Raw genomic sequence first — 55,670 nt, forward strand, 5'->3', positions numbered from 1 at the left:
AACGCCTCGATCGTCACGCTCACGACCGTTTTGACGTTGAGCTCAGAAGCGATCAACGCGACATACGGGCGCAGCGATTCCGGCTGCGGCACCGCCACCTCAAGCGCGCCGAGCGGCTGACGCACGCGGATCTGCTCGCGCTTGCGCAAGGCGTGCGCCACCGAGACGACCTCGCGCACCTGATCCATGGCTCCACCAAGGGTGGCGTCAGACCACGCCGCCGGCGCGACGGGGTAGTCGGTCAGGTGCACGGAGCGCCCGCCGGTGAGCCCGCGCCACACTTCCTCTGTGGTGAGCGGCAACAGCGGTGCCGCAAGACGAGTGATGGTCTCGAGCACCGTATAGAGGGTGTCGAAAGCGTCGGCGTCTTCGTCCCAGAAGCGGTCCCTCTGAGTACGGACGTACCAATTGGTGAGCAGGTCCATGTATTGGGCGAGCGCGTCGGAGGCCCCTGGAACGTCGAAGGCATCCATCTGCGCCGTCACCGTCTCCACGAGCTCCGCCGTCTTGGCCAGCACGTAGCGATCCATGACAGGCAAGGAGGCGACCCGGGCGTCGTCAATGGCCTTGCCCAGCACGCCAGCGCCGCCATTCGCCGCGCCCGCGTAGAGCGTGAAGAAGTAGTACGTCGACCACAGGGGCAGCATCACTTGGCGGACGCCTTCGCGGATTCCCTCCTCGGTCACCACCAAGTTGCCGCCGCGCAAAATGGGCGAGCTCATCAGGAACCACCGCATGGCGTCGGATCCGTCGCGGTGGAACACCTCGTTGACGTCCGGGTAGTTGCGCAGCGACTTGGACATCTTGCGGCCGTCGCTTCCCAGCACGATGCCGTGGCTCACGCATGTCGAGAAACTTGGCCGGTCGAAGATCGCGGTAGCGAGCACGTGCAAGGTGTAGAACCACCCGCGGGTCTGGCCGATGTACTCGACGATGAAGTCGCCTGGGTAGTGCGAATCGAACCAGTCGGCGTTCTCGAAGGGGTAGTGCACCTGAGCGAAGGGCATGGAGCCGGAATCGAACCACACGTCGAGCACGTCGGTGATGCGCCGCATGGTGGACGCCCCGGACGGGTCGTCGGGATTTGGCCTCGTGAGTTCGTCGATGTACGGCCGGTGCAGGTCCGGCTCGCCGTCCTCGTTGAGCGGCAGGCGCCCGAAGTCGCGCTGCAGCTCCTCGAGCGAGCCGTAGACGTCCATCCGCGGGTACTCGGGGTTGTCGCTCACCCACACGGGGATGGGGGTGCCGAAGTAACGGTTGCGGCTGATCGACCAGTCGCGCGCGCCCTCGAGCCACTTGCCGAACTGGCCGTCCTTGATGTGTTCGGGCACCCAGGTGATCTGTTGGTTCAGCTCGACCATGCGGTCGCGGAACTCGGTGACGCGCACGAACCAGGAACCGATGGCGCGATAGATGAGGGGATTGCGGCAGCGCCAGCAGTGCGGGTAGCTGTGGTTGTACGTCTCGTGGCGCAAGACCAGGCCTGCGGCCTTGAGGTCCTTGATGATGGCGGCGTTGGCGTCGAACACCTGCTGACCTTCATAGTCAGGCACCTCGCTGGTAAAGCGTCCCTTGGAATCAATCGGGATGACGGGCTCGATACCAGCTGCGGCACACACCGCCATGTCGTCCTCACCAAACGCGGGCGCGAGGTGCACGATCCCGGTGCCGTCTTCTGTGGTGACAAACTCGCCGCCAAGGACTCGGTGCCCGTTCTCATGACCCGCGAAGTAGGCAAACGGCGGACGGTAGCCGAGCCCGATGAGGTCGTCGCCAGTCAGTCGGGTCACCATCTCTGGCTCGCCAAGTTCGCGCGCATAGGCAGTGAGCCTGTTCTCGGCCAGCACCACGTTGCGTCCTGCGAACTCGCCCTCGGTGGGGCGCACTGCTACGTAGTCGATGTCGGGCCCCACGGCCACGCCAAGGTTGGAGGGCAGCGTCCACGGCGTCGTCGTCCAGATGAGCAAGGAGGCGTCGGCGAGGGTGCCGGAAGCGTCGACCAACGGCAACAACACCGTCAGCGCCGGGTCCTGGCGGTCGGCGTAGACGTCGTCGTCCATGCGCAACTCGTGGTTGGACAGGGGGGTCTCGTCGCGCCAGCAATACGGCAGTACGCGGTGGCCCTCGTAGGCGAGCCCCTTGTCATAGAGTTGCTTGAAGCCCCAGATCACCGACTCCATGAACGTCACGTCGAGCGTCTTGTAGTCGTTCTCAAAGTCCACCCAGCGGGCCTGGCGCGTGACGTAGGCCTCCCATTCGTCGGTGTACTTGAGCACCGAGTCGCGGCACGCCTTGTTGAACGCGGCGATGCCCATCTCGTCGATCTGGGCCTTGTCGGTGATCCCGAGGATGCGCTCGGCCTCGAGCTCCGCTGGCAGGCCGTGGGTGTCCCAGCCAAAGCGGCGTTCGACCTTCTTGCCGCGCATGGTCTCGAAGCGGGGAACCACATCCTTGGCGTAACCCGTCAGCAAGTGGCCGTAGTGCGGCAGACCATTCGCGAAAGGGGGTCCGTCGTAGAAGACAAACTCCTCGGCGTCGTCGCGGTTGTCGATCGACGCCTGGAAAGTGTCGTCTGCCTTCCAATACGCCAGCACGTCCTCCTCAAGGGAGGGAAAGCTGGGCGAGGAAGAGACCTCTCCTGCCGGACGATGCAGCGGGTAGCGGGCGTCGCTCACGGGAAATCCTTTGGTCAAGCGGGCAAGGGCGGTACTGGCATCAGGTCAACTCATGCGAGGACGCACCGCCTCAAGGAACTGAGTCCCTCGAGAGACGTTGCGCGGTACCACCTCGCTTGCCCGCCGGCCCCGTGAGGGACCACCGTGCCTCTCATGCCCCCTCTTCCAAGGAGGCGCCGCTATGACGGGCTGCCCGTGCGGTTCTACTCCCCCACGACGAGTCGTGTGGTTTCTTCCGCAAGCTCACCGGTGATTGCCGGGTCAGTGCTCTTGGAATCCAGTCTATCGGGCGCGATAGCCGTGTGCGAGCGACACTAGTGGGGAGAGGAGACCACCATGCTCGGATCCAGCGAGGCAATCGGCACCTTCTCGACGGACTCCGTCGAGCGCGCCGTCCCCTTCTATCGCGACGTCCTCGGCATCGATGCGTCGGTCGTCGACGCGGGCGCGCCCATCCTGAACCTGCGCTTCAAGAACGGCGCCACCTTCATGATCTACGAGAAGGAGGACCACGTTCCTGCCTCGCACACCGTGATGATGTTTCCTGTCGCGGACGTGGGCGAGACTGCGCGGCGACTCGCGGAGGCTGGGGTCTCGTTGGAAGCAACGTCGTTCACTGACGACGACGGGGTGGCGAGGGACCCTTCCGGTCAGATGCCGCAAGTGGCCTGGTTCAAAGACCCTGCTGGCAACTGGCTCAGCATCCTCGAGGCGGGGGCCTGAGCCCCTGTCCGTGCGCGTGAAGCGCGAGGTCCAATGAGGCAGATTCTCGAAAGGAGTGCGCGTGGGCGTGGCGCCTGACAAGCTCGAGATTCTTGACGTGCTGTGGGCCGTCGACGGCGATGGCGACCGGGTACCGGTACTCAAGGCCGACGCCGTCGGCCGTTTGCGTGCGTCCGACCAACCGCGCGCGGCGCGCCTCGTGGAGGCACTCCCCGACTCGGGCGGAGTTCTGGACGCAGCGGCGATTGACTCGGTCTTCTTGGCGGTGCACCTCGAGTTGGCAAGGCTCAGCGAGTTTGTGCATGTCCCCCACGTGATGGCCCACGCCCTCCGTCCGATCATCACGACGCTCCGCGAGTCCGCTCTAGGACCCATCCACGTCGTTGATCTCGGTTGCGGCATCGGCTACGCCACGCGCGTGCTCGCCGCCACTGGCGCCCTTGGCGACGACGTCACGTACATGGGCCTCGACTTCAACCATCTGTTGATCGACGCTGCTCAACGCCTCGCCGCCGCCGAGGAGATACCTGTCACGTTTCGCGTCGGCGACGCCCTGGACCCCTCACTGTGGATGGCCGATCCTGACCGCACCATCGTGGTGTCGTCGGCGGTGCTTCACCACCTTGGGCGCGCAAATCTCACACCCTTCTTCGCCCAGACCGCCCGCTCCCAGGTGTCGGCCTTCGCGCACTTTGACGTCGATCCCGGGCTGTGGGCCATGGTGGGCGGCTGGGTACTTCACCGCACCAGGATGACCGAGCCCATCTCTCGCCACGATGGCGGGATGTCGATGCGCCGCGCGCTGCCAGCGCTCGTGCTCCTCGAGCACGCCGCAGCTGGCACTGCCGCCGCGTACCACTTGCGCTGCGATTCCGTCACCAACCTGTACCCCAGGCCCGAGCACATCGTGCGACCCATCATGGGTCTGAGAACCGACCTGGGGGCGCTGTCGTGACGGACGTTCTTCAGTCGCTCGGTTGGCGGGACCTGGGCGTCGTGGTGCTCATCGGCATCGTCGTGCTCCAGCACGCGGGCACCGCTGGAATCCATGCGGCGATGGGCAGAGATGGTCGCGTCTACCACCGCGGCATCGAGGCGAAGGGAGCTCTGCGAGGGATAGTTGCCCTGGTCGCACTCGTCGCTCCCGTCGCGCTGGTGGCGGCCCTCGACGCGCTGTCGTCGCCCGCGCGCTTCGACCACTACGTGCGCGCGGGCGAGGCGATGCTGTGGTGGTGGTTTCCCATCACCATCCTCGCGTTCGTCAGTTTCTCGATCGCCAGGTTGTCACCATGGCAGGTGCGATCTAGCGTGAATTCCATGGTGTTTAGTTCGCTTGAGCTGTTCCGACCGGCCGTCGCGGCCGCCGGTGTAGCGGTGGCCATGTTCACTGTCGCCGACGCGAGGGTCACCTTCGCCGTGGCGCTTGCCGTGATCGCTTCGCTCCAGGTCGAGCGAGTGACGCGACGCTGGTGGTACTCGCGACCCATCACACTCGACGACTTGGGTGCGCCTGTCGCCCGGACGATGGAGGCGCCGTGAGGTCGGGAACCGAGAGCCGACTCAAGGGTCTAGCGAGGGGCCTCGCGTGCGCGTCCGCGGTCCTCGTGGCAGCGTCGTGCGATTCCACGCCAGGCACGGATCAAGACCCGCTGGGGGTCTCTGACCAGCCACCGATCACGGGGGACGGCGGTACTCGGTCGACCGCGGACGGACCACAGGTGATAGGAGGTGTGACGCAGATCAGTGTCACGGGCGAGCGGGAGATTGCGACAGGGCTCAACATCCCCTGGTCGCTCGCTTTCACTCCTGACGGCGACGTACTCGTGACCGAGCGCGACGCCGGCCGCATCCTGCGCATTGCACCTGACGGGACCGCCACGCCGCTGTCGGGGCCCGGCGCCCAGAACCTCGCGTCGGCGAATGACTCCCAAGGCGAGGCGGGCCTCTTGGGTCTTGCCCTTCACCCTGACGACCCCTCGCTGTTGTACGTCTACCAAACGAGGGCCAGCGGCAATTCCGTCCTACGAATGACGCTGAACGGCTCCTCACTGAGCGAGCCGACCGCCATCCTCGAGGGAATCCCTAAGGCGCGCAACCACGACGGCGGCAGGCTGGCGTTTGGTCCGGATGGCTATCTCTATGTGTCGACAGGGGACGCTGGCAACCCCGACCTCGCTCAAGACAAGGACTCGCTCGCGGGAAAGATCCTGCGCCTGATCGCCGACGGTACGGACGCCGACGGCGGGGCCGCACCTGGCAATCCCTTCGATTCGAGAGTGTGGACGTACGGGCATCGCAACGTTCAAGGGATGGCATGGGTGGCCGACGGACGCATGTACGCCTCGGAATTCGGTCAAAGTTCCCTCGATGAGGTCAACCTCATCCAGGCGGGCCACAACTACGGGTGGCCTATGGTCGAGGCCACCGAAGGCGCACCAGAGGGTACGCAGCTAGGACAGACGGTCGACGGCCTGACCTACCCCGTGGTCGAGTGGCCGACCCACGAGGCTTCGCCATCCGGAATGGCTGCGACGAACGAAGGCCTCTATGTGAGCGCGCTGCGCGGCGAGCGACTGTGGCGCATCCCGCTCACCGGGGAAGGCGTCGCGAGCCCCCACGTGCTCATCGATGGCTACGGTCGCATTCGCAACGTGGCAGCCGGCCCCGATGGAGGGCTCTACCTGCTCACGGGCAACACCGATGGGCGTGGGGACCTGCGCGAAGGAGACGACCGACTCGTGCTCCTGACGCTTGACTAGGGGCGTTTCGCCCTAGTCGGCCAGTTTGAGATCGAGCCTCACCTCGTGACGGGAAGCCCGGCGCTCCACCGCCGGATCCGTCAGATAGGTTTCAGTGCGCGCGACAAAGGTATTGCCCGTCTCATCGCGCAGACGGTCGATCTCATGCCCCTGTTCCACGCACCACGTCGTCAGCAGGCGGTTCGCCCTGATGCCGTGATTGATATAGGTCAGCGTCGCAAAACGCCCTGGCGGGACCGCGTCGGCGACGATGCGCTTCTCCTCAGCCTCGAGTGCCGCGGCCACGGCGGCCTCGGCTTCCTCACGGTTGGCCACCGGTACAGCAACGGAGACCGTCGCCCTGTCCGACAGATCGACGACGTGCAGCCGCAAGAACGGGGGCCCTGCGACCTCAACCGGGTGGGCCTGAAGCCATCTGGCCAGTTCGGTGCGCATGGCGGCAGTGTGGACGGCTAGCCCCCTGAACGGGATGCGATCCCTGAAAGCGAGGTAGGGCAGTTCCTCCCGCTCGACAACATCGGGTCCTGACACGATCTTCATAAGGCGAGTCAACCATCTGTCGGCGAGTTTCACGTCACGCCTCTTGGTGGGCGTGGGCCTCTTGGCACTCGCCCCGTCAGCCCCGAAACCCTAGGCTCTCGGCATGCCGATTGTCATGCCGAGTCTCACGGGGCCGGACATCGTCACGGCGTCGCGGATTCCCCTCGCATTCGCGCTCGCCGCAGTAGCGCCTGCGCGAGGCGCAACACTGTGGATCTTCGCGATTGGCTGCGCAACGGACGTCATCGACGGTTGGTGGGCGCGGCGTGCCGGTATTGAGAGCGCGAGGGGCGCACGGCTGGACTCCGTAGCGGATGCCGTTTTCTTTGTGGCCGCAACATACGCCGTCATCGTGACAGTGGAGCTCACGATCGTGCCCGCTGCAGCTGCCGCCATCGCGTTCGTCGCACTCACTCGCATCGCGAACATGGCCATCACAAAACGTCGCTTCGGCCGCTTCAACGTCATGCACACCGACCTGAACAGGGCGACGGGGGCTGCGCTCGCGCTGGCAGCGGGGGTGGGCCTCGCGACGGGCGCCTTGTCGACCCCAGCCGTGCTCGCGGTGACGGCGTTCGCCGGGTTGGCGTCCGTGGAAGAACTCGTGCTCGTGAGCCGGGCGGGCACGTATGATCCTGACCACAGAGGCGTGGTGAGGGAAACGTTGGCTCGCGTCGTTCGTTGAGGCACATGGGACCGTAGGATCGTCGTAGCGCGATGCCAGGTGCCACGAGGCGTCGCGCCGCGCAAGCGGAAGGCACCGCCACCCCACACCGTCACGCCACACCGTCACGCCATGCTTGGAAGTACGCGCTTGTCCACCACCTCAGGGTCGATCGCCTACGACGATCCCGATCCCACTCGAGAACTCCCTCACGTCCCCGAAGCGCTCGTCCTGGAAACGACCCCTATCGAGGATGTCGAACCGCTCGAGGACGTCACCACCGCGTCAATGCCGATTGTCGCGAGCGCCAGCGCGGTGGTGGTCGACGAGGCCGACGCCGGGACCAGATCCGTTGAGGCCCTCGCGCTGTCGCCGCTGCGAGCCAAACTGGCTCTCGCCACGCTCTCGGCCTCGGCCTTCGCGATGGGCGCCAACGAAGTATCGGTCGTCGCACTGAGCCAAACGATCGCGACGGGACTCGGCGTTCCTCTCGCGTCTATTGGGCTGGTGGCGACTGCGTTCGCGCTGACGGTCGTCGTCGCAGCTACTCCCCTGACGTTGATCACAGCGCGCGTCAGCAGGCGCCTCACGCTGTCGATCACGCTCGGCGTGTGGACCGCGGGAGTCGTGATTGCCGCATCGTCGCAGAGCATCGTGCAACTCGCAGGCGGCCGCATCGTGACCGCGGCGGCCCATGCTCTGTTCTGGGCGGTGGTCGCGCCGACGGCTACGAGTCTCTTCGCCCCTCACTTACGCGCACGCACCATTACGAGGGTCATGGTCGGTTCTGCTGCCGCGGGAGTGGTGGGCACACCGCTTGTCACCTTGACCGGCACCACGTTCAGTTGGCAGGCGCCGTACTGGGGGTTGGCCGTGATCGGCGCGATGCTGACGGCCTCCGTGATTCTTTCCCTGCCTGGCGGCGTTCGCCGGCACGAGGGTCACACTCCGCACACTCGAGGAGACCTGCCTTCGCGGCGCATGTTCGCGAGGGTGCTTGCGGTCGCCTTTACCGCCACCGTCGGCATGAGCGTGAGTTGGACGTACATCGTTCCCTTCTTCACGCGCCAGGTGGGTCTCAGCGTCGGCAGCATCCCGGCATTGTTTGCGCTCGGCGGGATCGTCGCGGTAGCGACGACGCTGTCCATCACGCCCCTTCTTGCGCGAAACGTCGTCCACGCTGTCAGATTTGGTCTCGCTCTCCTGGCGATGGCGTGGGGTCTACTCTCCCTCGCGACGACGTGGTCAGCCCTGGCAGCCCAGGTCCTCCAGGCCGCCGGCTGGGCAGCCCTCGTCGCAGCCCTGCTCAACTGGGCGATGCGCCACACGCCGTGGCGTACCGACGTCGGCGCGAGCATGTACACCGTCGCCGTGAACTTCGGCGCAGCTGCCGGTCCCGTCATGGGAGCGGCGATCGTGGCCGAGTGGGGCACGGGTGCGCTACCGCTTGCATCGTTCGTGTTGACGATGGCGGCCGGAGCGATCACGACCACGATCGATTCCGACACATTGCGACGCTTGCGCGTCCCCCGCCGTCTGCGGGTTGCCGTCCAGGCGCGTTTCGACTTGAGACAACGGCGCGCGGCGTGGGCCGCTCGCACGCGACCCACGGCGCTCAGACCACGCGGACGCGCGGTGGCGTTCACCGGCGGTGCTGAGAAGGCGCGCACGGCGCTTCGCAACCGCAAGCGACGCGTACGCCGCTGACGCTGCCGGTGCCGCCGGAATCAGCACCTCATCCCGGCGGTGCCGAGGGGTTCATGGGCCTCTCAGCGATGAGGGTTCGGCGCAGCCGCTTGCCCTGGTGACGCGGATTCGGCCGACGCCGGAATCGCTGCACACGTGACAATCCAGGCGGGTGCGTGACGCGTTTTCTGGAGGGCAGCCAGTTCGTCGAATGTGCGCGTCACGCAGCTGTTGAATTCCGCAAGTTGCTCGGCGTTCAGATGCAATACCTCGCGACGCAAGTGAGCCTGGCCGGGGCGCCACGAGGGGCTCGCGGCCCATTGGGCCGCATCAACTGACAGAGCGCGCGCGACAGTGTCTGCGGCGGCGGCGAAACCCTGTGCCGTACTCACGGCGGGCTCGGTCTGGGGCGCCTTGACCACGCGATAGACGCGTTCCATCGCCCCGCCTCGCTGACGACGCTCGACCACTGCGATGATTCCCGCGTCCACGAGCCTGGTGATCGCGCGATACAAAGACGCTTGCGCCACGTCTGGCACGCGCTTGCGAAGCTGCTTGGTGGTGAGGTCGTCGGACCCCAAGGCAAGGACTACTCGCATCCTTACCGGATGCAATAGCACTTGAGCTTGGTGATCCCCCACAATTCGTAGTGTAGAGATGTCACAGGTTCTTCAGGTGCCAATTGTGGATACCCATTCATATTCATCATTGATAATGAGTAATTGCCGCAACTCGCTCATGTGGCGACGACCTTCGCTCACCGGACACCGTCTCCAGGCCAGGCTCAGCGGAGTCTTCCCACGCCGGGAATGAACTTGCCGGTGCGCGACGCGTAGGCCGCGTAGCCGTCGTAGGAGGAGACAAGTAGCTCCTCTTCAACACGGGTCTTGAGGTCAAAGAACACGGCGAGCACGACGACCAGCGCCCACACGACGAGGGTCCCTCGCGCGGCCGCGAGGCCTGCGGCAACGAGCAACACCGAGGAGTACATGGGATGGCGGACCCAGCGATACACGCCCCTGGCCGTCATGCCAGCGCCATTGGGGTGGGGCAACGGGGTCAGCGCCCTGCCCAAGTGGAGCGCAGAGGCCGCGATCCCGCAGCAACCGAGGACAAAGAGAGCGGCTCCGAGTGGCCGAGAGCTCAGAAGTTGAGGACCCCACGATGACGGCCAGAGTGCGAGGGCGACAAAGAGAACGCCTTGGACGCTCACGAGCATCCAGCCCCACGCCCGCGACGGGGGCCTCTTCGTGTGATGTGCCATGACCCAAGGCTACTGACGTGCTTGAGCAGAGAACACTCGCTCCTAACAGTCGCGTCACCGGGCTTCGGGGGGCACACTGGAGTGGTGGCCGAGATTTTGTTGTTCCACCACGCGCATGGCCTGACGGAGGGAATGCGCTTCCTCGTCGAGCGCCTGAGCGCGGCCGGCCACACGGTTCATGCGCCGGACATGTTCGCTGGGAGGGTCTTCCCCTCGGTAGATGAAGGCGTGTCGCACGCGGGCCGCATCGGCCACGACGCGATCGAAGACATCGCGCGCAGGGCGGCGCTGCACCACCCCACGGCCGACACGGTCATCGGCTTCTCTCTCGGCACTTTCCCCGCGCAATTGCTCGCTCAAGAGTGGCGCCGCATTCACAGTTGCCTGCTCATGGGCGGCGCGATCGCGCCCGAAGAGATCGGCGGCGAGTGGCGGCACGACGTACGCCTCGCCATCCATGTCGCCGACCCTGACGACTGGGTGGCCGAATCGGACCTGGCCGCGCTTTTGCGGCACTCGCCACACGCTCACCTCCACCGCTATCCCGGCAGAAGACACATGTTCGCCGACCCATCGTGCGCGGACTACGACGCAGACGCTGCGGATGTCTTTGAGGAACGCGTGCTCGAGTGGCTCGACGCCATACCTCATCGCCAACCGTAGACCGCCCATCCGCGGGCCCGTCAGCGTCGAACACAGGGCATGCTCACCCTCGTCATCGTCGGCATCGTGTCCGGCCTCATCACCGCCATCAGCCCTTGCGTCCTGCCGGTGCTGCCAGCAATCCTGACCTCATCCCTGCAGGACGGTGCGAGGTCTCGTAGGAGGCCGCTGGTCGTCGTCGGCGGGCTCGTCGCGAGCTTCGCAGTGTTCACGCTCCTCGGCGGCATTCTGCTGTCAAGCCTTGGCCTTCCCGACGACCTGCTCAGGTGGGCGGGAATCGTCACCCTCGCGATCGTCGGCGTTGGTCTTGCGATTCCGGCCGTCGGGCACATCCTTGAACGGCCCTTCCAGAACACCAGGTTGCCCCGGCTGAACAGAGACGGCAACGGCTTTGTGATGGGCCTCGCGCTCGGCCTCGTCTTTGTGCCGTGCGCTGGTCCCATTCTCGCGTCCATCACCGTGCTGGCGGCGACGAATGGCCTCAGTTGGGGGCTCGTCGTGCTCACCCTGTCGTTCTCGATCGGCATCGCCATCCCGCTGCTGACCTTTGGGGTCGCGGGCCAGAGCATCGGATCACGCATACGAGCAGTGCGCGAACGCCTGCAGACCATCCGCATCGCCTCTGGGGTAGTCCTCATCCTCACCTCGCTGGCCATCGCCACCAACATCGCGGAGCCCCTTCAACGCCTCGTTCCCGGCACGCTCGCACAGATTCAGGAGCGGATCGAGAACAATGACGGCGTGCGAGGCGAGCTTGACTCACTTGCCGGCAGGGACGATCAGCCGGCGGCCCCCGCTGGCCAACTGACTTTCGATGAGTGCGAAGAACAGACGTCCGACCGTCTCGCCGATTGCGGACCCGCCCGTGACTTCGAAGGCATTGAGGCGTGGCTCAACACCGAAGGCGGTGCGCCGCTCAGCCTCGACGGTCTCGAAGGGCAGGTCGTGTTGCTCGACTTCTGGACGTACTCGTGCATCAATTGCCAACGCACCTTTCCCTACCTGACGGCGTGGGACGAGCGCTACCGCGACGATGGCCTGACGATTGTTGGCGTGCACTCCCCTGAGTTCAGCTTCGAGAAGGTGGTGTCGAACGTCGAGGACGCCACCGCACGCTATGGCATCGAGTATCCCGTCGCGATCGACAACAACTTCGACACGTGGCGGGCGTGGGACCAGCGATTCTGGCCCGCGCACTATCTCATCGATCAGCAGGGCACCGTCCGCCAGGTTCATTATGGCGAGGGAGGCTACGAGGAGACGGAGCGGCTCATCCAAGAGTTGCTTGATGCTCCGGCCCAGGCCCCTGTGGAGGCCGATCCAGGCAACCACACCCAAGGTCGAACTCCAGAGCTCTACCTTGGCTGGCGGCGACTTGAGTACGCCCAGAACGAAGGGATTGCCACGGACGAACGCGAGACCTATCGCGGCACGTCCACGCCGGAGCTTCACCACTTCAGCTACGACGGCACGTGGACGATCGAGGGAGAGAGGGCGATCGCGGGACCCGACGCGCGCCTCAACCTGCACTTCTACGCGGCCGATGTCCACCTGGTGCTAGCGGGGACGGGAGAAGTCACCGTTGGCCTTGCGAGCGAATCGGACGCCAGCCGCACTGTCATCGTTGACGGAACCTCCGACTTGTACGACCTCTACGCGGGGGACCCTGTCGACGACGTCATGAGCATTGACGTGTCAGAAGGCGTCGAGGTGTACGCCTTCACTTTCGGTTGAGCCCATCCGACGTAGCATCCGCACCGAATCACCACCGTGGGAAGACCCCTTCACCCACTGAACTGGAGGAAACATGAAGACAGCGCGCATTCTCGCAGCTCCCGCGATCGCGGTCCTCGCGGCGACCCTGTTGGCTGGTTGCGGAGACCCAAAGGACGAGACGTCCGACGAGCCGACGATGTCGGAAGACACGATGATGTCTGAGGACGCGATGGAGTCGGAAGACGCGATGGAGTCGGAAGACGCCATGATGTCCGAAGACGCGATGATGGAAGACGAAGGCTAGCCCAAGCAAGTCGTGGCTCAAGGAGAACCAGTGGACCCGCAGCGGCATCTGAGAGTGGTCGACGACGCGACGGCCGCCGTCGTTCCGTCGGCCTCCTCGGCTGACCGCTCTGCACAGCGAACCGCGCTCATCGGCCAGCTGCTCGAGCGGGTGGGTCGCGGCGACGAGGTGGCGTTCGACGAGTTGTACACCGCGGTGGCCGGCTCGGTGTACGGGGTGGCGCTGAGGGTGGTGCGAGATCGCTCGATCGCAGAAGAGGTTGCTCAAGATGTCCTCGTAGAGGTGTGGCGAAGCGCAAGGAGATACCGCCCCGAGGCTGGCAGCGGCCGTGCGTGGATTCTCACCGTGGCCCATCGTCGCGCGATTGACAGAGTGCGATCGGAGCAGGCCCACACGGACCGACTGCGTGCGCATGGAGCGAAGATGACGGGCAGCCCGGCCGAACCAGACGGCGTGGTTGACGTCGCCCATCGCGAGTGGGAAGCAAGCCGCGTGCGAGAGGGACTGCTCCTGCTCACCGAACGTCAGCAGGAGGCACTCGATCTCGCCTTCGCGAAGGGATTCACGCATCGCGAAGTCGCTGCGTCACTGGGAGTCCCCCTGGGCACCGCAAAGGCGCGCATTCGCGACGGCCTGATCAAACTTCGAGACGCCTGGGAGGAGGAGGAACGATGAACGAGATCGTGGACGATCCTCACTCCCTTCTTGGCCCTTACGTCGTCGGCGCGGTCGACGACGTGGAGCGCAAGCTCTTCGAGAACCACCTGCGCGATTGTGCCGACTGCCGCGCAGAACTGGCGGGAATGTCCGACGTCGTCGCCATCATGGTCGATGCAGAAGCGACACCTCCGCCCGCAGCGCTACGCGCGGCAGTACGCGAGCAGGTTTCCAGGACCGCGCAACTGCCGCCTTCGGTGCCGTCGGCTCCTCGAGTTCAGACCTCTGGTCGACGACGCAGGTGGCCACTCGCTGGCGCGGTCGCCGCGGCGGCCATCGCGGTTGCAGGAATCGGGGCCTACCTCACTTCAGCGGACTCCCCCGACGCCTCTGCCCTCGAACGCGAAGTCATGATGGTCTCGTCCGCACCAGACGCGCACACGATGGAACTCGGTCTCGGTTCATCTCATCTGGTGATGAGCGAACGCATGAACGGCGTCGCGCTCATGGGCGTCGACGCCCCCGCCCCCGCTGACGGCATGGAGTACCAACTGTGGGTGGTGATCGACGGTGGCGAGATGATGCCAGGACCCACCTTCATGCCGGACAGGGATGGCGAGTTCATGGCCGTCATGCATACGGGCTTCGAAGGCGTGACCGACTTCAAGATCACGGAGGAACCGTATGGAGGATCGGACTCCCCGACGGGAGAAGCGGTCGCGGGAGTGAGTCTCTAGGCCTCCGGAGCAGGCCCCGCCGAAGATCCCCAGCGCACCGCCAATGGGAGGTCGAAAGGCGGCGGCAGCTCGTCGCTGGCGCAAGCAAGGGCCACCCACCGAGCGATCAGACGGCCCTTCTGGGTACCGTCCTGCACCACGCTTGTCAGGTCCAAGTGCGCGAACACGCCCTCAGTCAGACCGTCAAAGCCTGTGATGGAGACGTCTTCGGGGACACGCAACCCCAGATCCCTCGCCGCGTCCCACACTCCCCAGGCATACACGTCGGCTTGGCACACGATCGCCGTCGGCCTGACTCCCACTGGCAGCGACAGGAGCTCCTTGCCAGCGTCGTACGCGTGTTCCCTGGTCACGATGGGACATACGGCAACGTGAGACGGCATCACCCCTACGCGAGCGAAGGCCTCAAGCCTCGCGCGCGGCACGCGCTGCGGCACGGAGCCAGGAAGTCCCTCGACGAGCGCCTTCGCGTCCTCGGCATGCAACAACGCTGGCTCTGTTTCCTCAAGTGTTGGTCGCAGCGCAACGGTCGCGATGCGTTCGTGACCCCAGCCGACGAGCGCGGTCAAGAGTTCGATGGAGGGAGCTTGTGCGTCGATGGCGACGGCCTTCTCCTCATCGGGGGTCCCGTCGAGCCGCACCCAAGGAACGCCGCGTTGCGCAAGCATGGCGTCAGTCTCCTCGATGCCATCGATGCGCCTCACGGTGATGGCCGCATCGTAGATGGCACCCGCATGGAGTTTCCTGGTGGCGGCGTCGGTGATCGGCGGCAGCAACAGCACGCCATATCCGAGCGACGCAAGTTCGCGTGATATCCCGTCGACCACCCGCAATGCGAAGGGGTCAGTGTCAGGAGATTCAAGCAATGCCCTGGTCACCACGGCCACCACGCTCGTCCGACCGGAAGCGAGGGCCCTGCCAAGTGCGGAGGGACCCGAGTAGCCGAGTTCGCGAGCGGCGTCGAGCACGCGCTGCGTCGTCGTGGGAGACAGCCTCGAGGGGTCGGAGAAGGCGTAGGAAGCAGTTGACTTGGCCACGCCAGCCGCCTGCGCGACATCCGCCAACGTCACGGGACGTCGCTCGCTCATTCTCACCTCACTTGGAACGCCACTCGTGGCGCAACCGCTCACCCTTGAGAGTAGTCCTCGTCACAGAACTGCTGAAACGCCGCCAACGACGACGTGGCAGTCGCTCAGCGAGTCAAGGGGGCGACGCGCCACGACGAATACTCTTCGTCCTCCGACCCCGCGGGGTGGGGAAGGAAAGTCGTGCCGTTGAGTTGAGCGTTGAAAAGGGCCACCTCGAACTCACCAGTGTCGGTGAGGCTGTCGGGACCAGCGTCGTCGCGGTCGTTGTGCGGTGCCTCCGGCACTGGTGCGATCGCCCACTGGGCGAACTCGTCCTGCTCCTGTTGTGGAGCTGGCGTCCACACCGCCTCTGGAGCCACTGGCACCGGTGCTACCGGCGAGAAACGCTCCCAGACGTTCGGCGTGATGCGGCCGAGCACGACGGCCAAGAAGTCGAGGCGCACCCGCGCGTCCGCCCATGTGGCGTCATTGTGCGCCCATGATGTCACCGTCTCGCCACGGATCGCGAGCGCGCGCCCTTCCGCCGCTGGGTGCATGAGCGCTTCGCGCATGGTCTCATCGAGCAGTGCGGCGGCGTAGTGTGCGCTCTCCGTCGTCACCGACCAACGACGGTCAAAGTCGGCGTCCCCCGTAGCGAAGGTCGTGGATCCGGTGGCTGGCGTGTCGACACCCGAACTCTGCGGAACAATCCGAATGCTCGGTAGCGGACGCGGCAACTGCATCTTCTCGATCGTGTAGCGCGCCGCCTCCCACCGCTCGGCCGGACGTCCGCGCCACTGGCCGCTCACATGGTGACGCATCGGTAGGCCCGCGAACGGCACGCCGTCGCACAGGTCAGTCGCCGCGGGATTTGCCGAAGCCGCATAGACAAGGCCGTGCGCTTGCGCGAACTCACGCGCTGGCCGCGCTGACCTATCGGTGCGATCCCACATAGTGTCTCCAGATCCGTTGCTCTACAAGGTGAGACGCTCTCGGGAGAAGATCGTGACGCCGGGCCGGGTGTGATAAATGTCACACTTGGCGACCTGCTCTAGGTGGTCGACGGTGCATCCGGCCCGCTTGTTATACCCCCAGGGGTATGCTAACCTGGCGAAAACAACCTCTTGAGAAAGGCTCAACTATGTGCTCTCCCGCCACCTGCCCCACTTGTGGAAAGGCCACCTGGACCGGTTGCGGCAATCACGTCGAGCAGGCACTTGCAGGCGTCCCCCAGTCTCAGCGCTGCCAAGGACACTCGTCCGGCTCAGCGAAGGGATCTTCGTCGTCTCTCTTCGGACGCGTGTTCACGCGCTAGCGACGCCGACGCGTGGGGCGGGGGCCCCTCCCGCGACTCTCAGGGCCGCTATCGCCGGTGATACCGTCGAAGCCGAAGTGTCGCCCACCGGAGGAGAGTCGCCATGGAGGTCACGGCCCCCGCCCGCGTCCACCCTGGCTACGGGGTCCACAGCGAGGTCGGTCGCTTGCGGTCGGTGCTCGTGTGCTCGCCAGGCCTTGCCCACAATCGCCTGACCCCCTCCAATTGTCACGACCTGCTCTTTGACGACGTGATGTGGGTTGATAACGCCCGCCGCGACCATGAGGCCTTCGTGACGCTCATGGAGGAACGCGACGTTGAGGTCCTTGAGTTGCACCGACTGCTCGCAGAGACCATGGCGATTCCCGCAGCACGAGCATGGCTGCTCGACCGCAAGCTCACGGTCGACGAAGTCGGCCTCGGGTTGGCGACCGACCTCAGGGCCTTCCTCGACTCGCTCGACTCACACAACCTCGCGAGGTACGTCCTTGGAGGCCTGTCTCTGACTGACCTGCCACGCGACTTCTCGCCCCCCACGCTGCAACTGGTCCGCGAAGAGTCGGGCATGCGCGACTATCTGATGCCGCCACTGCCCAACACCCTCTACACCCGTGACACCACGTCGTGGATCTATCAAGGCGTCACGTTGAATCCGCTGTTCTGGCCCGCACGCCACGCCGAGACCTTGATCATGAAGGCGGTCTACTCCTTCCACCCAGCCTTCAACGCCGCCGACCCTCGCGGGGAGTTTCTCCCAGGGTTCGGCCCTGCGGTCGATCGCGACATCTTGCCTGATGACGAACCGGACATCGACGACTACCCCGTTCACTTCTGGTGGGGAGACCCGGAACTGAATCACGGGCTCGCGACACTTGAAGGCGGCGACGTCATGCCGATCGGCAATGGCACGGTCCTCATCGGGATGTCGGAGCGATCTTCGCGCCAGGCCATCACGCAAGTCGCCTTCGAACTTTTTGCGGGCGGAGCAGCAGAACACGTGATCGTCGCGAAGATGCCGAGGTTGCGCGCTGCCATGCACCTCGACACCGTGTTCACTTTGGCTGACCGAGACGTCGCCACCGTGTTCCCCGGCATCGTCGACGACATCGAAACATACTCCTTGCGACCGGGCGAGGGTCCCGTCATGCTCGACGTCACGCCCGAGCGTCGTCCGTTTGTCGACGTTGTCGCCGACGCCATGGGGCTCGACCGACTCCGCGTCATCGAAACGGGCGGCGACCGCTACGCCTCAGAACGCCAGCAGTGGGACTCGGGGAACAACGTGCTCGCCCTGGAACCAGGCGTGGTGGTGGCCTATGACCGCAACACCCACACCAATGCGAAGCTGCGCGCGGCGGGAATCGAGGTGCTCGAGATTGTGGGCGCCGAACTCGGTCGTGGCAGGGGCGGAGCCCACTGCATGACGCAGCCGTTGCGCCGAGATCCTGCCTGAGAACCCGCGCATGGCGCCGCGAACGATCACCGCCACCAGGGACGATGCGCACTCCCCTGTCTTCTCCTTTCCTGAAAGACGCCTCCCGCCGCGAGTGTTTGAGCCCTCCTTCTCCGGACCAGGAGCGGCTGTCGGCGCGATCTTCACGTCGTTCTCACTGGCCCCGTCCTTGCTCCCTCGAGACGCAGTTGTGCAAGGCATGGCCACTGGCGTCTCGCTCGTGGTCGGATACGGGCTCGGTGCGGCTGGCCATGCGCTGTGGAACTACCTCGGCGTTCCCAACCTGCAGGGCAAATGGCAAAGGATCGCTGTCGCGGCCGTCCTCACCCTTATCGCTCTCAGCACAGGGCTTTCGATCTGGAACTGGGTCGGCTGGCAAAACGACATCAGGGACCTCATGGGCATGGATCCTCTCAGCCCCACTGCATGGCCGATCGTCATCGGGGCGACCGCGTTGGTCGCGGCGGTGATCCTCATCGTGGCAAGAAGCCTGCGACTGCTCTTTCGCACGGTAGGAGACCGGCTCGATGTGTGGCTGCCGCGTCGGCTTGCCATCACCTTGTCATCCGCCGGACTGCTCGTGCTGCTGTGGCTCGTCTTCTCGGGCCTCCTGGTTCAAGGATTCTTCGCGGCCTCCAATGCCCTCTTCTCGACCCGCGACAGCGCTGACAAGCCTGGAGTCACCCAGCCATCGTCGCCGCTGCTGTCTGGGAGCCCTGAGTCCGCTGTCCCGTGGAACACCCTTGGACGAGAGGGTCGCGCCTTCGTCTCCTACGTGCCTACTGTCGACGAGATCAATGACTATAGCGGCGGCGGCGCCGTCGAACCCATCAGGGTGTACGTCGGTCTGAAGTCGGCCGAGACCCTTCAAGAACGCGCCGACCTCTTGCTTCAGGAGCTGATCCGCACGGGGGCGTTCGACCGCGAGGCTCTCTTGCTCACCACCACGACCGGTACAGGATTCATTGATCCACTGGGGGTTGACCCCTTCGACTTCATCTTCAATGGTGACGTCGCCGTCGCTGGTGCTCAATACTCCTATTTGCCAAGTTGGATCTCGCTCCTCGCGGACGAAGACGTGACGAAGGAGACCTCCCTCGTCATGTTCAGCACGGTCCACGAGTACTGGAGCACGCTGCCTGAACAGCAACGGCCCCGACTGTTCCTCTACGGACTGTCGCTCGGGTCCTTCGGCGTCGAGTCCGTCTTGACCTCCGCGAACATCATCAACGAACCCATCGATGGCGCGCTGATGGTGGGGCCCACGTTTGTGAACCCTTTGCGCGCGGATCTCATCGAGGGACGCGAAGAAGGCTCTCCCCCATGGCTACCTGTCGTCGAGCGTGGCCGAACCGTGCGCTTCACTGGCGAAGATGACTCACTCGGTCAACCGGCCGGCCCTTGGGGACCCACACGCATCGCCTATCTTCAACACGGCTCGGATCCGATCGGGTTCTTCGAGCCGAGCATCGCGTGGCGGGAGCCTGATTGGCTTGCAGGTTCCGAGCGTGCGCCTGACGTATCGAGGGAGACCGACTGGTTCCCCTTTGTCACGATGTGGCAGACCCTTCTCGACATTCCGAGCGCTGGGTCCGTTCCGCGCGGCTTCGGACACCTCTACTCTGCCTCAGCGAACGCCACAGCCTGGGTGCATGTCATCGACCCAGAAGGCTGGACTTCAGCTGACACGCAGCGCCTCAGTGGGGCGCTTGAGGAACGCGATCGAGCTCGCCAGTTTTGGCTGGAAACGGCGGGTGACTAACCCACGACCGCGACGATGCTATAGCTCAAGCACGCCCCGTGTCACAGAGTCGCCGTGGTGCGTGGGCACGCCGTCGCGCGGCTCGAGTGAGATATCGACGATCGGATAGTCGGCGGGGTCGTAACCCTCCGGAATGGCGAACTCGCCATTGTCGGAGACGAGGAATCCAAGAGACACCATGCCTTCGATCTCCGGATCGATCAGCCACACCTCGAGGTCGGCGTCGGGAGCGGCCACGTAGTCTGTCGAGATCACGAGCACTTGGGTGCCGTCGCTGCGAGCTTCTACTCGCGCGCTTCCAGCGGCGGCCTCTGTCTGAAGGTTTGTCAGGGGCGCCTCGGCCACAACGTCGGCGGCAACGCCGCCTCCTTGTGCCCAGACCGCGACACCCACACCGACGCCGCCAACAACAACGCCAGCAGCCGCGACGGCGGCGAGTGCACGGCCAGTGAAGCGGGCACGCTTGCTTGCCCGGGGGCTGAACTCCAGTACGTCGGCGTCTGGATCGGCACCGATCACCAACGCCACGTCTGGCACCTCTTGCTCGTCACCGGCGACCTGCGCCTGGATGGCGTCCCACACGCGGGTGGGAGGGGTCTGCAAAGGGGCCGGTCGGCCAGCGGCCGCCGCTCGCGCCGCGATGTCTCTCAACTCGTGCACGCGCGCGGAACACGCGGCGCAACTAGCGAGGTGGAGGGTGTCGCCCTCATCCAAGGGGTCGCCAAGAGCCGCTGCGGCGATCCTGTCGTCATCAAGATGCGACATCGGCGGCCTCCAATCGGGTCTTCAAGGTGGTGAGCGATCTTCTCATGTGGCTCTTCACGGTGCCCAAGGGCATATCAAGGGACCGCGCAATCTCTTCATGGGTGCGGCCTTCGTAGAACGCGAGCGCCACGATCAGTCACCGAGGGTCGCCTAGGGCCTCGATCTCGTACGCGAGCACCAGGTCATCAAGGAGGTCCCGCACGGGCACAGGTGGCGCATCGCGCACCGCCTCGAGCCGCCTGCGATCGCGAGAGCGGTGCTCGAGCGCGTCGGCGATTGCTTTGCGTGCGATGCCAACAATCCAGCCGCGCAGAGCGCCACCGTCGGGGTCAAAGGAGCTTCGTGATCGCCAGGCGGCCACAAATGTTTGCTGAGTCACGTCCTCGGCCTCTGTCTGGTCCCCCAAGGCTCGCGAGGCGAGCGTGAAGACCAGCGGCGACACGTCCTTGTAAATCTCCTCGAGTGCTCCCTCAGCACCCGCTGCGAAGGCATGTGCAAGGCGGACGCCCGCTGCTTCCTCGGCCCGATCCACCGTGCGACTCTCCTTCACCAGGTTGACGTGACCCATCATGGCACCTGCGTGGATACCGCCCACACGATCACATTGTCGTCGTAGCTCTGCGCTTTCGCATCCCAGGCTCCCCCACATGTCACGAGCACAACCATTCCCGGGCTGCCAGCAGAGATTGCCTCAAAGTCGACTGTCTGCTTCGAGATGTGTTCGACTCGCGCCACGGCGAAGGAGTTCACGGTTCCGTCAGACAGAGCGATCGCCACCTCAGCGCCGGGAGCGAGCCGCGCCAAGCGGGCAAAGGGGCCCTCGCCGTCGACGGCGGAGGACACGTGCGCGGCGATCAAGGCGGCGCGCCCTCGTTCTCCCGGCAGTCCGCCATGCCGATACCACGCAGCCGTCGCGGAGCTCTCCGGGAGCGCCATCGAGCCGTCCGGTGCGAGACCCGTGGTGATCACGTTCATGTCCACGCCGACGCTGGGAATGGCGAGGCAATTCGGGACGACTTCGGCGTGGGCGGCGACGGCCTCTGGCTCAGAAGACCTGATGGGCACCGCACCCACCACCACTGGCGCCGAGATGGCGGGCACCACGTCCGTGATCGGAGACTCGGCCGGGGTGCCCGTGACGTCTTGAGATACGACGGCCCCCGGCCATGCCGATGCGGCGCCCGCTGCAGCCAGCAAAGCGATCATGAGGCAAACGGCGGTAGCGAGGATGGCGGTGCGAGAGGTCATGATGGCGATCGCTCCAGGTGTCAGGGGGCGCTCTCGAATACTCGAGAGCGCCCCCGTTGAGGGTGGTGAGCGCCTAGCGGCGCGAGATCACGACGGCGCGACCGGCGATGCCGGCGCCCACGAGGGCGAGACCGGCAAGAACGATCAAGCCGACGGGCAGGTCGTTCTGAGAGCCCGACAGCGGCGCGGAGCCTGCGAAGACTCCACCGGGAGCGTTCATCATCGTGTCGACATTCTGGACGGCAAGCGCCAGCGAGCCATCTCCTGCGCTGCCCCACGCGTACACGATCGTGTTGACGCCCTCGGTGAGGGTCACCGGCGCGGGGCCAATGACCGGATCGGTGGTGCCTTCCAGCGCCACAGCCGCTGAGTACGTGCCCACCGGCAGGTCGGCCATGACCTCATCCGGGTTTTCGAGGCCAGTGAACACCGCGGCACCGTCAGCCAAGATGTCGACCGCGGGTGCTGCAGCCACGTGCCTCACCGTGAGTCGGCCTTCACCTGCGGCGGTGGCCGAATTATCGTTGGTGAACAGACCGACGGTGGGATCACCTGAAGCATCCAGGTGCGCGACGGCGGTGTAGCTCATGTTCGCGGCGAGGCTAATCGTGATGGGACCGAGAACCGGTGACGAAGCGTCGGCTGCGTCGCTTGCCGTGATGGCCACCTCGTAGTCACCCGGGTCGAGGCTCAACGGGCCAGCAAGGTCGCCTGGCGCAAAGTCGTCGAGCGTCAATGCGTTGTTGACGTACACATCGACCGTGAGGCCCGGAATGCCGTGCAACACGGCGAGATCGGACTTGCCGTCCTCGACGGCAACAGCTGAGGCGCCTGAACCGACCGCAAGCATGATGCCCGCCGCGAGGCCGCCAATGACTGACTTCTTCATGTGCTTCTCCGTTCCGCAGCCGCCCTGTGCGACCGCTTCACCCCCTACTTCCGGCAGAAGCACCCGTTTGGATGCACCAAGGCCCCGTGTTCACTGTCAGCGAACACGGGGCCGAGGGTATGGCGTCGGGCGCTTGGCTCCCGTATGACGGAGAACGTCAGTGGTGCTTGCGCGCAAGCCTCCACATGGTCCAGTTGATCCGCGTGAACCGGAAGAACTGGCTGACAGGATTGCGGCGACGGCGCAACTCACGGGGGGTCGGTAACGGTGCCTGCGCAATGCGCTCGTTGGTGTTGTCCATGGCGCGCCTCCTTACTCGGGGATCCAGGTCCAGCCGGGCTTGACCTTGGCCTTGTAGATGAACAGGGTGTGCAGGAGCCGCTTGACCCAGTGCCCAGCAAGGCCGATCTCGCCGAACGTCTCCTTGAGGTTGCGGCCCGTCTCGGGATACTTCTCCCAGTCAGGGGCCACGGGGCTCATCGTCATCGCCGCGGCGGTGCCCGTCCGCATGCCGGTCCCCGCAGACGCGACGCAAGCCGCCGCCATCTCGGCCATCGAGGCCGAGTGCGTGGGCTCTTTCGCCCCCTTGAGGATCATGTCTGCCACAGAGAAGGCCACAACCTTGCCCATGGTGCCGGAGGGCATTCCCGTCCGTGGCGGGCTCGGCGCGACGGCAAGCCCGTCAGGTGTGGCGCGCGGCTTCGAGATCTGGTGAGGTGGTGCGAAGGCGATGCCGACGGCGAAGCAGTTCTTGTAGGTCGGGTTCTGGTACGTGCGCGGCCAGTCCTTGGCACTCCAGTCGTCGTACGACTTCTTGGAGTAGTCGGCGTCGACCTTCATGAAGCCCGACGGCGCAAACACCGTGTCGGTGATGTCCTCGCCAGACTTGTTGTACGCCTTCCAGTCCGCTCCCTTGAAGGGCGGGAGCAGCATCGCGAAGTCGAACTCAAGATCGTTGTGCGAGCCATCGAGCTGGTCGTAGTGGATGACACCCTCGTCAATGCTGGTGACCGCGGCACCGGAGATCGCCTTAACCCCGCGTTCACGGTAGAGAGACTCAGTCCACAACTGGCTCGTTGTCCTGAAACCATTCTGCTCAAACTGCATGCCCCCCACGCCGAAGTCGCCGAGTTCGTTCTCGTTGGTGAGGTAGGTGAGCTCCACCTTGTCGCGCACCCCGGCGGCCCTCAGCTCATGCTCCACATTGAACGTGTACTCAAAGGCGGCACCCTCACACGTGCAGGTGCCGTGACCGACGCCAATCACGACGCGCTGGGTCTTGCCCGCCTTGGCCGCCTCGATCACGTCGCCCAACTTGATGTTCGCCTCGGTCGCGTGGCTGGGGGTGCAAACGGACACGGTGTGGCCCTCGTCTGGGCCGAGTCCCGGCGTCGCACCAAAATTCAACTTGGGGCCCGTCGCGTTGATGACGTAGTCGTACCTGATCTTCTCGGTTTCGCCCGCCCTGTCGGACGAAGTGTGCTCAACCTCGACCGCCGGCTGATCAGCGTCGGCGTCGCCTTCCGGCCAGAGCGCGACGGCCTTCGCCTGGACAAACTCGATGCCCTTCTTCGCGTAGATAGGGGCAAGCGGGAAGACCACGTCGTCCGTTGTCATCTTTCCCACGCCCACCCAGATGTTGGACGGGATCCAGTTGTACTGGGAGTTGGGGGAGACGACGACGACGTCGTGAGCCTTGCCCAGCCGCTTCTTGAGGTAAAGGGCTGCGGTATGTCCTGAGACACCGGCCCCGAGAACCACGACGCGTGCCATGGGGGATCACCTTCTTCGCTGATCGAGGGTGCAGGGGTGCACCATCCGTCAGCCTATACCCAGGGGGGCATCTAGGACCCTGGGCCAAAGGTCTCTGGAAAGGTCCCGGCACTGCGACCGGGACATGGTCCTACTCCGAACCGCGCGTCACCCTGTTCCAGGCGTTCACCACGGCCACCACCTCGACGATCGCCCCCAACTGCTTGGGCGTGAAGTACGTGGCCGCCTGATCCCGCGCCTCCAACTCGAGTCCTCGCGGGTAGTCGGTGAGTATCTCGGCGAACCGCAGCGCCGCAGCCTCGGCTTCAGACACGAGGTCTTCGCGCATGAGTTTGACTGGTCGCGCCAAGGCGCTGATGAGGTCCACCCTCACGCCGCGCTGCGCCAGACCGTCGGAATGCAGCCTCACACTGAAGGAACAGCCGTTGATGTGCGAGCACCGCAGCCGCAACATCTCCCGCAGCTTTTCCGGCAACTCCCGACCGATCGCTCCGTCCAGCTCCTCGAGGGACCTCAGGAAATCGGGACGCATCTTCGCCTGGCTCATGAAAACGAAGCGTAACAAAGCGGTGCAAAACGGCCTCGCGCAGGCTTCGTGAGAACGATGCGGCCTTGGCGCGAGCGGCCGAGCGGCCGAACGGCCAATCAATCCGCGGGCCGTAGCCGAAGATCCTTGTCGTGTATTGCGCTCCACGGTCATCCTTCTCCACCGGGGCCCAGCCGTCGGCCAGGGTCAGCGCGATCCCCTCGCGGCCAGCCGCTGTTCGCGCATCGGACTTCTGCGTCGCCCGGCGGCATCGCGGGGTGGACGCCGCGCCGGGCGCCCACCCCACTCGATCAGCCGACCGGCAGTGCCTCCTGCGGCGCCTGCACTTGGTGCGTCTCGCCCGCTGGGGTGACTGTGGTCGAGATCGCGCGGAACCGGCGAAGACGCAGGCTGTTCGTGACCACGAACACTGAAGAAAAGGCCATCGCAGCGCCAGCGATCAGAGGGTTGAGCAACCCCGAGACCGCCAACGGGATCGCCGCGACGTTGTACGCGAACGCCCAGAACAGGTTGCCCTTGATGGTCTTGAGCGTCTGGCGCGACAACCGCACCGCATCCACTGCGACACGCAGGTCTCCACGGACGAGCGTCAGGTCACTGGCCTCGATAGCGACGTCAGATCCCGTACCCATGGCGATGCCGAGGTCCGACTGGGCCAAGGCTGCGGCATCGTTGACACCGTCACCGACCATCGCGACCACGCGTCCCGCCTCCTGCAGGTCCCGCACCACTCGGACCTTGTCCGCGGGCATCACCTCGGCGATGACCTCCTCGATTCCTACCTCGTCGGCGATCGTCCTTGCGGCGCGGGCGTTGTCACCGGTCAGGAGCACCGGACGCAGGCCGAGCGCGATGAGTTCGCGTACCGCCTGGGCACTGGTGACCTTGAGCGTGTCGGCGACCACTACCAGCCCCCGCAACTGCCCGTCCCAGCCGACCGCGACGACGGTGCGTCCCGCCGACTCCGCCGCGTCCAGCGCGGCGGCGAGCGTCGGATCCGGAGCCACCGACCAGCGTTCGGCGAGCCAACGCATACGGCCGACAACGACCTGTCGATCGCCGACGGTCCCCTCGACGCCCAGGCCCTGAAGGCTAGTGAACCCAGTGACGGGAGGCAGAGCGCCCAGCCGCTCCCGTGCGCCGCCAGCGATCGCTGCGGCAATGGGGTGCTCGGACGCGTCCTCCAGTGCCCCGACTGTCTTCAGGAGCTCGTCGCCATCGATGCCGGGCGCGGCCACGACATCGACCAGGCGCATCGTGCCCGTCGTCACCGTTCCGGTCTTGTCCAGCACGATGGTGTCCACGCGCCGGGTCGACTCCAGGACCTGCGGGCCCTTGATCAGGACACCGATCTGAGCACCCCGTCCCGTACCCACCATGAGAGCTGTCGGCGTGGCCAGGCCGAGCGCGCACGGGCACGCGATGATCATCACCGCGACGGCCGCAGTGAAGGCCATCTCCGTTCCGACGCCAGCGCCCAGCCAGAAGCCCAATGTTGCCACGGACAGGGTAATGACGATCGGCACGAAGATCGACGAGATGCGGTCGGCAAGCCGCTGCACCGGGGCCTTTCCGGTCTGCGCATCCTCGACCAATTTCGCCATCTGAGCCAGTTGGGTATCGGCGCCGACACGTGTCGCACGCACGACGAGCCTTCCTCCGGCGTTGACCGTTGCCCCGGTGACGGAGTCCCCTGGGCCGACCTCGACGGGGACCGGCTCGCCGGTCAGCATTGATGCGTCGACCGCGGAGGCCCCTTCGATGATCTGCCCATCGGTGGCGATTTTCTCCCCGGGACGGACCACAAAGTCCTGGCCCACGACCAACTCGTCGATACCGATGCGAGTCTCGACGCCGTCCTTCAGGACCGCGACGTCCTTAGCGCCCATCTCCAGCAATGCCCGCAGGGCCGCGCTCGAGCTCTTCTTCGCCCGCGCTTCAAACCACCGGCCCAGGAGGATGAACACCGTGACGACCGCCGCCACCTCCAAGTAAATCTCCGCCGAGCCACCACCGCGTTCCGGGATGAGGCTGAACCCCATGCGCATCCCCGGATTGCCTGCCGCCCCAAAGAAGAGCGCATACAACGACCACGCGAACGCCGCCAGGGTACCGACGCTGATCAGCGTGTCCATCGTCGCCGCCGCGTGCCGCGCATTCGTCCACGCCGCCCGGTGGAAGGGCCAACCCCCCCAGATCACCACAGGTGCAGTGAGCGTCAACGCCAGCCACTGCCAGTTGTCGAACTGCAGGAACTCTACTGCGGAGAGGACGAGCACTGGCGTGCTCAGAACCGCCGACACGACTAGGCGATGACGTAGCGCGGACACTTCGTCGGCTGGGGCCTCAGCCTCGCCTGCTTCGGTCTTCGCCGCGCCGGCCTGCTCGCGCAAACGCGCCGAGTAGCCGGTCGCCTCGACGGAGGCGATCGCCTCTTCCACCGTTGTGCCCTCGGGAAGGTCGACCTTCGCCCGCTCGGTGGCATAGTTCACGCTCGCCTCGACGCCCTCCATGCGGTTGAGTCGCTTCTCGATCCTGGCGGCGCAGGACGAGCACGTCATCCCGCCGATATCAAGTTCGATGATGTTGCTCATAGGAACTCTCCGACCTGGACCAGGGCGCCGCCGTCTGTCCCGGCAACCGCGATCGGCCCGACCGCTGCCCCAATCACGAGGCCGACGCCGAGTGCGACCACCAGTACCACAGCGAAGAGCACCAACCGGATGGAGTCTGTCACGCCAGCACCCCCGTCACGACATATCCGGCTTCGTCCACAGCCGCGCCGACCGCATCCCCATCCGCAGGAACCGACCCACTAACCTTCACCAAGGACGTCCCCTCCGGCACGAGTTCAACCTCTACCGAGGTGACGCCATCAATCTGGCCGACTTCCGTCGAAACTGCAGCCACACAGTGACCGCAAGTCATCCCCGTGACGGTATAGGTAGTTGTGATCGTCTCCATGTCTGTCCTCCTCGATCTCGCGGCGCGCCACCACTTGGTGCGCACAACCCCCACGGTAAACCTTCCAGTCCACTGGAATGTCAAGGTCGTCCTTGCTATCGTTGCGAACGGCCCCAGCGGGTAGCCGGACACCGTCCATCTGCCCCGGCTCGTCGTCGGAGCCCCGTGGGCCGTGATCACCGTGACGGGCAACCCGCTGTGCTGTGACAAACGGACGATCACCACGTCGATAATGGCGGGACAACGGGTGCAGTCCGCCGACACCGCGCCCAGGGACGATGCCTGTCTGCCCCTATCCGCCAGCAATCGAACCCCGACTCGCACCGCCGTCGAGGGCTCCACGGCACGTTGGCACTCGACGCACTCTCGGCGACCTGAGCACCGGCTCCACAGGAGGGCGGCCTGTGCCTGCTGGTTGACCCCGAGCGCGACGACAATCAGGGCCGCGAAGCCGGTGAACTCACCCCGGTGGCAAGCGCTGTGGGTGTCGTGGCGCTTCACCCACTGGCCCGTGGCCGGAATTCGACCCGGGCCTCGTGCGGCGCGCGGATGTGATTTCTGGTGGGCTGGCTGGAAGCTGGGGTCGTGCTGCGCGTCGGGCGGGGCGCGTGGTCCACCAAGCCAGCAAGGCAAGGACGAGCAAGCCCACAAACGCGACGACCCAGGATTTCACACTGCTGATCCCGGAGCCGAAGTCGCCGAGACCGAGGCTGACGAGATGAGTGTTCTGTTCAAACATGTTGCGATCGTTCTCCTCTGCTAGTTGTGGGCAGGGCTGGAGACTTCGTGCTGATCAGGTCAACGGTCCAAGTCATTGGCGGTCAGCTCGGGTCTCCACGGAGCACCGCCTTGAGCGCCCGATCCCCTACTTCTCGCGACCGACCTCGCCCCGCGTGATCGGGCCCTGACCGGGCAACTCTAGTTGCAGACCTCCCGTGGTCGGTCCGGCAGGAGAGGGTGGCGCCTCGGGGTGGCGCCGGTACTACCCCGAGGTTCAGGCGGGCTCTCGGCCTGGCTCGGTGGGCAGACCGGGAGTCACCCAGTCGCGTATCCCACCGCGGTAGTAGCGGATCCTTCCGGCAGGGAAGCCCGCCTCAACTAACTCCCGGATCGCGGTGGGCGACTGCGGGCACTGCGGGCCGTTGCAGAAGAGGACCACCTGTTCGATGCCCTCAAGTTCTTCGCGCCGGGCGACCGCATCGTGGAACGGGATGCTCCTGGCCCCCGGCGCTGGCACCATCTGTGGGGGTGCCTCCCGCTCGCGGGCCTTGCGCTCTAGCGGTCCACCTTGACCAAACCTTGATCAGTTCCTGATCCTGTTCGCCCGGGAACTTCACGAGCGTCCGTTAGCGTGAAGATCTAGACATCGATGGACGCGCTGGCGTCCGGATTGGAGGGCCCTCGTGTCCCTCAAGAGCCGCTCGAGCAAGTTGTACTTCGCCATTGCAGGTCTGGCCCTCGTTCTGTGGATGTTCGGCGTCTCTGGAGGAACCATTCTGACGGTGGTCCTCGTCGCGTCGATGCTGGCCATGCATGCGGGCGGGCATGGCGGGCACGGCAGCTCGACACCGCACGCCGGCGCCGAGGCAGGGACCCATCCCGCGCATGGGTTCCACGGTGACGCGACCTTGGATGCGTCCCCACACACAGCCCCCGATCGGGCCGCTCCCCCCAAGCCGAAGTCCGGCTGCCACTAGGCAGCGCCGAGACACGGACGCGTCCTCACAGGCCAATTGCGCGCGCTACCGCGCGGCGCACGACTTCTCTCGGCAACAGCCGAGGGACCCCATCACGACTGAGCACAGGAGCTGAATCATGAGCGACTGCTGCAAGAGCACGACAGCAAGAACCGGGACGTCCGAGTCCACAAGCAAAGAGGCGTCGGCGAGCGGCTGCTGCTGCAAGAGCACGACAGCAGCAACCGGGACGTCCGAGTCCACAAGCAAAGAGGCGTCGGCGAGCGGCTGCTGCTAGCCGCCTCGCGCGCCTGACAGGAGACACGAGGGGGTCGGCCCGCGTTGACGGCAAGCCGCGTGACGGTTTGCCGCCGATAGCGCGGATCCGGCTCTCGGTTGCCTTCCTGCCGAGATCGCGCGCGGCCGCGTCGTACATGGCGGACTGTTCCGCCCTGAACTCAGTGGAAGGCCCGGTTCTCCTGGTGGCGGTTGCTGCTCTGTGAAGTTCTCACGGCGGTACAGGTCTTGTTGCTCAGTGGCGGGTGAGGTCTCCGATCAAGGAGAGGCGGTGGTTGTCATCGAGCCAATGGATCCAGGACAGTGTCGCGATTCCGACCTCGTCGACGGTCCCGAGGCGCCCGTCGATCTTCACGTATTCGGTCTTGCGAAGCCCCACGACGAACAGAAAAGGCGTTGACGGCGCTCAGCGAAATTCCCCAGTCTTGCTCGGCGAAGTTCCCCAGGTCGCGGGGTCAGGTTAGCGGAAGTTTGTGCCGGTTGTGACGCGGCGTAGTTCGTCGGCTGCGGCGGCGTGGTTGCGGAGCCGGTAGGAGCCTCCGTCGAGGGTGACGACGACGGATCGGTGTAGGAGTCGGTCGAGCATCGCGGCGGCGACGGTGGTGTCGCCGAGGATCTCGCCCCAGGCGCCGACGGGCCGGTTCGTGGTGATCACGATCGACGTTTTCAGGTAACGCTGGTTGATGACCTGGAACAGTGCTGACGCGGCCTCGGCGGGCAACGGCAGGTAGCCCAGCTCGTCGATCACGAGCAGTGTGGGTCCGGCGAAGAACCGCATCATGGTGCCCCATTTGCCCTCGATCGCGGCGCGGTGGCAGCGGGCGGCGAGGTCGGCGGCGGAGGTGAAGTAGGTGCGATAACCGGCCGTCACAGCCGCATGGCCGAGGCCGGTCGCGATGTGGGTTTTCCCGACTCCGGGAGGGCCGATCAGGAGCACGTTGGTTGCGGTGTCGAGGTAGCGGCAGGTGCCAAGCTCGGTCAGGAGGTTGCTGTCGATGCCGGAGGCGGCGTCGAGGTCGAAGTCGGCAAGGGTCGCACCGGTGGGTAGGTTCGCGAAGCGGAACCGGCCGGCCAGGCGTCTGGCGTCGGTCGCGGTGACCTCGATGGCGAGCAGGCGCTCGAGGGTGTGAGTCAGCGACCAGCCCTCGGCTTGGGCTTGGTCCAGGACGCGGGGCAGGGCGTCGGCGGCGTCGTCGAGTTTCAGTTCGGTGAGGTGGCCGCGTAGTTGCTGAAACACGCTCGCCGGCGTCGCGGCCGTCGTCGCCGTCAGGGTGGAAGCGGTGGTGAGTGGTGTGTTCATTGGAGGGTGTTCCTGTTCTTCGCGGCCGTCTCGTAGGCGGCCAGGCTGATCACGGTGGTGGGTTCGGTGGCGCTAGTGAGCGCCATGGCGGCGCGGCGGGCCGCGGTGCCCGGTGGGATGCGTTCCTTCTTCCGGTGCGGGCGGCCTGGAGGCGCAGCGGCCAGGGCGATGGTCTCCAGGGCGGTGACGTGTCTGCTGTCGCGGATCGTGACCCCCAGCCCCGGCTCGGCAACCTGGTGCCGTGCCAGCACCACGCCGGAGATGGTCCCGATATCGATGGTGGCCGCACCGAGGCGTTGATGGACGATGACGCGGGCCGCAGCCAGTTCCGGCGGGACCGAGTACCGGTTCCCGCGCCAATCGATCAGCGCCTGCCGTGTCGCGGTGCGCTCCTCGGTCACCACCACCGGGAACAGCATCGGTGGCAACGGGCTCAGCCGTTCCGCAGCGAACATGACTGCGGCCGTCGTGGACCCGTCGCGTCCCTCACGGCGTCGACCGTCCTGCCCTTGGGCGAACGCGGTCAGGCGTTGCTGCGCTTGCTCAAGGGTGACATCGTCCGCAAGGTTGCGCCACCAACGCTGGGCGGCGGTGTGGTTGTTCTTCTCGACCACGCCCTTGCGGTTGCCCGACCGGGGCCGGCAAGCGACGACGCTGACCGCGTGGTGCTTGGAGAACGCGGCGAACATTGGTGTCAGATCACTCGTCCCCGCCTTCAGCACGGTGCTCATCCGGTCGAACCGCCACGTCTTCGTCACGCCGCCCAGCAGGCCCAGCAGCACCGTCATCGCGGCCAGCAGGTGGGGCAGGTCCATCGACGGGGAGATCACCGCCCGCCAAACCCCCGAGTGCGCGAGCGAACCCACGAGGACGTAGGCGCGTTTGGTTGGGAACGCCCAGTCGGCCGGGGCGTCGGGCAACTCGACCCAGTCGAACTGCGTCTCCTCACCCGGCGGGTGGACGATGATCGCGTTGGGCCGCTTGGTCACATGCGCGCAGGCCGTGCAGGCCGGCCGCAAACTCCGGTCCCGGATCTGGCGAGTCAAGGTCTGATACGACCCTTCGAAGCCCAGTGGCACGAGCTCGTCCAGCAGCGTCACCGCCCACAGATGCGGGTCCTCGCTCAGACGGGCGGTGACGTAGGCGATGAACGCGTCGAACAGATCCGGGGCGGCACGGTGACGCACTCCTGGGGTGCGTTGGCCAGCCAGATAGGCGCGGATTGTCTTGCGGTCGTGATCGGTGCGCCGGGCGATCTCACTGATCGTCATCCCCTGGCGTTTGAGCGCGTGGATGTCCACGTCGTCCTCCTCTGAAAGCATAGGAGCAGGGCCTTTCTCGAGCTGGTGTGTGGTCGAAGACCATCAGCATCGAGGAAGGCCCGCTTCTATGTGCGGAAGCGACCCGGAGTGGGGAATTTCAGTGAGCAGAACTGAGGAATTTCAGTGAGCGCCGTCAGCGTTGCCACACGAGTCGCCGCCGCAACCGACCCCCAATCCGTCTCGGTGGGTTGACGCCCATCGAATACGAAGCGATCATGACCACAGTCCTGAGCGTCAGCCTCGTCCGAACTGACGTCAAATCGCTCAGCAGTCCCTGTAAAAAGAGAGCCAATGAAGCTACGCACGATGGCACTCGTTTCGGGTGCCCCGCTCTCAAGCCTGGTGCTCGCGGGCTGCTCCAAATCCGGCTCGGCGGGCGACAGGCCGACAGCGGAGGCGCCATCGGATGCGGCCACCGCGCGACGAGACTCACGTAAAAGGTCCGGGAAGGGTTGCGCGTGCCTCCCATAAGAATGTCCGCGTAGTGAATCGTGTTCCCTGACCATGAACAGGGAGTTGTCGATGGCCGCGAGCCCACTTCACCGTAATCTTTCCAGCCAACTGGAAGGTCAAGCCGTCTCTACGCAACACTCTTGAGGTGAGAATCCGGGACGTGGAGGATGCCTCGGACCTCGCTGGCCCTCGCTGGTCGGTAGCGCACGGTGGGAGCACGTCATGGACGCCCGAGAACGGGCAACCATAACGCGTTTTTTTATCGACGTGCTCCGTTGGCTGAACTTCAGGCGGTGGCGTATTGCGCCGGGTCTGCGTCGAAGGCTGCCGCGCACCCCTTCGAGCAGAAGCTGACCGTCTTACCGTCGTGCTCGCGGCTTGCCGCGGCGCTGGCAGGGTCGACGCTCATCTTGCAGACTGGGTCGACCGTGGTGCCTGAGTGCGTGGAGTGGTCGTGATCGTGATTGTCATGCATTTCGTTCTCCTCATCGTCGTATTCGTTTGCACACTCGACCATCAGTGTGATGGTCAAGACTTTGGGGTCGACCTTGGCGACTGGTCGGGGTGTGAAGTGGCGTAGCCGGGTCGGCGTTTGTGACGACCGACAGGGACAACAGCACCATCGCTAGAGCCGCCATCATCGGGCTGAGTGAGAGCCCGAACGTCGGGAACAGAACGCCAGCCGCGATGGAGATGCCGTCGCCCACCGTGGAAATTGTCACGCCTTGGTATGCACGGACCCCTCTCTGTAGCCCGAATCCATCCCATCGACCGTCGGTCACCACGCGGCGCGAGGGTGATCACATGAGGGCAATCGCGGCGATGGATGCGACGAGGACGACTGGTGCGACGATCAACATAACCGTGCGCCCGTACCGCGTCGCCCTGGGCAACCCGCGTAGCGGAAACAGCACCTGCCGGACAATGAGGTACGCGGAGAGCCCCCCCAAGAAGAGGAAGCCGGCTGGCTCCGGTTGGACGCGCCAGACGATCAGACCGGTGACCACGGCCAAGGACGCAGCCGACGCCGACTCAAGGGCCTGGACAGGGATCCGCCTCGTGCCAATGCGGCGATCGGAGCCCCAAATCGCCCAACGCGACGTGGTCGGCAAGCCCGAACAGCATCCAGCGAATATGCACCCCAGTCGTCCGACAGACTGCCCCACAAGGAGTGCAGGAATCGTCGCGTCGAGCAAGGGTCCAATCGGAACACCGAACGCCCAGCCTCCCAGCACGAAGACCGCAATCGCGGTGATGACGAACCCCTGCAAACTGAGACCGGCCAGTCCCGCCGCTCGTCCCTCCCCACGATGCGTCAACCAGTAGTAGACCTTGGCCCCCCCGAGCCCTAGGGCGCCCGCGGTGGACGCCAGAGCGAGGATGGTACCCACGGGCATCCCGCTGTTGCGCGCCAGCAAGCTCAGCACGATCGTCGCGAGGATGAATCCCAAACCCACCAAGAGAGGCCAAGAACCCGGCACGACCCCCGGCGCACGCATCGTGGCCACCGGCGCCAACGTCGAACGCCCGATGCCTTCGGCAGGGGGTAGACGAACAGCGTGTCGGTGATCGCCAGTGCGTGACGTTGCCATTGCTTCCGCAGTGACCTTCCAGCGGCCCGGCGCTTTGCCGACGATTCGGTGAGTGAGGGCAATCGGCCCGGTGTCTGGCTGAACGTTGGCGTAGGTCGCGGTCGCCACAAAGGCATCGGCATCCGTGGGGTCGCCTTCGACATCGAGGCGCTGCCCAGAGAAGCGCACGGTCACATCGCGCGCCTCGGACCCCGAGGGAGCGGTGAACCAGTATGTGAGGCCGATGGCCTGCGGCTCGAGGTCCGCAAGGACCTTAAAGAGAGGGGGGGTGAACTCGAGCCCTTGTTTGGGGTTGCGCGACCCGCTGAGTCGTGCAAGCGCGGGTCGGATGATCGGCTGTCGCGGTGGGGCCGGGGCCGACGCGGTTGAGGGTGTGGGCCGACGTGCTGAGGACACGCCGAACGACGCACCGCGAGCAGCGGCCGGGCGCACGGATGCCGCCAACTGTGAATCCAAGGGGCGGGTCAGAGGATTAGCCCGCCCGGAAGGCGAGGAGGTCTGCGGCTTCGTTGCCGCTTGCCGACGCTTCTTCTTGGGTGACATCGAACCCTCCTAGGGTGTGTGGGGTGACACGAATTGCAGTGCAGTTTCGTCGGATCGGGTGCTTGCCGTTCGAGGTGTGGCGCACCGCCATCACCGGGCACTTCCCGTCTGATGGTGTTGTCAGCGTCGACCGCTGATCCAGGTTCTCGTCTCGCAATCTGGACAGGCTGCGTGGCCGGTTAACTCGACCGTAAACCTTCTATCCGACTGGAAGGTCAAGGCCTGTCCGGCCCGGCCGTGCCGCCGGTCCGGTACAACGACGACATCGTCTGGCAACTCGGCATCGGCGTGACGGACACGTACAGCACGTAGCGGCCGGACCCTTCGGTGAGTACATCCCGCACCGCGACTTCTTCCGTCACTCGTGATGGGAGTCGTGGTCCGCGACGCCCTGCTCGATGAGCGGGCGGTCGGAACCGCTGATGAGCGGTCCGATGACCAGTGAGGAGACCAAAAACATTGCGGTGAACACCGCAAGGGCGATCCCGGGTGCCCACCAGCTGCGGAACCGGCGGCGGAGCCTGAGGAGCATGGGCACGGAGAGTGCGAGGCCGAGGACGCCGAAGAGGGCGGTGCCTCCTGCGCCGGCGACCAGCGCCGTCCCAACCAGGGGACCGACGTGGTGCAGGACATGCGGGGCAAGTCCACCGACGGCGCCCAGTGCGCCGGTGACGACTGTCCACGCCGTACGTCGCGGCCGGGCGTCGACAGCACGAATCTCGTCAACCGCAAAGTCATCGGCCTGTGGTGGATCTGCGGTGAGCGCCATCTTCAAAGCCTGGCAGATGTTCCGGGATCGTTGATGGAGGATTGATCAAGAGTGGATCAAGACTTCGAGCCGGTGTGAGGAGACACCCCGGCACTCGGTCCGCCAACGGAGGTGGATCTGGTGTCGTCGAACTGGCCCGCCCGAGCTTCCGATGCGCCTTCGGTCCAGCCAGCCGCGATCTCACCGAGCGCGCTGGGCCCGAGTGCGATGACGAATCCTTGAAGGCCCACCCCCGATCAACCAGCTGCGGGCCTCGGTGCGGCGGGGAACCGGAAGTCGATCTTGGCACCGACGACCCCAACGGCGGCGGCTCCCGCAGACATCGGTGTTCCGATTGGACCCTTGCTCGACGCGACGATTCCTGCACTCCTTGTGGGGCAGTCTGTCGGACGACTGGGGTGCATATTCGCTGGATGCTGTTCGGGCTTGCCGACCACGTCGCGTTGGGCGATTTGGGGCTCCGATCGCCGCATTGGCACGAGGCGGATCCCTGTCCAGGCCCTTGAGTCGGCGTCGGCTGCGTCCTTGGCCGTGGTCACCGGTCTGATCGTCTGGCGCGTCCAACCGGAGCCAGCCGGCTTCCTCTTCTTGGGGGGGCTCTCCGCGTACCTCATTGTCCGGCAGGTGCTGTTTCCGCTACGCGGGTTGCCCAGGGCGACGCGGTACGGGCGCACGGTTATGTTGATCGTCGCACCAGTCGTCCTCGTCGCATCCATCGCCGCGGTGGCCCTCATGTGAGCAGCGAAACGCACCGTCGCGGTCGGTCTGGTCGATCGAGCGCTGTCCGCCCTCGTGGTGATTGCGCCCACTTGCCTAAGGGCGTCGGCCTCGCCATGACCGTCAGTTGACTCGTCGGCGCCACCGCAGCCGTAGCCGTAGCCGTCACTGCGGTGACGGTACTCCATCAGCTCACGACGCCGCGTCGTCCCTGGCTCGCCGGGAGGGTGACGATGAAGCTGGCACCCTCCCCTGCGCCAGCACTCTCCGCTCGGATGTGGCCGCCATGGGCCTCTGTCAGCGCACGCGCGATCGCGAGGCCGATACCGCTGCCGCCGACGCCGCGAGAGCGACCGTCGTCGACGCGGTAGAAGCGTTCGAAGACGCGCGGGAGGTGCTCGGCGGCGATGCCGTCTCCGGAGTCGCGGACCGTGATGACGACCCCCTCCGCAGTCGGCCGTGCGGACAGTTCGACGAGTCCGCCAGCGGGTGTGTGGCGAAGGGCGTTCCTCAGGAGGTTGGCAAGGACCTCCTGCATGCGGTCCGGGTCGACAACGACCGTTCGGGCACTGGCGTCGGGCCCGAGGGTCAGGCGCACACCCTTGCCTTCGAACGCCAACGCCTCGCCGCTCGCCGCAATCCTCAGCAGGTCGCCCGCGGCAATCTCGCTGAGGTGAAGGTCGAGCCCGCGTTCCTCGGCGCTGGAGATGCGGCCGACGTCGTCGACCAGGCGTTCGATCCTGGAGATCTCGGCGTCGATGCGCTCGAAGGTGGCCCGGTCGGCTGGCAGTACTCCGTCGGCGATAGCCTCGTGGTACCCGCGAACGGTGGTCAGCGGGGTACGAAGCTCGTGGGACAGGTCACGCAGCACCTCGGCCCGCGACATCTCGGTGCGGGCGATGCTGCGCGCCATCTGCTCGAAGGCGTCGGCGAGGGAGTCGAGCTCGGCGCCGTAGCCCGAGCGCCGGACACGCACCGTATAGTCGCCGGACGCGACCGCACCCGCCGCCTCGGACAGCTCCCGCAGCGGGCGAACGGCGCGGCGGGACACGAACCATCCGACCGCGAGGGCAGTGAGCGTGGCCACGGCGATCGACACGGCGAGAGAGACCAGGATCGCCCTAGAGAACGCCATGTCCAGGTGGGTGGCCAGCTCGTTGGTGATCGGCCCCACCGCGTACTCGACGTGCCCCCGGAACATCCCAGGGGCCAGCCCCAGGGCGACAACGAGCAGGGTGATCCCGCCGGCGAGTATGACCAGGGCTTGGCCGAGGAGCAGGCGTGCGGCAAATCCCGTCCGCCGACCGGCGGCCCTCAACTGCCCTCACCCATTCGGTAACCCACGCCACGGACCGTCCGCACGTATCGGGACTCGGCCGGGTCGTCGCCGATCTTGCGTCGAAGATTGGCGACGTGCACGTCGATCACGTGGTCGTCGCCGAACCAGTCCTCACCCCACACAGCTTCTAGCAGTGCGCGGCGTTCGAGCACAGCTCGCGGTCGGCTCGACAGGGTGTCCAGGATGTCGAACTCCGTCCGGGTCAACTCGATCCGCTCACCCGCCACGGAGACTTCCCGGCCAGCCACGTCGATCACCAGGTCTCCGAAGACTCGAGCGGGGGCGCCCGTGTCCGGGCTGCGGGGACGCCGCAGCATGGCGCGCACTCGCGCCGCGAGCTCGCGCGGGGAGAAAGGCTTGGCGAGGTAGTCGTCCGCGCCAACGGACAACCCGATCACGCGGTCCAGCTCGTCGGTCCGCGCGGTCAACATGATCACGTAGGCATCGGAGAAGCCTCGCACCTGTCGACACACCTCGATCCCATCAATCCCCGGGAGCATCAGGTCCAGAACGAGCACGTCCGGCTCCCACGCGCGCGCCCTATCGACGCCCACCTCACCATCCGGGGCCACGTCCACCTCGAACCCTTCCACTCCGAGGTACTCAGAAATCAGGCGCGCGATCGGTGCGTCGTCCTCGACGACGAGCACGCGCCAGCGACGCCCGGCCGGTGCGTGAGCACCGACCGGGGTCGCCGAACTCGATCCGGGAGACGTCACGGCGCCTCGGACATCGCGACGAATGTTCCGTGCCACGAGTGGTACCAAACGTCACCGGACGTCGCATTCACCGAGAGCATGCCGTCGACCTTCCCTTCGCGCAGCGTGTGGAGCGTGTAGTAGCCGGGAAAGGCATCACCGGTGGCCGCCGTGAGCCCTTCTCCGCCGTCCTGGCGCACGAGCCATTCGTTGGCGATCCGTTGGGCCTCGGTCGCGCTGATCCGCAGGTCGGAGCCGCCACGTCCCATCATGCCGTAGCGGGTGTTCCACATCCGTGCCGGCCCCAACTCGATCTGTACGTCGCCCGAGACGGGGTCGATGAGAACCTCCGTGGCCAGCGAACCGTCCGCCTCGACGAGCTCGGCGTAGTACTGCCGGTCGAACTGCATCACCTCACCGACCTCCAGACCCGGCCGGAGTTCCGTCGCGAACACCTGAGCTTGTTCGCGCGCTCCCACAAGGTCGACGACAGGCACGCGATCCCCGCTCGAACTCGCACCACCGAAGCCGCCACCGCCCATCATCCCGTAGGACGCGCCGTTTGGCATTCCCGCGCCCCAACCGCCAACGCCCTGCCCCTGGATCAGCATCCACGCGCCCGAACCCAGGATCGCAGCGACGGCCACGATCGGAACGACCAGTGTTCGCAGCCGCCGACTGATCGTGGCCATCACTTCCCGCTTCGGCTCGCGCGCAAGGTCGCACGCATCGACTCGTAGGTCGCGACGTCGACCTCACCGGCAGCGAAGCGGCGATCCAGAAGCTGCTCCGGGGTCTCGCCCTGCGCAACGCCCGGCTGGCCGCCACCCACACCATCGTCGCGTCGGCTACCCGGGAAGGCACGGACGACGAGCCAGACGACCAGACCGATCACGCCGATCCAGAACACCGCCATCGCGATCCATCCCCCGGCACCCATACCGAATCCATATCCCATCATGTTGACAACCTCCTAGTGAACGTCGCTTCGTGAACAACTCCCATCGTGCCCCTGCCACCTCAAGAGGCCCCCCGACGCCGCCTCAAGATCTCCTCAAGGCTCCCGTGCCACCACTGTCGCGCGAGGCACCGCGGCAGCAGCGGGTCACCGACACGGGTGACGACGCGCCCGTGGTGGGCGGCGGACACGGCCGGTAGCTTCCCCCTCGTTGCGAGTTCGGCTCAGGCGAGTGAAGGGCAGATTCTTGTGGGTCGTTGAACATCCATGGCGTCCTCGCCGCTGGCACTGGGCAGGCACCCCTGCGGCCCGGTGGCCGTGAGGGCGAGGGCGGCTCGGTCGAGGCCTCGATTGACTGGGGTGATCCCGGCTACCGCGTCCGCAAAGTCATGACTCTCTTCGAGCATGCACAAAATGGTGGTCAGCTACTTCTGAACGCGCTACCGGCGCCGGACTGCCGTTCCGAGCCCCGTCGGGGCGGTCACACAATCGGTGGCGATTCCAGACGTCGAAGAGCCGCGCCGAGCCGCAAGGCTGCGTCGTCAGCGACGGCCTCGAGTCCGGCGTTGCCTGTGAGGGTGACCATCACGTGCGGATCGATGGCCTCGATCCGGGTGCGACCCTCGCCTACCGAGCGCACCACCACGTTGCACGGCAAGAGCATTCCTATCGACTCCTCCACCTGCAGGGCGCGATGAGCGAGTGGGGGGTTGCACGCGCCGAGGATCACCTGTGGGGCCATGTCGACATCAAGCTTCGTCTTCATCGTGGCCGCCATGTCGATCTCGGTCAGGATCCCGAATCCCTCGTTGGCCAATGCTGCACGTGCGGCCGCGAGAGCCGGCTCGAAGGCTTGGTCGATCGTAAGGGTAAGGCCGTAGCTCATGATGCGATCCTTTCGATCAGATGGAAAGACGGCGCCAACCCCCGCACCGCAAGATCATCCGAATGTGTTCGGGTACTAGAGCAACAACCGTATACGGGTGAGCATTCCAACCGCACCCTCTCCCGCAGGTCGCTGCCCACCGTCCCGTCCCACTCCTCCAACGACCTCATGAAGTCCGCTCGCACTTTTGCCAGGCTCATGAGACCGAAGAGTAATAGAGCGGTACAAATAGGGCATCGTTGCGGACCTTCTGCACCCCTCCGTGAGCAAGAGTCGACGCCAGCAACACGCCCCCTGCCTCGCTGCCGCGCGGGCCGCGTGCCTCGACAACGAGTCCCCAATTGAGGTTTGGCCGCACGGCGGGTGCCACGGCATCGCCGCCGTCTGAAAGAATGACCCACATGACTTCGCGCATCCCTGAAAAGGCTACGGTGGACGGTCTCGAGGACCGCTGGAATGACGCTTGGGCGGCGGACGGGGTCTACAAGTTTGACCCCACCAAGACGCGGGATGAGATCTACTCGATCGACACCCCCCCGCCCACGGTGTCCGGTTCGCTTCACGTGGGTCACGTGTTCTCGTACACGCACACCGACGTGATCGCTCGCTACAAGCGAATGTGCGGCCGCGAGGTGTTCTATCCGATGGGCTGGGACGACAACGGACTGCCCACCGAGCGCCGCGTGCAGAACTACTATGGCGTGCGCTGCGATCCGAGCCTGCCCTACGAACCAGGTTTCGAGCCTCCCTTTGTGGGTGGCGAGGGGAAGTCGGCCAAGGCCGCGGATCAGGTCCCCGTGTCGCGCCGCAACTTCGTGGAATTGTGCGAACGGCTCACGGCAGAAGACGAGAAGCAGTTCGAGGCGCTGTGGCGCCACCTCGGCTTGTCCGTCGACTGGTCACGCACCTACCAGACCATCGAGCCGAGCTCCCAGGCCGTCGCCCAGCAGGCCTTCTTGCGCTCGCTCGCCCGCGGTGAGGCCTACCAGTCAGAGGCGCCGACGCTGTGGGACGTGACGTTCCGCACCGCCGTTGCGCAGGCCGAGCTTGAGGATCGCGACCGTCCTGGCGCCTACCACCGTGTCGCCTTCGAGCCAGCCGCGGACCTCGAAGAGGCGACCGGCTCCTACGAGTCGATCTACATCGAGACCACCCGGCCAGAGCTGCTTCCCGCATGTGTCGCGCTCGTGGCCCACCCCGACGACGAGCGGTACAAGGCGCTCTTTGGCAAGCACGTACGCACGCCGCTGTTCGGCGTAGAGGTGCCGATCGTGGCTCACCGCCTCGCCTCGCCAGACAAAGGCTCCGGCATCGCGATGATCTGCACCTTCGGCGACGTCACTGACGTGATCTGGTGGCGCGAATTGAGCCTGCCAACGCGTCCCATCCTCGGGTGGGATGGACGCATCCTTGCCGACGCGCCCGAAGCCATCGAGTCCGCTGAGGGCCTCGCCGCCTACGCCGAACTGGCGGGCAAGACCGTGTTCTCTGCCCAGCAACGCATCGTCGAATTGCTGGGCGAGGCCGGCGTGATCGACGGCGAACCCAAGACCATCACCCACCCCGTGAAGTTCTACGAGAAGGGCGACAAGCCGCTCGAGATTGTGACGTCGCGGCAGTGGTACATCGCAAACGGCGGCAGGGACGCCACATTGCGGGCCGAGCTCGTCGCACGCGGCGAGGCGCTCGACTTTGTGCCAGCGCACATGGGCAAGCGTTATGAGAACTGGGTCAATGGCCTCACGGGTGACTGGCTCATCTCGCGCCAACGCTTCTTCGGGGTGCCCATTCCCGTCTGGTACCGCCTCGACGCGGCGGGGAACCCCGAATGGGAGGCTCCGATCGTTCCCGACGAGGCTTCCCTGCCCGTCGACCCAGCGTCCGACGCGGCGCCAGGATTCGATGAGAGCCAGCGCGGCGTCCCCGGCGGCTTCATCGGCGAGAAAGACATCATGGACACCTGGGCGACGTCGTCACTAACGCCGCAGATCGTGTGTGGCTGGCGAGAAGACCCAGAGCTTTTCGCCAAGACGTTCCCCATGGACCTGCGCCCGCAGGGCCAAGACATCATCCGCACGTGGCTGTTCTCGTCCGTGGTCCGCTCGCACCTTGAGCACGGCGTGCTGCCCTGGAAGCATGCGGCGATCTCCGGGTGGATTCTCGATCCTGACCGCAAGAAGATGTCGAAGTCGAAGGGCAACGTCGTCACGCCGATGGGCCTGCTAGAGACGCATGGCTCCGACGCGGTACGATACTGGGCCGCCTCGGCGCGACTGGGTACCGACGCCGCGTTCGACGAAGGCCAGATGAAGATCGGCCGACGGCTCGCCATGAAGGTGCTCAACGTCTCCAAGTTCGTGCTGGGAGCGACCGGGATCACCACGGCGGCCGACGACTCGCTCGAGGCGGGCATGAAGGCCGCCACGCACGTCACATCTGCCGTCGTCACTGAGCCGCTCGACAAGGCGATGCTCGCCGGGGTTGCTTCCGTCATCGAGGCCGCGACGTTCGCCTTCGACGCCTACGACCACACGCGCGCGCTCGAGGCTGCCGAGCAGTACTTCTGGACGTTTTGTGATGACTACGTCGAACTCGTCAAGGAACGCGCCTACGACGGCGCAGTTCTCGGCGAGCCGATCGATCCCTTTGCACCTTGCTCGCCCGAGGCCGCGTCAGCCCGTGCGGCTCTGACGATCGCGCTTGACGCGTTCCTGCGCCTGTTCGCACCGGTCTTGCCGTTTGCCACGGAGGAGGTGTGGTCGTGGTTCAACGAGGGCTCGATTCACCGTGCACCGTGGCCGACTCCAGAGCGCACTCGGGCCGCGGCGGGGGGCGCGAATCCCTTGGTGCTCGTTGCCGCTGGCGCGGCCGTGAGCGCGCTGCGCAAGATCAAGTCGGACGCCAAGGTCTCGCAACGCACCGTGATCACCTCCCTCGATCTTCTCGTTCCCGAGAATCACATGGAGGCGGTGAACGCCGCGAAGCCGGACATCATGGCGGCCGGGCGCGTGAAGACGATGCAGGTGGTGGACGCCGTGACCGCCATCGACCCCAGCGTTGACGGTTTGGGGCCGGAGGACGGCTCGGTGGCTGCGCTTCTCGACGCGACCGTGGTGCGCACGGAGAACGTGGTGCTCGAAGAGGCCTAACGTCCCACCCCCTCCCACCCCACCCCATCGACAAATGGCTTAATCCGTACCGCCCAGCGCCCCTCCCACCCACAAGTGGCTTAATCCGTACCGCTCAGCGCCCCTCCCACCCGCAAGTGGCTCAATCCGTACCGAAGTTGGTTCGAGGCGCGCGCGTGTGGCGACCTCGCTGCTGGGAAGCCTGGCGTCGCCTGCGCGCCATCACCTCGTGCGCGCGCTCGCGACACCAATCGGGGCGCTCGATCAGATCCCAGTAACTGAATCGAAGAGTGAGAATGCCGAGCGTCGCCAGGTCCGCGTCGCGACGGATGTCCCGCTGCCAGTCGCGTGCCGATGCATGAAAGCGCGCACCGTCCGTCTCAATAGCCGTCATGCTCGTGGGGTCGTAGAGGTCCAGCCGGTAGCGGCTGCCCTCGACAGTGACGGTGTGCTGCCTGAGCAACCCTCGGAACAACCTTCCAACGAACACTTGCTGAAGCGCATGGACCTCAAGAAAACTCTCCGCGCCGGCCGCCACGTGCTCTGCGACCTCAAGCATTCGGCGTCGTCCACGCAACCTTGGCAGGCTTCGCGCGGCGCTAAAGACCGTCTCGATGGCCTGCGGCTGCGCGCTGACGAGCGCGCACAATGCGGAGACCCGGTCATCGTGCGGCATCTCAGCGAACGCGTGGCACCATGCGACACCTGGGTCGACCGCGTTCCACTGGTCCACTCGAAGCGTCGGCGGACGATACGTGAGGCGTCTGATCCTGATCCATGGCGGCCTCCCGCTCATGCGTCTTGCGGCTGGCACCACTACTTCAATGGCGCTTGGCGGATCCGCCATTGCGCCCGCGAGGAAGAGCGCTGCTGCACCGCCAATCCACGCCTCGGACCCAGCCCACTCCGACGCGGCATCGATTCGCGTCGCCGCAGACTGTGCGTGCGCGCCACTCGCGTACACGCCAGGGGCGAGTCGCACCGCCGCGCCAGAGTCGAGTGCCAGAACAAGCTGTCGATGCGAGAACGCCGCCTCGAGCTGCTCACCTCGGTACGCGAGCGAGGTCGATGGAAACCAATCGGCCAGCGTCTGGTGAGGGGCGGGATTAGGCAATGCGCGAGGAGGAGTCACCTCCTGATTGGCTCATGCGAGACGACACTGGCGCCCGCCAAGCCCGCGCCGATGTGGAAATCGGGCACAGCGTCGTCTTGGGCACGACGCGACAGCGAGGCCTGCGGGAGCGACGACGCCGACGTGGGGCTGGACGCCAACGTTCCGGACCAAGCCATGGGGGCCTTCAGGTGCGAAGGCGGTACGAAACGAGCCACTGGCGGCACTTCCCGCGGACAGCCGGTACAGATCAAGCCACTAGAGGAGCTTGCAGCGGAGCCCCGGTACGGATTAAGCCACTAGTGGTCCATCACGCCCAGGGACGGTACGAATCAAGCCATTTGGGGGTGGGCGGGGCGCTGAGCGGTACGAATCGAGCCATTTGCTGGGGAGGGTGGGGGCCCGGCGGGTGCGGGGACGGGTGGCGGGCGTAGCGGCCTACGCGGCGCCCTCGTCTGGCTGAGCGGCAAGCGCCGGCTGTCCCTTCGCATCGCTCGCGTCACGCACCCGCGGGTGGAAGGCAGGCTTCACGCGATCAAGAACCACGTCGCGCGTTACGCACACGCGCGCCACATCCGAACGACCCGGCACCTCGAACATCGTGTCCTGCAGGACCTCTTCAAGAATGGCGCGTAGCCCGCGTGCGCCAGCGCCGCGAGACAACGCCTGCTCGGCAATCGCGCGCACAGCACCTTCGTCAAACTCGAGCTCGACACCGTCAATCTCAAACATGCGCTGATACTGCTTGACCAGTGCGTTGCGCGGCTCCGTGAGAATCGAGACCATCGCGTCAACGTCGAGTGGCGACACGGTCGCGATCACTGGCATGCGCCCCACGAACTCGGGGATGAGGCCAAACTTGTGCAGGTCGGCTGGTGTGGCCTGGGCGAACAAGTCCGAGTTGTCCGCCTCCTTCAATTGCGATCCGAAGCCAATCCCCTTGCGGCCAACGCGGGCGGAGATGATCTCCTCAAGCCCCGCAAAGGCGCCACCAAGGATGAACAACACATCAGTGGTGTCGATCTGGATGAACTCTTGATGGGGGTGCTTGCGCCCGCCCTGCGGCGGCACTGCGGCGGTGGTGCCCTCAAGGATCTTCAGGAGCGCCTGCTGGACTCCTTCGCCGGAGACATCGCGAGTGATCGAAGGGTTCTCGGCTTTGCGCGACACCTTGTCAATCTCATCGATATAGATGATGCCGCGCTGGGCCTTGTCGACGTCGTAGTCGGCGGCCTGCAGCAATTTGAGGAGGATGTTTTCCACGTCTTCGCCGACGTAGCCCGCCTCGGTGAGCGCGGTAGCGTCGGCAATGGCGAAGGGCACGTTGAGCATCTTGGCGAGCGTCTGGGCGAGGTACGTCTTGCCGGTACCCGTTGGCCCGATGAAGAGCACGTTCGACTTGGCGATCTCAATGCCCTCGTCGCCCTTGGTCTCGCCTGCACGCACCCGCTTGTAGTGGTTGTAGACCGCTACGGCCAGAGCACGCTTCGCGGGCTCTTGGCCCACCACGTACTCGCCGAGGAAGTCGAAGATCTCGCGCGGCTTGGGAAGTTCGGTGAGCTCGGCCTCTGCCGCCTCGGCAAACTCCTCGTCAAGGATCTCGTTGCACAGACCGACGCACTCGTCGCAGATGTACACGGCTCCGCCCGCAATGAGCTTGCGCACTTGCTTCTGCGTCTTACCGCAGAAGGTGCACTTGAGCAGGTCTCCACTATCGGTGGGCCTCGTCATGCAGCGCTCCTTCCCTGGGGCCGTCGATCCAGGCTAGCCGCGCTCCGTTCGCGGCGCGCGCCGACGCGCCGTTAGGCGGTCGGCGGCGACGCTGGCGGCAGGTCCGCCGCTCCCTTACGGGATTGGAGTACCTGGTCGACCAAGCCATAATCCTTCGCCTGCTGAGCACTCAGGAATGTGTCGCGTTCGATGTCGTCACGTATCTTTTCGGCCGTCTGACCCGTGTGGTGAGCAAGAGTCGCTTCGAGCCACTCCCTCATCCGCAGGATCTCCTCCGCGTAGATCTCGATATCCGACGCCTGCGCGCGCGAACCGCCCTCAAGGCGCGGCTGGTGAATCATCACGCGGGCGTTGGGCAGCGCAAGGCGCTTCCCCGGCGCACCGGCCGACAACAAGACCGCTGCTGCGGAGGCCGCCTGGCCTAGGCACACCGTCTGAATCTGCGGCTTGATGTATTGCATCGTGTCGTAGATCGCGGTCAGCGCCGTCTGGGATCCGCCCGGCGAGTTGATGTAGATGGTGATGTCGCGCTCCGGGTCCTGAGACTCCAAAACAAGCAACTGCGCCATGATGTCGTCGGCCGACGTGTCGTCAATCTGCACGCCAAGGAACACGATGCGGTCTTCGAACAGCTTCGAGTAAGGGTCGCGCACCTTCGTGCCGTACGAGGTGCGCTCCTCGAACTGGGGCAGGATGTACCGCGCGCCGGGAGCCTCCGGGGCGCGTCCACCATTGTCCGACGCAAAGTGGTTCATGCGGTTGAAGCCGCCTGCGGTCCTTGCGGCCGCCTGCAGGGCCCTGTAGTCGTCGCTCACGCCTTGCCTCCCTGGGACTTGTCGCCAGCCTCGGCGGCGTTCGTAATGACCTTGTCGACAAAGCCGTACTCCCGCGCCTCTGGCGCAGTGAACCAGCGGTCGCGGTCCGCGTCCTTGCTGATCTGCTCGACGGACTTGCCCGTCTGCGCCGCGGTCAACTCAGCCAGCACCTTCTTCATGTGCATGATGAGTTCCGCGTTGATACGGATGTCCGTCGCGGTGCCGTAGATGCCGCCGGACGGCTGGTGCATCATGACCCTGGCGTGCGGCGTCGCGTAGCGCTTGCCTGGCGCGCCTGACGAGAGCAGAAACTGACCCATCGAGGCTGCCATTCCCATGGCCACCGTGGCGACGTCTGGCTTGATGTACTGCATGGTGTCGTAAATCGCCATGCCGGCGGTGATCGAGCCACCGGGGCTGTTGATGTACAGGTAGATGTCCTTGTCAGGGTCTTCTGCGGCCAGCAGCATCATCTGCGCGCAGATGGCATTCGCGTTGTCGTCGCGGACCTCGTCGCCCAGCCAGATAATGCGCTCTCGCAACAGTCGGTTGAAGATTGAGTCGTTCAGGCCCATCCCGCCGACGTCGGCTCGCGCGGTGATCTCATTCACGTGGTGCCTCCTTGTGGACATTGCCTCGACACTAACGCGAGCGAGGGCCCCCGACATGACGTTTTACCCCCCTTTTCGCTATCGGGTGAACGGGGACGATGCCGGCGAGGGCCGCCTCAAGACGACCAGTTATCGAGCGGTCGAGCCGGCCCCACCGGCGACGCGCGCGGAGGCTGGGTAACCTCACTGAACGCAAAAGCCCGGACCCACCAGTGGGGGTCCGGGCCTGAGCGTCGAGCGCCGGTTGGCGCTACTTCTCGGTTGAGTCTTCTGCGGCGTCGGCCTGCGGTGCCGTCTCGTCTTCGAGGCCACCGATGATGGCCTTCAGGTCGACGGGGTTGCCGTCAGTGTCCTGGACGGTGGCACGCCTCAAGGCGTAGGCGGTCGCCTTCGACCGGGCAACGTCGGCGACGATCGCGGGGATCTGGCCTGACTGCTGTACCTGCTGGATGAACGTGCCGGGGTCGGTGCCGTACTGGCGCGAAGCGTTGACCAAGTAGTCAACGAGTTCGTTCTCCTGGACGTCGATCTCAAGGTCTTCAGCGACCTTGTCGAGCAGCATCTGCGTGCGAAGGGCCTCCTTGGCACGGTCCGTCACCTCTGCCCTGTGCTCCTCGTCCTCGAGGCGGTTCTCGTTCTCAAGGTGGTTGTGCACCTCTGACTCGATGATCTTGCTGGGAAGGTCGAACTCCCCGACCTTCTCAGTGAGGACCTGGAGCAGCTTCTCGCGCGCTTCCATGGCCTGGTTGTTGGTCTTGATGCGCGCTGCTTGCTCGCGCAAGTCGGCCTTCAGCTCGTCAACCGTGTCGAACTCGGAAGCGAGCTGAGCGAAGTCGTCATCGGCCTTGGGCAGTTCGCGGGTCTTCACGGCCGTCACGGTGACGGAGATCGTGGCGGGTTCGCCCGCGAAGTCTCCCGCGGCAAGCGGGCCTTCAAACGTGGCCGACTCGCCAGCGGACAGGCCCGTCACGGCGTCGTCAAGTCCCTCGATCATGGTGCCTGTACCCACCTGGTACGACGTTCCCTGCACGGCGTCGACGGCCTCGCCGTTGATCTCGGCGTTCAGGTCGAGCGTGACGAAGTCGCCAGCATCGGCGGCGCGGTCGACGGCCACGAGGGTGCCGAAGCGCTCACGCAGCGCGGTCATGCGCTCCTCAACGTCTTCGTCGCTGACCTCGATGGGGGCGACCTCAATCACCAGGTCGGCTGGGGCGGGCAGCGTGATGTCGGGGCGCACCTCGACCGTTGCGATGAACTCGATGCCCTCGTCGCCTTCGACGATGCCGGGAAGCTTGGTGACCTCGATCTCGGGCTGGCCGTAGGGACGCACCGCTTGCTCTTCGATGGCCTCTGCGTACCAACCGGGCACGCCGTCGTTCACGGCGTGCTCAATGACGGCACCCTTGCCGACGCGCTGTTCGAGAATCTTCGCAGGCACCTTGCCCTTGCGGAAGCCGGGGATCGTCACCTCGCGGCCAATGTGCTCGTAGGCGTGCTCCATCGCGGGAGCGATGTCCTCCTCCGACAGCGTGACCGTGATCTTCACGGTGGTGGAGTCGATCTTCTCAAGGGCGCTGGTCACAAACTTCTCCTGATGTGTGGATGGGGGGCCGGGCGTGTGCGGATCGATCGTGCTTCCGGGCAACCCACCAATCGTACTGGTTGAGGCGCGTCGACCCCAATCGAGAGCCACCTGGCCATCCGCGGCCGGGGCCGCTTGGTCTCAGTCGGGGATGCCGATGGGTACGTCGCCGACGCGGTCCGCGCGCAAGAGCGGCAGCGTCGGCTTCGCACCTGCTGCGGCGATGAGTTCCGTCTGCGCCTCGTCGTGGGTGGCTTCGTCACCCGCTTGAAGGTGAAGCACCGTGGCGATGGGTTCAGAGGCGATCTCTTCGTCGTGGTCGCCCAAGAGGTCGGGGTGGGCGTGGAGGACGGCAAGCATCATGCCGCCGACGCGGGGCATCCCTTCGCCGACGCCGGGGGTGAAGTACGGCAAGGGCAACAGTCGGGCGCCCTCCCTGGCATAGAAGCGCAGCCGAGCTTCTGGGTCGCCGTGCTGAGGGTGGGGGTCGTGGTGACCGGGGTGTTCGACCTCTGCCAGCACAATGCACGGGTCGTACTGCTCCGACCATGCGGCGACGCTGGAGCCCAGGAGCGCGCTGCCAAGCCCTCCCCCGCGGGCGCCAGGGCGGAGTGCGAGGTAGTCGAGGAGCAGAACCCGCGCCTCTTCGTACCAGGTGCCGATGGCGCAGCCGGCGAGTTCGCCATCGTCCCCGCGGATCACGCGGACGGACGTATCACCGTGCTCGACCTCCGAGGTGAGGCGCTCAAGGGTCATCAGTTCATAGGCGGGAAATGAGGGTTCCAGGATCTCGGAATGCACGGCGGGCAGTTCGTCCTGAGTAGCGGGTTCGACCACGGGCAAGGGTGCAGATATCGAGGAAGTCATTCCTCCAGACTACGTGGTCGCCTATTCTGCGCGCCTGGCAGGCACCCGCTCAGGGTCGCGCCGAGCGGGCTTCAAGACGCTCCTTGGAGGCCGCCCTCCACACCTTCACCCCGGCGTCGGCGTTGACCGCGCCAATGGCGAGCCCGACCACGATGTCTGGCCATCCCGACGCCCACACAAGCGTCACTGCGGCGGCGGCAAGAATGCCGAGGTTGGCGAGCGCGTCGTTCCTGGCGGACAGCCACGCCGCCTTCGCGAGCGAGCCTCCGGCATGGCGATAGCGCACCAGCACCGAGGCGCAGAGGAGGTTCACCAGCAGGGCCCCGAAAGCCGTCACCGAGAGCGCGACGACGCTAGGAGTGGAGGGGTTGGCGATCTTCGCAATCGCGATCCACACGGTGGCAAGGGCGGGAACCAAAATGATGATCGCGAGCGCGTGTCCCACGCGTGCGCGGCGGCGCACGGACCACACGGCGGCGAAGAAGATCAACAGGTTCAGGGCGCCGTCCTCAAGGAAGTCGACGCTGTCCGCCACGAGCGACACCGAGCCGATGACTCTGGCAACCACAAACTCAATGACGAAGTACGCGAGGTTGAGGGCGGCGACCACGAGGACGGCGCGTCTCCACGGAGACGTTGTTTCGCTGCCGGGCCCGCCGGTTTCTCCGTCTTGCACGGGAACTCACTGTAGTCACCGGCGCTCGGTGTCCGGAATATCTGTTTCGCGGGATGGCGTTTCCTCCTTCGATGACGGCGCGACTCGCGCCCTGGCCCACCAGATGGAGAACCCCATGTCCCGTACGGCAGTTGTCACCCTCGCCCCTCCCCTGCCCTTCGAAGCACGAGGCCCCCTCAGTTCGGCTGTGCTGCGCGCAGTGACAGGCTCGACGGACAGCGACATCGTGGATCGTGCACGTGACGCCATCTCAGCGTCGCCCGACGTGCTGCGAGACGATGACGTGCAACTCGCTCTTTTCACGCTTTACGCGGCGGCGTACCGCTCGGTGCCAGAGATCCGCGCCGACGCAGAGCGGGACCCACAATTGATATCAGCACGGCATCTCCTCGAAGAGGCTTGTGAAAGCCAACTGCGCGAACACATCCTCGTGCCGGAGACCCCCGCCCCGACCGCCGACGCCGTCGCGCGCGCCCTCTTCGACCTCACCGCGCCAACGCCAGGCCCGAGCCTCGCGCGCTACGTGGCCAAGAGCGCGACCGCCGACCAAGTTCGCGAGCTCTTGGTGCATCGCTCGTTGTACACGCTGCGCGAGGCGGACCCTCACTCTTGGGCAATCCCCCGGCTTACTGGCCGGTCCAAGGCGGCGCTCGTCGAGATTCAGGCGGATGAATACGGCGGCGGGCGTCCGGAACGGATGCACTCCGTCATGTTCGCCAACGCCATGCGTGGCGCCGGTCTCGATGACACCTATGGCGCATACGTCGATCGGGTGCCGGCGCTCGGGTTGGCGGCGCTCAACGCAATATCTCTGCTCGGGCTCGACGCACGACTAGTAGGCGCTGTCGTCGGGCACCTCGCTGCCTTCGAGATGACGTCGTCGCTGCCAAGCAAAATGTATGCCGACGGGCTTCGTCGGTTGGGATTCGATGCGAGCGTCTCCGACTACTTCGACGAGCACGTCGAGGCCGACGCCGTGCACGAGCAGATCGCCGGGCGCGACCTGGCGGGAGGATTGGCAGAGGACGAGCCCGACCTCGTCGCAGACATCATGTTTGGCGCTGCGGTGTGCGTGACGCTCGACGAATGGTCGGGCGCGGAGATCATGGAAGCGTGGTCGGCGGGAGAGTCCTCGTTGCGCGAAGGCGGGCCACTGTGACCGAGAAGCGCCCCACCATCACTCCCTACCCCGACGGCCCGTTGCTCGTGCGCGGCGACGTCGAACTCGTCGACGCGGCTGGCCAACCCATACCCAGGCATCGCGAGACCGTGGCGCTGTGCCGCTGCGGTTTGTCGACCATCAAGCCCTATTGCGACGGTTCCCACAAACTCAGCGGCTTCCGCACTGATAGTTGAAGCGTCAGGGGCGGTGTCGGGGTGTTCCTTCGGCAAGGGCGACCGCAGCGTTGCTGGCGGCGTCGGGGTGTTGCGCCCAGGGCGTCATCGATGCCAGGGGCGGCGTCGGGGTGTTCCCTCGGCGCCGCTTGCGCGGTGCCTCACTCAACCCCTCCTCGTTCGTTCGCAGAACGGAGAAGGCCGACCCGTAGGTCGGCCTTCTCCGTCTGCTCTCTCACTTCGTCGGGGTGACAGGATTTGAACCTGCGACCCTCTGCTCCCAAAGCAGATGCGCTACCAAGCTGCGCTACACCCCGTGTCGGCCCGTGGCTGCTACCTCATTGCCTCAGGCTCGGCTACTCTAGTACGCGCCGAGAGGATTTGTGACTCTCGTGCGGGCGTAGCTCAATGGTAGAGCCTCAGTCTTCCAAACTGATGGTGCGGGTTCGATTCCCGTCGCCCGCTCCCCTGCTTGCGGTGTGAGGTAGCGATGCCAGCCCCGCTACATCAGCCCGATCACTAGCCCGGCCAACGCGAGTGCCACCGTGTCGTGTGCGGCATCAATCACGGTCACCAACGGTTTGCGTATGGCAAAGCCGTTGTGGAGTGCGTGCGCCCCTCCGCGAAACACGAGCCCCACGATCGCGCCGAACGCCAAGCCCTGCCACCCGCCGGACACGTCTGCGGCTGCCATGAGCACCGCAAGCAGGAGCACCCCCAAAACGTTCGCGACTACGGTGCCTGCAAACGCGATGCCCATGTCGGCTTCTCGCATTTGCTCGTCGGTGAAGCCTGCGGCCCTCTTCCACGGGACAAAGAACCCTTGCGGCGAGTACCAGAGCCAGCCCAAGCCGAAGGACAACACAAAGGCGACGACAACGGCCCACCAATTGATGGCGCCCAGGTCAAACCACTCCATGAGACTCTCCTAACGGGTGGCGCGACTCTCCACCGTCTTTGCGATGTCTTCCAGGTCGGCATCGAGAGCTTGCTTGGTCGCTTTCGCCCCCAACTTGCCGAACACCGCCCACGCAAGGCGCTTTGCAGCGGAGTTGTCGCCTGTCTCCGCACTGAACTCGACGCGCAACCGAGTCCCCAAAGACGACGGGTGCAACGAGTACTCAGTCCGGTACCTCGTGCCGTGCGATTCCGACTCGTGAACGGTACGCCGCGGGGGATCCGCAAGAGTGATCGTGAGCGTCTCCGTCTCGGTCTTTCCGAACAGCCGACGGTCCTCGATCCAGGTCACTCCCACGTCGTAGCCCTCGCCTGCGACTCGCTCAACGCGCTCGACGGACCTCAGGACCTTAGGCGTGCGGTCGAGATCGGTGAGCACGGCCCACACCTCAATCGCTTCGGCGAGAATGTCACGCTGCGCCTCGACCTTGTGTGCTGCCATCCGCCACCTCATTGTGATGCGTTCGCTCGCTCCTGAGCTTTCGCTCAATCTAGTCTCGTTGGCGCCCCCAGAAAAGGGGGCAACCCCACAAAACCTGGGGCGATCGCCGTGGCGCTTGCCCCACTGCCGTCACCGGCGCTAGCCTGTCACCGACCCTTGGAGGAACTGATGAGCAGTGTGAGCACCGTCGCCAGCGCGACCGCTCCCGCCGTCATGCCCATGGTCGTCATGTGCAGCCGCCCCTGCTGCTGTCTCTAGAGCGCTGACCTCGCACACGCCCGCGCAGGGCAACGACGTGAGCGCTCGCCCCGGTATCGAATCCAGATGCATGTGCGTTTGCACGCAGAGAACCCCTTCCACGACCCCACGCAAAGGAAAGCCATGGCCCGCATTTTCGATGACGCAACCAAGCTCATCGGTAACACTCCCCTCGTCCGCATCAACGCGCTCAACGAAGGCTCCGGCGCGACTGTGCTCGCCAAGCTCGAGTTCTACAACCCTGCCAACTCGGTCAAGGACCGCCTCGGCGTCGCGATCGTCGACGCGGCCGAGGCGTCTGGCGATCTGAAGCCCGGCGGCACCATCGTCGAAGCCACCTCGGGCAACACGGGTATCGCTCTCGCCATGGTGGGCGCGGCGCGCGGCTACAACGTGGTGCTGACGATGCCGGAGACGATGTCCAAGGAGCGCCGCGCCCTCTTGCGCGCCTTTGGTGCCGAACTGATCCTCACGCCCGGCCCCGCAGGCATGCAGGGTGCGGTCGACGCCGCCGGCGAGGTGGCGGCGCAGCGCCCGGGCTCAGTCCTAGCCCGGCAGTTCGCGAACGAGGCCAATCCCGAGATCCACCGCAAGACCACGGCCGTGGAGATCTGGGACGACACTGACGGCGAGGTGGACATCGTCGTCGCCGGCATTGGTACCGGCGGAACCATCACCGGCGTCGGCGAGGTACTGAAGGCCAAGAAGGCGAGCGTCCAGATCATCGGCGTCGAGCCTGCCGAAAGCCCCATCCTCAACGGCGGAGCCCCCGGGCCGCACAAGATCCAGGGCATCGGCGCGAACTTTGTGCCCGAGGTCCTCAATACGGAGATCTACGACGAGATCATCGACGTGGATTCGGAGACCGCCGTGGCTACCGCACGCGCGGCCGCTCGCAAAGAGGGCCTGTTGGTGGGCATTTCGTCTGGAGCGGCAATCCACGCGGCCACGGAAGTGGCGAAGCGGCCCGAGAACGCTGGCAAGACCATCGTCGTCATCGTCCCGTCCTTCGGCGAGCGGTACCTCAGCTCGATTCTGTACGCCGACTTGATGGACTGATCTCAATCACCCACGGCTTAGGAGCCACCCGGAGGCACCACATGACCGACCGCATGACCCCCTTGGCCCTCGCACGCGAGGACGTGGCGACGGCTAGCCGTCGTGACCCCGCATGCCCAGGGCCCTGGGTCGTCGCGATCAGTTACCAGGGCGTTCACGCGCTGTGGTACCACCGGGTGGCTCACCGGTGGTGGCGCAAGGGCCACCGCTCCTGGGCTCGCTTGCTCTCTCAATTCGCGCGCCGCCGCACGGGCATCGAGATTCACCCAGGTGCCCAGATCGGTCGGCGGGTCTTCATCGATCACGGGATGGGTCTTGTGATCGGTGAGACAGCCGTCGTTGGCAATGATGTCTTGCTGTTCCACGGCGTGACGCTC

The 55,670-nt window shown here is 65.6% G+C and carries 60 protein-coding genes and 2 tRNA genes (2 of these 62 cut by a window edge); 21 read left to right on the forward strand and 41 right to left on the reverse strand.

Translation table 11 applies throughout. The features are described from left to right. A protein-coding gene (gene ileS / locus LGT36_RS07140; protein WP_226096474.1) for an isoleucine--tRNA ligase crosses the window boundary here: on the reverse strand, positions 1-2,675 show its 5' portion. It extends 493 nt beyond the left edge of the window; the window shows 2,675 of its 3,168 coding nt (coding positions 1-2,675); it begins with the start codon at positions 2,673-2,675; the stop codon falls past the left edge of the window. A 336-nt stretch (positions 2,676-3,011) separates the two neighbouring features. Here ileS and LGT36_RS07145 point away from each other — a divergent pair, with 336 nt between their 5' ends. The 4 genes from LGT36_RS07145 (at position 3,012) to LGT36_RS07160 (ending at position 6,157) form a co-directional block, all read left to right on the forward strand. Beyond that, on the forward strand, positions 3,012-3,398 hold the full coding sequence (locus tag LGT36_RS07145; protein ID WP_226096473.1) for a VOC family protein: 387 nt from the start codon (positions 3,012-3,014) through the stop codon (positions 3,396-3,398). Positions 3,399-3,459: 61 nt separating this feature from the next. After that, entirely contained in the window at positions 3,460-4,353 is an 894-nt protein-coding gene (locus LGT36_RS07150; RefSeq protein WP_226264609.1) for a class I SAM-dependent methyltransferase, read from the forward strand. Then, a complete protein-coding gene (locus tag LGT36_RS07155) occupies positions 4,350-4,937 on the forward strand; it encodes a hypothetical protein (RefSeq protein ID WP_226096471.1) in 588 nt (195 codons plus the stop codon). The genes LGT36_RS07150 and LGT36_RS07155 overlap by 4 nt, the downstream gene beginning before the upstream one ends. 191 nt (positions 4,938-5,128) lie before the next feature. Next, positions 5,129-6,157 (forward strand): sorbosone dehydrogenase family protein, encoded by a 1,029-nt coding sequence (locus LGT36_RS07160; RefSeq protein ID WP_226096470.1) that lies wholly within the window; start codon positions 5,129-5,131, stop codon positions 6,155-6,157. Between the two features lie 12 nt (positions 6,158-6,169). Here the strand turns inward: LGT36_RS07160 and LGT36_RS07165 are convergent, their stop codons facing one another. Beyond that, the gene (locus LGT36_RS07165) at positions 6,170-6,697 is read right to left on the reverse strand and encodes a hypothetical protein (protein WP_226096469.1); all 528 of its coding nucleotides are present in this window, start codon (positions 6,695-6,697) and stop codon (positions 6,170-6,172) included. Between the two features lie 103 nt (positions 6,698-6,800). On the opposite strand from LGT36_RS07165, the gene LGT36_RS07170 reads away from it, so the two are divergent. Together LGT36_RS07170 and LGT36_RS07175 are read left to right on the forward strand one after the other, a co-directional pair. Continuing rightward, entirely contained in the window at positions 6,801-7,382 is a 582-nt protein-coding gene (locus tag LGT36_RS07170) for a CDP-alcohol phosphatidyltransferase family protein (RefSeq protein ID WP_226264610.1), read from the forward strand. A gap of 111 nt (positions 7,383-7,493) precedes the next feature. Continuing rightward, positions 7,494-9,068 carry an MFS transporter gene (locus tag LGT36_RS07175; protein ID WP_226096612.1) on the forward strand — a complete coding sequence of 525 codons (1,575 nt, stop codon included), beginning with the start codon at positions 7,494-7,496 and terminating at the stop codon, positions 9,066-9,068. 62 nt (positions 9,069-9,130) lie between these two features. Here LGT36_RS07175 and LGT36_RS07180 read toward each other — a convergent pair whose 3' ends face one another. Both LGT36_RS07180 and LGT36_RS07185 read right to left on the reverse strand, forming a co-directional pair. Then, positions 9,131-9,688: a helix-turn-helix domain-containing protein gene (locus LGT36_RS07180; RefSeq protein ID WP_226096611.1), complete on the reverse strand. Its 558-nt coding sequence runs from the start codon at positions 9,686-9,688 to the stop codon at positions 9,131-9,133. Between the two features lie 143 nt (positions 9,689-9,831). Next, positions 9,832-10,311 carry an isoprenylcysteine carboxylmethyltransferase family protein gene (locus LGT36_RS07185; RefSeq protein ID WP_226096610.1) on the reverse strand — a complete coding sequence of 160 codons (480 nt, stop codon included), beginning with the start codon at positions 10,309-10,311 and terminating at the stop codon, positions 9,832-9,834. A gap of 84 nt (positions 10,312-10,395) precedes the next feature. On the opposite strand from LGT36_RS07185, the gene LGT36_RS07190 reads away from it, so the two are divergent. The 5 genes from LGT36_RS07190 to LGT36_RS07210 all read left to right on the forward strand — a co-directional run bounded on the left by LGT36_RS07190 (position 10,396) and on the right by LGT36_RS07210 (position 14,388). Continuing rightward, positions 10,396-10,974: a dienelactone hydrolase family protein gene (locus LGT36_RS07190; RefSeq protein ID WP_226096609.1), complete on the forward strand. Its 579-nt coding sequence runs from the start codon at positions 10,396-10,398 to the stop codon at positions 10,972-10,974. Positions 10,975-11,013: 39 nt separating this feature from the next. Continuing rightward, positions 11,014-12,708 carry a cytochrome c biogenesis protein DipZ gene (locus LGT36_RS07195; protein ID WP_226096608.1) on the forward strand — a complete coding sequence of 565 codons (1,695 nt, stop codon included), beginning with the start codon at positions 11,014-11,016 and terminating at the stop codon, positions 12,706-12,708. 73 nt (positions 12,709-12,781) lie between these two features. Beyond that, on the forward strand, positions 12,782-12,994 hold the full coding sequence (locus LGT36_RS07200) for a hypothetical protein (RefSeq protein ID WP_226096607.1): 213 nt from the start codon (positions 12,782-12,784) through the stop codon (positions 12,992-12,994). A 30-nt stretch (positions 12,995-13,024) separates the two neighbouring features. Beyond that, positions 13,025-13,669: a sigma-70 family RNA polymerase sigma factor gene (locus LGT36_RS07205; RefSeq protein ID WP_226096606.1), complete on the forward strand. Its 645-nt coding sequence runs from the start codon at positions 13,025-13,027 to the stop codon at positions 13,667-13,669. Next, positions 13,666-14,388 carry an anti-sigma factor domain-containing protein gene (locus tag LGT36_RS07210; RefSeq protein ID WP_226096605.1) on the forward strand — a complete coding sequence of 241 codons (723 nt, stop codon included), beginning with the start codon at positions 13,666-13,668 and terminating at the stop codon, positions 14,386-14,388. The genes LGT36_RS07205 and LGT36_RS07210 overlap by 4 nt, the downstream gene beginning before the upstream one ends. On the opposite strand, the gene LGT36_RS07215 is transcribed toward LGT36_RS07210, so the two are convergent. Next, positions 14,385-15,476: a LacI family DNA-binding transcriptional regulator gene (locus LGT36_RS07215; protein ID WP_226096604.1), complete on the reverse strand. Its 1,092-nt coding sequence runs from the start codon at positions 15,474-15,476 to the stop codon at positions 14,385-14,387. The two genes, LGT36_RS07210 and LGT36_RS07215, sit on opposite strands and share 4 nt — an antisense overlap. Positions 15,477-15,580: 104 nt before the next feature. Next, a complete protein-coding gene (locus LGT36_RS07220) occupies positions 15,581-16,408 on the reverse strand; it encodes a hypothetical protein (RefSeq protein WP_226096603.1) in 828 nt (275 codons plus the stop codon). A 465-nt stretch (positions 16,409-16,873) separates the two neighbouring features. Here LGT36_RS07220 and LGT36_RS07225 point away from each other — a divergent pair, with 465 nt between their 5' ends. Continuing rightward, positions 16,874-18,223, forward strand: coding sequence for an arginine deiminase (locus LGT36_RS07225; RefSeq protein WP_226096602.1), 1,350 nt, complete (start codon positions 16,874-16,876; stop codon positions 18,221-18,223). A gap of 10 nt (positions 18,224-18,233) precedes the next feature. After that, positions 18,234-19,985 carry an alpha/beta-hydrolase family protein gene (locus tag LGT36_RS07230; protein WP_226096601.1) on the forward strand — a complete coding sequence of 584 codons (1,752 nt, stop codon included), beginning with the start codon at positions 18,234-18,236 and terminating at the stop codon, positions 19,983-19,985. Between the two features lie 18 nt (positions 19,986-20,003). On the opposite strand, the gene LGT36_RS07235 is transcribed toward LGT36_RS07230, so the two are convergent. The 12 genes from LGT36_RS07235 to LGT36_RS07285 all read right to left on the reverse strand — a co-directional run bounded on the left by LGT36_RS07235 (position 20,004) and on the right by LGT36_RS07285 (position 29,411). Next, entirely contained in the window at positions 20,004-20,750 is a 747-nt protein-coding gene (locus LGT36_RS07235) for an anti-sigma factor (protein ID WP_226096600.1), read from the reverse strand. Then, on the reverse strand, positions 20,737-20,880 hold the full coding sequence (locus tag LGT36_RS14215; RefSeq protein WP_370634307.1) for a sigma factor-like helix-turn-helix DNA-binding protein: 144 nt from the start codon (positions 20,878-20,880) through the stop codon (positions 20,737-20,739). Before LGT36_RS14215 ends, LGT36_RS07235 begins: the two co-directional genes overlap by 14 nt. Before the next feature lie 6 nt (positions 20,881-20,886). Then, entirely contained in the window at positions 20,887-21,321 is a 435-nt protein-coding gene (locus LGT36_RS07240) for an RNA polymerase sigma factor (RefSeq protein ID WP_370634308.1), read from the reverse strand. After that, a complete protein-coding gene (locus LGT36_RS07245; RefSeq protein ID WP_226096599.1) occupies positions 21,318-21,998 on the reverse strand; it encodes a class F sortase in 681 nt (226 codons plus the stop codon). The genes LGT36_RS07240 and LGT36_RS07245 overlap by 4 nt, the downstream gene beginning before the upstream one ends. 73 nt (positions 21,999-22,071) lie before the next feature. Continuing rightward, positions 22,072-22,887, reverse strand: coding sequence for a DUF4397 domain-containing protein (locus LGT36_RS07250; RefSeq protein ID WP_226096598.1), 816 nt, complete (start codon positions 22,885-22,887; stop codon positions 22,072-22,074). Between the two features lie 157 nt (positions 22,888-23,044). Then, positions 23,045-23,188 carry a hypothetical protein gene (locus LGT36_RS07255; RefSeq protein ID WP_226096597.1) on the reverse strand — a complete coding sequence of 48 codons (144 nt, stop codon included), beginning with the start codon at positions 23,186-23,188 and terminating at the stop codon, positions 23,045-23,047. A gap of 11 nt (positions 23,189-23,199) precedes the next feature. Then, entirely contained in the window at positions 23,200-24,660 is a 1,461-nt protein-coding gene (locus LGT36_RS07260) for an NAD(P)/FAD-dependent oxidoreductase (protein WP_226096596.1), read from the reverse strand. A 130-nt stretch (positions 24,661-24,790) separates the two neighbouring features. Continuing rightward, entirely contained in the window at positions 24,791-25,207 is a 417-nt protein-coding gene (locus LGT36_RS07265) for a carboxymuconolactone decarboxylase family protein (RefSeq protein WP_226096595.1), read from the reverse strand. A gap of 290 nt (positions 25,208-25,497) precedes the next feature. Continuing rightward, positions 25,498-27,801 (reverse strand): cation-translocating P-type ATPase, encoded by a 2,304-nt coding sequence (locus LGT36_RS07270; RefSeq protein ID WP_226096594.1) that lies wholly within the window; start codon positions 27,799-27,801, stop codon positions 25,498-25,500. After that, entirely contained in the window at positions 27,798-27,944 is a 147-nt protein-coding gene (locus LGT36_RS07275) for a hypothetical protein (RefSeq protein WP_226096593.1), read from the reverse strand. Before LGT36_RS07275 ends, LGT36_RS07270 begins: the two co-directional genes overlap by 4 nt. Further along, the gene (locus LGT36_RS14220; RefSeq protein WP_370634309.1) at positions 27,941-28,672 is read right to left on the reverse strand and encodes a heavy-metal-associated domain-containing protein; all 732 of its coding nucleotides are present in this window, start codon (positions 28,670-28,672) and stop codon (positions 27,941-27,943) included. The genes LGT36_RS07275 and LGT36_RS14220 overlap by 4 nt, the downstream gene beginning before the upstream one ends. Before the next feature lie 493 nt (positions 28,673-29,165). Beyond that, positions 29,166-29,411 carry a rhodanese-like domain-containing protein gene (locus LGT36_RS07285; RefSeq protein WP_226096592.1) on the reverse strand — a complete coding sequence of 82 codons (246 nt, stop codon included), beginning with the start codon at positions 29,409-29,411 and terminating at the stop codon, positions 29,166-29,168. 163 nt (positions 29,412-29,574) lie between these two features. Here LGT36_RS07285 and LGT36_RS07290 point away from each other — a divergent pair, with 163 nt between their 5' ends. Beyond that, entirely contained in the window at positions 29,575-29,868 is a 294-nt protein-coding gene (locus LGT36_RS07290) for a hypothetical protein (protein ID WP_226096591.1), read from the forward strand. Between the two features lie 45 nt (positions 29,869-29,913). Here the strand turns inward: LGT36_RS07290 and LGT36_RS07295 are convergent, their stop codons facing one another. The 7 genes from LGT36_RS07295 to LGT36_RS07325 all read right to left on the reverse strand — a co-directional run bounded on the left by LGT36_RS07295 (position 29,914) and on the right by LGT36_RS07325 (position 36,123). Continuing rightward, on the reverse strand, positions 29,914-30,111 hold the full coding sequence (locus tag LGT36_RS07295; protein ID WP_226096590.1) for a hypothetical protein: 198 nt from the start codon (positions 30,109-30,111) through the stop codon (positions 29,914-29,916). 268 nt (positions 30,112-30,379) lie between these two features. Further along, entirely contained in the window at positions 30,380-30,523 is a 144-nt protein-coding gene (locus LGT36_RS07300; RefSeq protein WP_226096589.1) for a hypothetical protein, read from the reverse strand. A gap of 81 nt (positions 30,524-30,604) precedes the next feature. Further along, positions 30,605-31,444: an IS21-like element helper ATPase IstB gene (gene istB / locus LGT36_RS07305; RefSeq protein WP_248642028.1), complete on the reverse strand. Its 840-nt coding sequence runs from the start codon at positions 31,442-31,444 to the stop codon at positions 30,605-30,607. After that, positions 31,441-32,766 carry an IS21 family transposase gene (locus tag LGT36_RS07310; RefSeq protein WP_248642030.1) on the reverse strand — a complete coding sequence of 442 codons (1,326 nt, stop codon included), beginning with the start codon at positions 32,764-32,766 and terminating at the stop codon, positions 31,441-31,443. Before LGT36_RS07310 ends, istB begins: the two co-directional genes overlap by 4 nt. Positions 32,767-33,505: 739 nt before the next feature. Continuing rightward, entirely contained in the window at positions 33,506-33,694 is a 189-nt protein-coding gene (locus LGT36_RS07315; RefSeq protein ID WP_226264357.1) for a YHS domain-containing protein, read from the reverse strand. A gap of 325 nt (positions 33,695-34,019) precedes the next feature. Continuing rightward, positions 34,020-34,985, reverse strand: coding sequence for a prolipoprotein diacylglyceryl transferase (locus tag LGT36_RS07320; RefSeq protein WP_248642032.1), 966 nt, complete (start codon positions 34,983-34,985; stop codon positions 34,020-34,022). Positions 34,986-35,712: 727 nt separating this feature from the next. Next, entirely contained in the window at positions 35,713-36,123 is a 411-nt protein-coding gene (locus LGT36_RS07325; protein ID WP_226094594.1) for a hypothetical protein, read from the reverse strand. A gap of 282 nt (positions 36,124-36,405) precedes the next feature. Between LGT36_RS07325 and LGT36_RS07330 the strand changes: the two genes are divergently transcribed. After that, a complete protein-coding gene (locus LGT36_RS07330) occupies positions 36,406-36,861 on the forward strand; it encodes a prolipoprotein diacylglyceryl transferase family protein (protein WP_256465893.1) in 456 nt (151 codons plus the stop codon). 166 nt (positions 36,862-37,027) lie between these two features. Here LGT36_RS07330 and LGT36_RS07335 read toward each other — a convergent pair whose 3' ends face one another. The 6 genes from LGT36_RS07335 to LGT36_RS07360 form a co-directional block, all read right to left on the reverse strand. Then, the gene (locus LGT36_RS07335) at positions 37,028-38,158 is read right to left on the reverse strand and encodes a cell wall metabolism sensor histidine kinase WalK (RefSeq protein ID WP_226094924.1); all 1,131 of its coding nucleotides are present in this window, start codon (positions 38,156-38,158) and stop codon (positions 37,028-37,030) included. Continuing rightward, positions 38,155-38,829, reverse strand: a complete 675-nt coding sequence (locus LGT36_RS07340) for a winged helix-turn-helix domain-containing protein (RefSeq protein WP_370634282.1) — start codon at positions 38,827-38,829, stop codon at positions 38,155-38,157. The genes LGT36_RS07335 and LGT36_RS07340 overlap by 4 nt, the downstream gene beginning before the upstream one ends. Before the next feature lie 65 nt (positions 38,830-38,894). Further along, the gene (locus LGT36_RS07345; RefSeq protein ID WP_226094921.1) at positions 38,895-39,569 is read right to left on the reverse strand and encodes a hypothetical protein; all 675 of its coding nucleotides are present in this window, start codon (positions 39,567-39,569) and stop codon (positions 38,895-38,897) included. Next, positions 39,569-39,838: an SHOCT domain-containing protein gene (locus LGT36_RS07350; RefSeq protein ID WP_226094919.1), complete on the reverse strand. Its 270-nt coding sequence runs from the start codon at positions 39,836-39,838 to the stop codon at positions 39,569-39,571. Before LGT36_RS07350 ends, LGT36_RS07345 begins: the two co-directional genes overlap by 1 nt. 478 nt (positions 39,839-40,316) lie before the next feature. Next, entirely contained in the window at positions 40,317-40,721 is a 405-nt protein-coding gene (locus tag LGT36_RS07355) for a DUF302 domain-containing protein (protein WP_226094917.1), read from the reverse strand. Between the two features lie 196 nt (positions 40,722-40,917). Next, positions 40,918-41,124, reverse strand: a complete 207-nt coding sequence (locus LGT36_RS07360; RefSeq protein ID WP_226094916.1) for a hypothetical protein — start codon at positions 41,122-41,124, stop codon at positions 40,918-40,920. Here LGT36_RS07360 and valS point away from each other — a divergent pair. Continuing rightward, positions 41,114-43,870 (forward strand): valine--tRNA ligase, encoded by a 2,757-nt coding sequence (gene valS, locus LGT36_RS07365; protein WP_226264526.1) that lies wholly within the window; start codon positions 41,114-41,116, stop codon positions 43,868-43,870. The genes LGT36_RS07360 and valS overlap by 11 nt on opposite strands. 121 nt (positions 43,871-43,991) lie before the next feature. Here the strand turns inward: valS and LGT36_RS07370 are convergent, their stop codons facing one another. From LGT36_RS07370 to LGT36_RS07400, 7 genes are all read right to left on the reverse strand, one after another. Further along, positions 43,992-44,981, reverse strand: coding sequence for an endonuclease domain-containing protein (locus LGT36_RS07370; protein WP_226096871.1), 990 nt, complete (start codon positions 44,979-44,981; stop codon positions 43,992-43,994). A gap of 417 nt (positions 44,982-45,398) precedes the next feature. Further along, positions 45,399-46,691 carry an ATP-dependent Clp protease ATP-binding subunit ClpX gene (gene clpX / locus LGT36_RS07375; protein ID WP_226096870.1) on the reverse strand — a complete coding sequence of 431 codons (1,293 nt, stop codon included), beginning with the start codon at positions 46,689-46,691 and terminating at the stop codon, positions 45,399-45,401. A gap of 71 nt (positions 46,692-46,762) precedes the next feature. Beyond that, the gene (locus LGT36_RS07380; RefSeq protein WP_226096874.1) at positions 46,763-47,446 is read right to left on the reverse strand and encodes an ATP-dependent Clp protease proteolytic subunit; all 684 of its coding nucleotides are present in this window, start codon (positions 47,444-47,446) and stop codon (positions 46,763-46,765) included. A 56-nt stretch (positions 47,447-47,502) separates the two neighbouring features. Further along, complete coding sequence (locus LGT36_RS07385; RefSeq protein WP_226096869.1) at positions 47,503-48,138, reverse strand: ATP-dependent Clp protease proteolytic subunit; 636 nt, start codon at positions 48,136-48,138, stop codon at positions 47,503-47,505. A 229-nt stretch (positions 48,139-48,367) separates the two neighbouring features. Continuing rightward, positions 48,368-49,699, reverse strand: coding sequence for a trigger factor (gene tig, locus LGT36_RS07390; RefSeq protein WP_226096868.1), 1,332 nt, complete (start codon positions 49,697-49,699; stop codon positions 48,368-48,370). Between the two features lie 141 nt (positions 49,700-49,840). After that, complete coding sequence (locus LGT36_RS07395) at positions 49,841-50,566, reverse strand: GNAT family N-acetyltransferase (protein WP_226096867.1); 726 nt, start codon at positions 50,564-50,566, stop codon at positions 49,841-49,843. Positions 50,567-50,615: 49 nt separating this feature from the next. Then, positions 50,616-51,242, reverse strand: a complete 627-nt coding sequence (locus tag LGT36_RS07400; protein WP_226096866.1) for a cation transporter — start codon at positions 51,240-51,242, stop codon at positions 50,616-50,618. Between the two features lie 115 nt (positions 51,243-51,357). Between LGT36_RS07400 and LGT36_RS07405 the strand changes: the two genes are divergently transcribed. Then, positions 51,358-52,401 (forward strand): iron-containing redox enzyme family protein, encoded by a 1,044-nt coding sequence (locus LGT36_RS07405; RefSeq protein ID WP_226096865.1) that lies wholly within the window; start codon positions 51,358-51,360, stop codon positions 52,399-52,401. Beyond that, entirely contained in the window at positions 52,398-52,598 is a 201-nt protein-coding gene (locus LGT36_RS07410) for a CDGSH iron-sulfur domain-containing protein (RefSeq protein WP_226096864.1), read from the forward strand. Before LGT36_RS07405 ends, LGT36_RS07410 begins: the two co-directional genes overlap by 4 nt. A 222-nt stretch (positions 52,599-52,820) precedes the next feature. On the opposite strand, the gene LGT36_RS07415 is transcribed toward LGT36_RS07410, so the two are convergent. Beyond that, positions 52,821-52,894, reverse strand: a tRNA-Pro gene (locus LGT36_RS07415). 77 nt (positions 52,895-52,971) lie between these two features. Here LGT36_RS07415 and LGT36_RS07420 point away from each other — a divergent pair. After that, a tRNA-Gly gene (locus tag LGT36_RS07420) sits at positions 52,972-53,042 on the forward strand. 37 nt (positions 53,043-53,079) lie between these two features. On the opposite strand, the gene LGT36_RS07425 is transcribed toward LGT36_RS07420, so the two are convergent. Next, positions 53,080-53,496 (reverse strand): DUF1761 domain-containing protein, encoded by a 417-nt coding sequence (locus tag LGT36_RS07425; RefSeq protein ID WP_226096863.1) that lies wholly within the window; start codon positions 53,494-53,496, stop codon positions 53,080-53,082. A gap of 9 nt (positions 53,497-53,505) precedes the next feature. Continuing rightward, positions 53,506-53,976 (reverse strand): SRPBCC family protein, encoded by a 471-nt coding sequence (locus tag LGT36_RS07430; RefSeq protein WP_226096862.1) that lies wholly within the window; start codon positions 53,974-53,976, stop codon positions 53,506-53,508. Positions 53,977-54,357: 381 nt separating this feature from the next. Here LGT36_RS07430 and cysK point away from each other — a divergent pair, with 381 nt between their 5' ends. After that, the gene (gene cysK, locus LGT36_RS07435) at positions 54,358-55,293 is read left to right on the forward strand and encodes a cysteine synthase A (RefSeq protein ID WP_226096861.1); all 936 of its coding nucleotides are present in this window, start codon (positions 54,358-54,360) and stop codon (positions 55,291-55,293) included. A gap of 41 nt (positions 55,294-55,334) precedes the next feature. Then, positions 55,335-55,670, forward strand: partial view of a serine O-acetyltransferase gene (gene cysE, locus LGT36_RS07440; protein ID WP_226096860.1) — the 5' portion only. It continues 300 nt past the right edge of the window; 336 of the gene's 636 nt are visible here — the first part of the coding sequence; its start codon is at positions 55,335-55,337; the stop codon falls past the right edge of the window.

The organism is Demequina sp. TMPB413 (assembly GCF_020447105.2).
Lineage (GTDB): Bacteria > Actinomycetota > Actinomycetes > Actinomycetales > Demequinaceae > Demequina.

Bases quoted from the DNA above. Each gene is read 5' to 3' on its own strand.
- LGT36_RS07240 (WP_370634308.1), bottom strand. From the start codon at position 21,321: ATGATGGGTCACGTCAACCTGGTGAAGGAGAGTCGCACGGTGGATCGG.
- LGT36_RS07285 (WP_226096592.1), bottom strand. From the start codon at position 29,411: ATGGTGCCAGCGCCGGGGGCCAGGAGCATCCCGTTCCACGATGCGGTC.
- LGT36_RS07350 (WP_226094919.1), bottom strand. From the start codon at position 39,838: ATGATGGGATATGGATTCGGTATGGGTGCCGGGGGATGGATCGCGATG.
- LGT36_RS07355 (WP_226094917.1), bottom strand. From the start codon at position 40,721: ATGAGCTACGGCCTTACCCTTACGATCGACCAAGCCTTCGAGCCGGCT.
- LGT36_RS07195 (WP_226096608.1), top strand. From the start codon at position 11,014: ATGCTCACCCTCGTCATCGTCGGCATCGTGTCCGGCCTCATCACCGCC.
- LGT36_RS07310 (WP_248642030.1), bottom strand. From the start codon at position 32,766: ATGCTTTCAGAGGAGGACGACGTGGACATCCACGCGCTCAAACGCCAG.
- LGT36_RS07325 (WP_226094594.1), bottom strand. From the start codon at position 36,123: ATGGCGCTCACCGCAGATCCACCACAGGCCGATGACTTTGCGGTTGAC.
- LGT36_RS07380 (WP_226096874.1), bottom strand. From the start codon at position 47,446: ATGAACCACTTTGCGTCGGACAATGGTGGACGCGCCCCGGAGGCTCCC.
- cysK (WP_226096861.1), top strand. From the start codon at position 54,358: ATGGCCCGCATTTTCGATGACGCAACCAAGCTCATCGGTAACACTCCC.
- LGT36_RS07315 (WP_226264357.1), bottom strand. From the start codon at position 33,694: ATGCATGACAATCACGATCACGACCACTCCACGCACTCAGGCACCACG.
- LGT36_RS07175 (WP_226096612.1), top strand. From the start codon at position 7,494: ATGCTTGGAAGTACGCGCTTGTCCACCACCTCAGGGTCGATCGCCTAC.
- LGT36_RS07220 (WP_226096603.1), bottom strand. From the start codon at position 16,408: ATGTGGGATCGCACCGATAGGTCAGCGCGGCCAGCGCGTGAGTTCGCG.
- LGT36_RS07165 (WP_226096469.1), bottom strand. From the start codon at position 6,697: ATGAAGATCGTGTCAGGACCCGATGTTGTCGAGCGGGAGGAACTGCCC.
- LGT36_RS07260 (WP_226096596.1), bottom strand. From the start codon at position 24,660: ATGGCACGCGTCGTGGTTCTCGGGGCCGGTGTCTCAGGACATACCGCA.
- LGT36_RS07425 (WP_226096863.1), bottom strand. From the start codon at position 53,496: ATGGAGTGGTTTGACCTGGGCGCCATCAATTGGTGGGCCGTTGTCGTC.
- LGT36_RS07245 (WP_226096599.1), bottom strand. From the start codon at position 21,998: ATGACCTCTCGCACCGCCATCCTCGCTACCGCCGTTTGCCTCATGATC.
- LGT36_RS07255 (WP_226096597.1), bottom strand. From the start codon at position 23,188: ATGGACAACACCAACGAGCGCATTGCGCAGGCACCGTTACCGACCCCC.
- LGT36_RS07225 (WP_226096602.1), top strand. From the start codon at position 16,874: ATGGAGGTCACGGCCCCCGCCCGCGTCCACCCTGGCTACGGGGTCCAC.
- LGT36_RS07185 (WP_226096610.1), bottom strand. From the start codon at position 10,311: ATGGCACATCACACGAAGAGGCCCCCGTCGCGGGCGTGGGGCTGGATG.
- clpX (WP_226096870.1), bottom strand. From the start codon at position 46,691: ATGACGAGGCCCACCGATAGTGGAGACCTGCTCAAGTGCACCTTCTGC.
- LGT36_RS07265 (WP_226096595.1), bottom strand. From the start codon at position 25,207: ATGAGCCAGGCGAAGATGCGTCCCGATTTCCTGAGGTCCCTCGAGGAG.
- valS (WP_226264526.1), top strand. From the start codon at position 41,114: ATGACCCACATGACTTCGCGCATCCCTGAAAAGGCTACGGTGGACGGT.
- LGT36_RS07395 (WP_226096867.1), bottom strand. From the start codon at position 50,566: ATGACTTCCTCGATATCTGCACCCTTGCCCGTGGTCGAACCCGCTACT.
- LGT36_RS07230 (WP_226096601.1), top strand. From the start codon at position 18,234: ATGGCGCCGCGAACGATCACCGCCACCAGGGACGATGCGCACTCCCCT.
- LGT36_RS07405 (WP_226096865.1), top strand. From the start codon at position 51,358: ATGTCCCGTACGGCAGTTGTCACCCTCGCCCCTCCCCTGCCCTTCGAA.
- LGT36_RS07170 (WP_226264610.1), top strand. From the start codon at position 6,801: ATGCCGATTGTCATGCCGAGTCTCACGGGGCCGGACATCGTCACGGCG.
- LGT36_RS07345 (WP_226094921.1), bottom strand. From the start codon at position 39,569: ATGGCCACGATCAGTCGGCGGCTGCGAACACTGGTCGTTCCGATCGTG.
- LGT36_RS07200 (WP_226096607.1), top strand. From the start codon at position 12,782: ATGAAGACAGCGCGCATTCTCGCAGCTCCCGCGATCGCGGTCCTCGCG.
- LGT36_RS07210 (WP_226096605.1), top strand. From the start codon at position 13,666: ATGAACGAGATCGTGGACGATCCTCACTCCCTTCTTGGCCCTTACGTC.
- LGT36_RS07250 (WP_226096598.1), bottom strand. From the start codon at position 22,887: ATGAAGAAGTCAGTCATTGGCGGCCTCGCGGCGGGCATCATGCTTGCG.
- LGT36_RS07385 (WP_226096869.1), bottom strand. From the start codon at position 48,138: ATGTCCACAAGGAGGCACCACGTGAATGAGATCACCGCGCGAGCCGAC.
- LGT36_RS07270 (WP_226096594.1), bottom strand. From the start codon at position 27,801: ATGAGCAACATCATCGAACTTGATATCGGCGGGATGACGTGCTCGTCC.
- LGT36_RS07215 (WP_226096604.1), bottom strand. From the start codon at position 15,476: ATGAGCGAGCGACGTCCCGTGACGTTGGCGGATGTCGCGCAGGCGGCT.
- LGT36_RS07360 (WP_226094916.1), bottom strand. From the start codon at position 41,124: ATGTGGGTCATTCTTTCAGACGGCGGCGATGCCGTGGCACCCGCCGTG.
- LGT36_RS07430 (WP_226096862.1), bottom strand. From the start codon at position 53,976: ATGGCAGCACACAAGGTCGAGGCGCAGCGTGACATTCTCGCCGAAGCG.
- LGT36_RS07235 (WP_226096600.1), bottom strand. From the start codon at position 20,750: ATGTCGCATCTTGATGACGACAGGATCGCCGCAGCGGCTCTTGGCGAC.
- LGT36_RS07145 (WP_226096473.1), top strand. From the start codon at position 3,012: ATGCTCGGATCCAGCGAGGCAATCGGCACCTTCTCGACGGACTCCGTC.
- istB (WP_248642028.1), bottom strand. From the start codon at position 31,444: ATGAACACACCACTCACCACCGCTTCCACCCTGACGGCGACGACGGCC.